This is a genomic window from Kitasatospora sp. NPDC048662, assembly GCF_055587065.1.
The window spans coordinates 57672-115007 of record NZ_JBVJHA010000004.1 but is presented as its reverse complement, the minus strand read 5'-3'; the positions used below and the strand labels follow the sequence as shown (position 1 = coordinate 115007).

Genomic DNA, 57336 nt, shown 5'->3' with positions numbered 1-57336 from the left:
TGTTCAACCTGCTGCCCGCCGCGCCCCTGGACGGAGGACGGATCCTCCAGGCCGCGGTCTGGTGGCGCCGAGGAGACCGCGAACGCGCCGAGCAAGTGGCCGGCCGCGTCGGCCAGGGCGCCGGCCTGCTGCTGTCCGCAGCCGGTTGGCTCGAACTCCTCCACGGCAGCACGGCCGGGATCTGGCTCATGCTCATCGGTCTGTTCATGTGGACCTCCGCCACTGCCGAGGTCCGCCGCGCCGCACTGGTGACGGCGGTGCGAGGAATGCGGATCAAAGAGGTGATGAACTCACCCCTGGTCACCGCTCCCGACTGGCTCACCGCAGAGCGTCTCCTCACCGGTCTCACCGCACGCCCCCACCACCCGGTGGTCCCCGCGATCGACTTCGAAGGCCGCCCGAGCGGCCTGGTCGACCTGCGCCGGCTCGCGATGATCCCGCCCGCCCGCAGGGCCGAGGTCCATGTACGCGACGTGGCCACGCCACTGGGCCGGTGTCTGGTCGCCGCGCCCGATGACGACCTCGTCGAAGTCCTGGACAACGCGACCGCGCGGCCCCCGATCCTCGTCCTGGACGACGGCCGGCTGGTCGGAATCATCACCCTCGAAGACCTCTCCAGGATCGCCCGGGCGAGAGTTCCGACCACCCCGCGCGACAGCTGAGCCACGAATCGTCCGCCGGCCGGCACCACGAGAACCGCGGTGCTGCTGAACCCCCCGGATCAGGCGCCGGTGTCGATCTCGATCCGCCGGCGCGGCTTCTCGACCTCGCCGATCGGCGCCTTCACGGTCAGCACGCCGTTGTCGTAACTGGCCGCGATCTCCTGCTCCTTGACGCCTTCAGGCAGCCGGATGCTTCGGGTGAAGGAGCCGTAGCGGAACTCGGAACGCTGCTTCTCCTTCTTCTCCTCGCTGCGTTCGGCGCGAACGGTCAGCACCCCGTTCTCGAAGGTGATCTCGACGTCCTTGGCGGGATCGATCCCCGGCAGCTCGGCCCTGACCACATAGGTCCCGTCCTCCTCGGACTCCTCCACCCGGATGACGTGCTCCCCCATCCGCAAGTCCACGGGGAAATCCTCGAACCACTCCGAGAAGGCAGTCGGCCACCAGTGCCCACGCCTGTGAAGCACCTCTCCGGCCATCTCAAACCCTCCTCACTCGCTCGGTCCTCTCCCTCCATGCTGCTGCACCTGCCGGACACACGCGATCGGGGCATCACCGGGCCGCGAAGCCGGGTGCGCGGGCGTCGGTCCTCTCACGCAGGCGGCGACGGCGACGGCATGAAAGCCTGGAAGTCCAGTGGCCCCGGCCCGAGCAGAAGCCGATGGATCGAACGGAGTGCAGGAAGCGACCCGAGATCGTCACCGTCAGCGATCCGGTGTCCCGCCGCACCGCCTGGTCCGGACCCGGCCCCACCGACGTCGCCGGACTCGGCACCGCCTGCACGCCCGACACCGGCCCGCTCGTCCGGGCGAATCCGGCCGACGCCGCCGTCCGGACCGCGCTGCTCACCGGCGCCGACGTCCGGGTCATCGCACAGGAGACGACCATGAGCGACTACGCCGCCGAACACGCACCGTCCCTCCGCCCGCCGGGGCGCGACCTCGAAAGCGCCGCCGAACGCATCGAGCTGCTCGAAGCCCAGGTCCAGGCCCTCGGCCAGGCCGTCCGCGCCCTCATCCAAGGCATGGAGGAGATCCCCGACCACGAGCCCGACCCCGAGCGGCCCGCCCGCGCCGCCCGCCGGGCCCACGAACTCCTGCTCTCCCAACACCTCTAGCCACCGCCAGGGAACCGATCATGAAGCTCGCCTTTCTCGGCCCGCTGTACGCACGCCAGGGCCCCTACGCCTGCGCCTACGTCGACACCTCGCGCGACCTCGACGACCCCGACCGTGCCATCGACCTGCGCCGCCGCCACGTCGAAACCGAACTGGCCGCGCAGGGCGCCGACATGACCACCACCGGCGCCGTGGTCCGCGTGGTCGGCACCGACCGCGAGCTGCCCGGCCCGCACGGCCAGGCCGTCTTCGCCGCCCACGGACGACTCGCCCTCGCCGAGGAGCTGCCCCACCCGCCGCCCCACAGCACCGCCCGCTTCACGATGGTTCCCGACGCGATGCCGCTCGCCATCCAGCACGCCCCCGACATCCCGTACGTGGCCGCGGCGGTGCACCGCGTCGCCCCGTCGGCAGGCGTGCCCTCCGAGGAGGCCGGACTGGAAGTGGACCTGCAGGCCGGCCGCTGGCCCACCGCCCGTGTGGCGCCCGAGAGCCGCACCCGCAGACGGGCTCCGGCCCACGAATGGCGGCAGACCGCCACGGAGGTCGCCCAGCAGCTCACCGAACTCGCCGAACGCACCGGGGCCGAGACCGTCGCCCTGTCCGGCGACCACTGGGCGCGCAACACCTTGGCCCGCGAACTGCCCAAGCGCCTGCGTGAGCGCACCATCGGCATCGACAGCGACGGCTGGGACGCCCAGCCCGAGCGCGCCCTGCTGGAGGACGAACTCGACTACCTCTTCCGCGGCCGCCTGTCCGCCCACGACCAGTCCGGCGTCGACCGGTTCCTGGCCCGCCGTGCCCGCCACAGCGGCGCGGTCGAAGGCCTCGCAGCCACCCTCACCGCCCTGCGCCGCGGCCAGGCCGAAGCCGTCCTGATCAACGACCCGTTCGACCTGGACCGGCCGCTGTGGGTCGGCGTCACCCCCAAACAAGTCGGGCTCAGCCGTGAGGAGTTGGCCGCCCTCGGCATCAGCTCCTGCTGGCAGGAGCCGGCCGATGCCGCGCTGATCCGCGCGATCGTCGGCACCAACGCCGAACTCATCGTCATTCCGCACGACGAGCTGCCCCTCCCGGACGGCCTGGGCGCCCTGCTCCGCTACCCGGACACCGCCGGGTGAACCGGCGCCACAGTCCCACGGGCGCCCGAACCCGAGCCCGGCCTGCCAACGGCCCGCGCCGGGCCCGCAACTGATCCGCGGCCGACCCGGGCTTCGCGCCCCAGGGGAAGGTCGATGGCCCCGGGTGCCCGGGCCGAGGGCGATTCAGCGGTTCTCGCCGTGATCGGCCGGGCGGGGGTCGGGGCGCGGGTCCGCGCCGTCGCCGGTGCGGGCCCACGCGGTCCGGCGGCGGGACTCGTCCTCCTGGGCGAGGCGTCGCAGAACCGCCAGGACCGGTTCGAGGAGCAGGACGACGATCGCGGCGTGCTCGGCGAGCCGGAGGCGGTCCTCGATGTCTTCGAGCCGGTCGAGGTCCAGCCGGGCGGCGGCGGCGGCCAGTTCGGCGTAGGGCACCAGGTCTTCGGTGCTGTACTCCATGCCGAGGCGGCTGAGGTCCATCAGGCTCGCGGCGAGCGCGCGCCGGTGCGGCGACTCCGGGGAGACCTCCCATCCCATCGTGGCCAGCAGCTCCCCGACCCGCAGCGCCTGCTCGTCCACGGCGTCCGCCTCGCCGGCGTCCACGGGGGTGGGCAGCGCGTAGTGGACGACGCCGAGCGTGGCGAGCGGATCGAGCGGCTGGTCGATCGCGGTGAGGACGTCGCGGGTGGCGGCGATGGACAGGCCGCCACGGGAGGTCAGGGCGCGGATCAGACGCAGGCGCTGGACGTGCTCGTCGCCGTACAGGGTCAGCGTGGCGCCGAGGGGCCGGCCGGGCGGCAGCAGCCCTTCCCGCAGGTAGTACTTGATCGTCGCTACCGGTGTCCCGGACAGGCGGCTCAGGTCGGAAATCCTCATACGCTCACTCGCTCGCTCGGTCCTGTGTGTGACCAGTCTCCCAGATCCCCAGGTGGACGGCATTGTTCGATAGTGCAACTATCTTCGTAGAAAGTGAAGGTTTCCAGCAGGCTGCCGACCAGCCGGAACACGAAACCACCGCCCCCTCCGCACCCCAGCACAGCTGCGGGCGCGACACCGCACCTGGAGCACCATGTCTGAGCCGACCCACGCCCGCAGGGCGAGCGCGCGCGAACTGCTGCGCCGCCGGAGCCTGTGGCTGCCCTCGGCCTTGATCCTCGGCCTGCTGTCGTTCGTCCTGTCGCTGCTCTACCTGGGTGCGAACAACGACCCGGTCGGCTCGACGAAGGACCTGCCGATCGCCCTGGTCAACGCCGACCGGGGCGCCCAGGTCGGCGGCAAGCAGATCGACCTGGGCGGGCAGATCACCGCGCAGATCGCCCATGCTCCCGATCTGAAGGGCAAGGTCTCCTGGAAGCAGGTCGACCGCAGCACCGCCGACGACCTCCTGGCCAAGGACAAGGTGTTCGGGGCGCTCGTCATCCCGGACGACTTCTCCGCCTCCGTGGCCGCCCTCGCCGGCCCGCTCCAGCACGACCCCCACCCGCCGACCATGACGGTGCTCACCAACCCCGCAGCCGGAAGCTTCGGCTCCTCCATGGCCGCCGAGATCAACCGCACGGTCGTCCAGAACACCTCCGCCCAGCTGGGCCGGCAGCTCACCCAGCAGCTGACCCAGCAAGCGGCATCCGGCGCAGCCGAACATTCCGCCGCGCCGGGCGCGGCGGCGCAGCTGATGGTCGCCGACCCGGTCAAGGCCGTGGTCGAGGAGGGTCACCCGCTCGGCCACCACAGCGGCCTCGGGCTGAGCGCGTTCTTCTACACGCTCGTCCTGGTCCTCGGCGGCATGCTGGGCGCGAACGTGATCCACTCCCAGCTGGACGCGGCGCTCGGCTGGATCGCCAACGACAAGGGCCCGTTCCGCTCCCTCAAGCCGGCCCGGCACATCAGCCGGGTCCGTCACTTCGTGGTCGGCTCGGTGCTCATGGTCGTCCTGTCGATGCTGACCTCGGCGCTGGCCATGGCGGCGGCCGTGGGCGTCATCGGTATCGACGCCTCCCACCTGCCGATGCTGTGGTTCTTCGGATCGTGCGCCACGGCGGCGATGGGAATCACCGCACTGGCCCTGCTCGCCGCCTTCGGCACGCCGGGCCCGATCGTGTCCATGCTCGTGCTGGTCGGCCTGGCCATCCCGTCCGCCGGCGCCACCATCCCGCTGCAGGCGCTGCCCTCCTTCTACCGGTTCCTGGCCGACTTCGAGCCCTTCCGCCAAGTGGTGGACGGCGTCAGGTCCATCCTCTACTTCGGCGCGCAGGCCGACGCCGGACTCGGCCGCGCCTGGACCATGACCGGCATCGGCTTCGCCCTCTCGCTGGCCCTCGGCCTCGCCGTCACCCGCCTCTACGACCGCAAGGGCCTGCACCGGTCCGCGCCCCCCACCCCGGCACCACAACCCGCCACGATCGGCTGACCTCCCCACGCGCGACCCCGACGCCGGCGCCGCACCCGTCCCGCCTCACGACGGGCTTCGCCCCGGCCGGCCGGGCAGCGGGATCCGGACCTCGTCCAGCTCGCCGCGCCCGTACGAACGGATGCCGCGTCCGAGAGTGAGGCCGCCGAGGCCGGCGTAGGGCATGTCGGTGGTGCGGCGGCCGAGTTCGACACCGTCGCGGTAGACGATCTGCTCGCGGGTGTCCAGGACGAACACGCAGGCCCAGTGGTGCCACTCGGTGTCCGCGGTGCGCTGCGGGACGTTCAGGTCGTCGCCGTAGAAGGCGAAGGTGAAGGTGTCGTCGCCGCGGAAGCCGACGTGCAGGGTGCGCAGCCGGACGCCCTTGGAGGCGCCGTGGCCGATCAGGAAGTCCTGGCGGCCGCCGGTGGCGGTGCGCCGGGCCCAGAACTCCACGGTGAAGTCGCGGTCGGCCAGGTCGAGGGCGCTGCTGGGCAGCTCGGCCACGTCGTCCACGCCGTCGAAGCGCAGCGCCGTCCCGGCCCGCCCGCCCTCGCCGTCGGCGAGCACCAGCGGGCGGCCGGTGAACGGGCAGGTGCCGGGCGCGCTCTCGTGAACGGCGTCCCGGTGGCGCGGGTCGGGGCTGGTCCAGGCCTGGGTGCCCTGGGTGTTGAACAGGCCGTCCCGGCCGCGCTCGACGCTGAAGCCGTCGATCCGGCCGGCGGCGTCGTCGTGCGCGAAGATCTGCCAGCGCTCGCGGCCGTGCACGGCGGTGGGCACCAGCAGGGCGGTGAAGCGGCCGCCGGAGAGGTTGCGGACGAAGGACAGTTCCTGGGTCGGCTCGACGAACGGCCGGCCCTCCATGTCCTGGGTGCCGAGGCTGTCCTTGGCGGAGTCCGGGCGGCCCTTGTGCCGGCTGCGCCGGTAGCGGACCTCCAGCACCGGCTTCAACTCGCCGCCGGCCAGCACGAAACGGTCGCACAGCAGCGTGGCGTCTACCACCGCGAGCTTGGCCTCGCCGTCCTTGGCCAGATAGTCGGCGCGGGCCGGGTCGCCCGAGGAACCGGTGCCGTCGGCGAGCCGGAACACCGCGTCCGGGTGGTCGGCGCGCACCGACTGGCGCAGCACGTATACGTGGGTGCCGTCGGAGACCACGTGGAAGGGGGCGGCGGCGCCGAGCCTCGCGGTGCTCGACAGGAAGCGGTCCAGTTCCTGTTCGTCCAGCCGTTCCGCCGGGTCCGCCTCCACCCGCCCGCCGCGCTTGACGACGGGCATCCGCACCGAGCCCGCCACCGCGTAGCCGACCCGCGCCAGCTCCGTCGGGAAGCGCAGCACCAGCGGCTCCTCCGACCAGTAGGCCGCGTCCGCCTCGCCCTTCGCCTCGTCGTGCCGCGACAGGTCCAGCACGCTGTAGACGATCCGCCGTTGGTCGTCCATCGCGAACGCGACCGTACTGCCCTGGTGGCGGACGGTCGTGGTGTGCACGTAGGCGCGGTCGCTGTAGACCTTGAGCAGATGCTGGTCTTCGGTCACGAAAGGTGCTCCCGGGACGCTGGTTTCGCGGTGGTGGCCTGATGCGCGCCCGAGGTCACAACCGACCCCCCGTGCACACAGTGCAATCAACCTGTCGCAGAGGATCACCACCGTCAAGAGCGCATTCCCCCCGCCGCACGCCGGTCGCCCGCCCCATGGCAACGGCTCGCTGCCGGGACTCGGGCGGGTACGTCATCGGTGCAGCTGTCGCAGCGGCTCCCTTCTCACGACCTGTCGGGTCAGGTCCCGCGACCTTCCGCGCCTCGGGGGGACCTCGGTCCCGGACCGGCTGAGCGCGCAGCTGGAAGGGGCCCCCGACGGGGTGTGGCACGGACGAAACCAGCAGGTGGCGGCCGTTCGTTCGGGGCCTGTCGGTGCAGCTGCCGCTGCGGAACCGGGGCCGTCAGGCCGTCGGGGCTGGGACCGGTGGCGGCACGATCAGGGACCGTCGGTCCCTGGGTCGCTTCGCCTCGCCGGACGAGGATCTCTATCGACGGACGACAACGACAACCCTCACCGCGTCCCGTCCCGTTCTCCCAGCCCATGGCCCAAGGAGTCAGATCATGTCCGCGCCTGACCGTGCAAGACCAGCAGCCGAGCCACCCGCGCAGGGGAACAAGACCTTCGGGCTGCCTGCGGCGACCGCGCTGGTGGTCGGCAGCATCATCGGTACCGGGGTTTTCGCGCTGCCGTCCGCGCTCGCGCCCTACGGGCCGATCGCGCTGGTCGCGTTCGTTCTGGTGACCATCGGCGCGCTGGCGCTGGCAGTGACCTTCGGGCGGCTGTCGGAGCGGGTGCCGGGCAGTGGCGGGCCGTACGTCTACGCCCGGGAGGCGTTCGGCGAGTTCGCCGGCTTCCTCACCGCGTGGTCCTACTGGATCACCGCCTGGGCCGGCAACGCGGCGATCGTGGTCGCCTGGGTCGGCTATGTCGAGGTGTTCGTCAACAAGGGCCACCACACCGGGGCTTCGATCGCGATCGCGCTGATCGGCCTGTGGGTGCCGGCGATCGTCAACCTGACCGGGGTGCGCAACATCGGCGCCTTCCAGGTGGTCACCACGGTCCTGAAGTTCCTGCCGCTGGCATTCATGGCCACGGCCGGCCTGCTCTTCGTCAAGGCGGGCAACTTCGGGGCCTTCAACGCGAGCGGCGGCTCCGCCATGGGCGCCATCTCCGCGGCGGGCGCGATCGCGCTGTTCAGCTACATCGGACTGGAGACCGCCTCGGTGGCGGCCGGCCGGGTGCGCGACCCGCGGCGCAACGTGCCGAGGGCGACCATATACGGCACGCTGGCCTGCGCCGCGATCTACCTGCTCGGCACCCTGGCCGTCTTCGGTACCGTGCCGCACGACCAACTCACCTCCTCCAGCGCTCCGTTCACCGACGCCATGAACGGCATCGCGGGCGGCCACTGGGCCGGTGACCTGGTCGCCGCCGCGGCGATCATCTCCGGGGTCGGCGCGCTCAACGGCTGGACGATGATCTGCGCGGAGATGCCGATGGCGGCGGCCCGCGACGGCCTCTTCCCGTCCGTGTTCGCCAGCACCAAGGGGCGCGGCGAGGTGCCGGCCTTCGGCATCATCTCGGCGACCGTGCTCGCCTCGCTGCTGACCGTGGTCAGCTACACCCGCTTCACCAAGGTGTTCACCGAGATCGTGCTGCTGAGCGTGCTGACCGCGGTGATCCCGTACCTGATCTCGGCGGCCGCGCAGCTCTACTGGCTGGTGCAGCACGGCCGCGAGCAGCTCGACCGGCGGCGACTGGTCAAGGACGTCACCATCACGCTGCTCGCCCTCGCCTTCTCCTACTGGTCGATCCAGGGCAGCGGCTACCAGACCGTCTACTACGGCCTGTTCACCATCCTGCTCGGCATCCCCGCCTACATCTGGGTGGAGCGCCCGCACCTGGGCCACGGCGCCGCCGCCAAGGCCGACCCCACAGCCGTGCCCGGCCCGGCCGCCAAGACCGGCCCTGCCGAGGCGTCGCCGCTGCCGTAGGCGGCCCGCACCGCCCGGCCCGCCCACCCCGCGCTCTGACCGCGCGTCACCCGCACTGACCACCCCGCAGTACTGACAACTCCCTTGAGAGGAGAACCCCTCATGTCCACCTTGCGTGTCGATTCCGAGGCCGGCCGCCTGCACCAGGTGATCCTGCACCGCCCGGGCCTGGAACTGTCCCGGCTCACCCCGCGCAACGTCGACGAGCTGCTCTTCGACGACATCCTGTGGGCCAAGCGCGCCCGCGAGGAGCACGACGCCTTCGCCCAGGTGCTGCGCGACCACGGCGTGCGCGTCCACCACTACGCCCAGCTGCTCGCCGAGACCCTGGAACTGCCGCAGGCCCGGTCCTGGCTGCTCGGTCAGGTCGTCAGCCCCGCCACCGTCGGCCCGGCGCTGGTCGACCCGCTGCTCGAGCTGTGCGCGGACCTGGACGCCGAGACCCTGGCGGAGTACCTGATCGGCGGCGTGCTCAAGGACGACCTGCCGCTGCACAGCCCGCACAGCCTGGTCTGGCACACCGTCGGCGACCAGGACTTCGCCCTGGCGCCGCTGCCCAACCACCTCTTCCCCCGCGACAACTCCTGCTGGATCGGCGCGCGTTACAGCCTCAACCCGATGGCGAAGGCGGCCCGCCGGCGGGAGACCCTGCACACCGCCGCGATCTACCGCTTCCACCCGCTGTTCTCCGAGACCGCCGCGCCGCTGCTCGACGGCACCACCACGCCGAGCGGACTGAACCTGGAGGGCGGCGACGTCCACGTCCTCGCCCCCGGCGTGGTCATGGTCGGGATGGGCGAGCGCACCACCCCGCAGGCCGTCGAGGCCCTCGCCCAGCAGCTCTTCCTGACCAACACCGCGCACCGGCTGATCGCCGTCCGACTGCCCGCCAGCCGGGCGTTCATGCACCTGGACACGGTGATGACGATGATCGACCGGGACACCTTCACCCTGTACCCGGGCCTGGCCGACCAGTTGCGCTCCTGGACCCTCACCCCGGCCCCCGAGCGGCCGGCCGGCTTCGACGTCCGGCCCGACACCGACCTCACCGCCTCGCTCGCCGAGGCCCTCGGCCTGGACAAGGTCCGCTTCCTGTCCGCCGACCTGGACGTCCGGACCGCCGAGCGCGAGCAGTGGGACGACGGCAGCAACTTCCTCGCCCTCGAACCCGGGGTCGTCGTCGGCTACGAACGCAACACCACCACCAACACCTACCTGCGCAAGCAGGGCATCGAGATCGTCACCATCGCCGGTTCGGAGCTCGGCCGCGGCCGTGGCGGCCCGCGCTGCATGAGCTGCCCGATCCAGCGCGACGCCGCCAACTGACCACCGCCAAGAAAGAGTTCACCATGACCATCAGCCTGAACGGCCGCCACTACCTGCGCGAGCTCGACTTCACCGCCGCCGAGATCCACCACCTGCTCGACCTCGCCACCGAACTGAAGGCCGCGAAGCGGGCGGGCACCGAGACGCCGCGGCTGACCGGCCGCCGGATCGCCCTGATCTTCGAGAAGGCCTCCACCCGCACCCGCTGCGCCTTCGAGGTGGCCGCCGCCGACCAGGGCGCCACCACCACCTACCTCGGCCCGGACGGTTCGCACATCGGCCACAAGGAGAGCATCGCCGACACCGCCCGGGTCCTCGGCCGGATGTACGACGGCATCGAGTACCGCGGCTTCGACCAGCAGATCGTCACCGACCTCGCCCAGCACGCCGGCGTACCGGTCTTCAACGGCCTGACCGACCAGTGCCACCCCACCCAGAGCCTGTGCGACGTGTTCACCATGCGCGAGCACAGCGGGAAGCCGGTGGAGGAGATCTCCTTCTGCTACCTCGGTGACGCCCGCAACAACACCGCCAACTCCCTGCTCATGATGGGAAGTCTGCTCGGCATGGACGTGCGCATCGCCGCTCCGCGCGAGCTGTGGCCCGCCCCGGCGCTGGTCGACGAATGCCGGCGGCTCGCCCAGGACAGCGGCGCCCGGATCACCCTCAGCGAGGAGGTCGAGGAGGCCGTGCGCGGAGCGGACTACCTCTACACCGACGTGTGGGTGTCCATGGGCGAGAACCACGCCCAGTGGGCCGAGCGGATCGCCCAGCTGCTGCCGTACCAGGTCAACGCCAAGACGCTGGCGGCGACCGGCAACCCCGACACCGCCTTCCTGCACTGCCTGCCCGCCCTGCACGACCGCCGCACCGACCTCGGCGCCGAACTCGCCGAGGAGCACGGGCTCGACGGCCTCGAAGTCACCGACGAGGTCTTCGAGTCGCCGGCCTCGCTGGTCTTCGACCAGGCCGAGAACCGGATGCACACCATCAAGGCGGTCCTGGTCGCCACCCTGGGGAGGGACTGACCATGCGCATCGTCGCCGCCCTCGGCGGAAACGCCCTGCTCCAGCGGGGTGAACACCCGGACGCCACCGTCCAGCAGCACCACGTCCACGAGGCCGGCCGCTCGCTCGCCGAACTCGCACTGGCCGGCCACGAGGTGGTGATCACCCACGGCAACGGGCCGCAGATAGGCCTGCTCGCCGTGGAGAGCGAGACCGACCCGGCACTGACCGCGCCCTACCCGCTCGACGTGCTCGGCGCGCAGACCCAGGGCATGATCGGCACCCTGCTGGCCCGGGAACTCGCCGGCCGGCTGCCCGATCGGGCGGTCACCGCCCTGGTCACCCACACCGAGGTCGACCCCGGTGACCCCGCCTTCGGTCTGCCGGACAAGTTCATCGGCGGCCAACTGACCGATGAACAGGCCAAGTCGATGGAGCGCGAGCGCGGCTGGAGCTGCGCCCGGGACGGCGAGCGGCTGCGGCGGGTGGTGCCGTCGCCACTGCCCCGGGAGATCGTCGAAGTGCCGGCCATCCGCACGCTGCTGACGACCGGGACGGTGGTGATCGCGGCCGGCGGTGGCGGCATCCCGGTGGTCCGCAACCCCGACACCGGCCTGCTGCGCGGCGTCGAGGCCGTCGTCGACAAGGACCGCACCGCCGCCCTGCTCGCCGAACGGCTGGACGCCGACGCCCTGTTGATCCTCACCGACGTCACCCACGTCTTCAGCGGCTTCGGCACCCTCCGGCCCAGGCCGGTCATCAGCGCCACCCCCGAGCAGCTGCGCCGACTCGACCTGCCGGCCGGGTCGATGCGCCCCAAGGCCGAGGCGGTTGCCGAATTCGTCGAACGCACCGGCGGGTTGGCCGCCATCGGGCCGCTGGACGACGCACTCGGCACGCTCCTCGGCACCACCGGCACCACCTGCCGGACCGACCCGGAAGCCGCGGAGCCGGGACCCAGCGCCCTGCCGACGGCCCCTTCGGCCCACGGCCGTGCCGAAACGCACCCGGCAGTCTGACACCACAAGGAAGCCACGGCCACCACGGCCTCATCACTCCGGTGTCACAAGGCAGGTGACACCCAGCGACCGTGGGAGCACGACCACGCAGCGACGAACCGGGTACGGCGTGAGGGGACGCCCCCCGGTTCGCGCGTTGAACTCCCTCAGGGAGCGCCGGGCGCAGACCCGCCGACGCGAGCTGCTGGACCGGACGTTGACCTGGAACGGGCGACACCTGCCCGCAAGGCCACTGTCACCGTCGCAGTGATCAACGAGTGGCTCCGGACCGCAGGGGCCGAGCGCGGATCACTCGGCGTTCAACAGGCCTGCCAGGGCCGGGTGTACGCGCGCCGGATCGATGGTGGTGATCGAGTACTCGGCCGTTCCTGAAGTCACGAAGGGGTCCTCGGCGGCGATCCGCTCGATCGCCTCGCGGTCGGCCCCGCAGGCGACAATGGCCCCGCCGTCGGCAGCGGGCAGCGTCTGCCCGGAGGCCAGGAACACGCCGGCGGCGTGATACCGCTCCAGAAAGGCGACATGGCCCGCGACAAACGGCCCCGCCTCTTCTTCCGAACCCGTGTACGTCAGACGCAGCAGGTGCAGCATCTCCATCCCGATCTCTCAGCAGGCCAAGCAGACCGGCACAGCATGGCAGAGCTTGATCCACTCCGGAAAGGCACCCTTGGGCTCGTCCCGCAGAGATCAGGTTCAGCCGCGCCGGCGCTCCGTCGGCCACGAGGCGCCGCAGCCTCCCATGGAGACACCGCCCTACCCGCTGCGGCCGCCGAACGCCTGGCAGAGGCACTGCGCAACCGAACCACCGTCGAGGACCCCGAACAGCTCGCGGCCGCCCTGCTGGAAGGCCAAGGCCCCTGCGGCCCCGCGCACTGGACTGCGGCCGTCGTTGGTCCTCGGACCAACAACGGCCACTACTCGTTCCGCAACCCGTCCAACCGCTTCGCCATACCGGGGGACCGCCTTGCCCAGGTGACGGCCGCACTGGCTCCCTGATCCGGACTCTCCTGGGACGAGTACCGTGTTCACCGCCTTGCTATGCGACGGTGATCGAACCGTTCATGCCGCTGCCCGGCGCGCCGTGGAACCGGCAGTGGAAGGCGAAGGTGCCCGCTGACGTCATCGGCGGCGTCGTGTAGGTATCACCGGGCTGCCCCTGGCCGACGATGACCGGCGAGTTCGGCGGTGCGCCCGCCGTGTCCCAGTCGACGCTGTGCTCGAAGCCGTCCTGGTTGACGAACCGAACCTGGTCCCCGACATGGATGGACATGCTGGACGGCACGTACTGGGCGTTCTGCATCACCACCTCGTGGGTCTGCGCTCCGCCGTTGTGGCCGCCGTTGTGGCCGCCGTCCATCGCGCACGGGACGCCCTCGGGCAGGCCGAGCGCGAGCTCCCCGCCTCGGATGATCAGGAGCGAGCCCATCATTCCGGTCATCATGTGCGCCAGCACATGGCAGTGCATGTGCCATTCGCCGATCGACTGGTCCTCTCCGGGGCCGCCGGCACGCATGAAGCTTCCTGTCGCACCGTCGATGGTGAAGGCCATCGAGTTGGCTGCTCCGAACACGCGCGTGTCCTCGAACTGGGAGACGGCGGCCACCTCGGGACTGGACTGGATCGTGCCCGGATCGGCTCCGTCGGGACCGAGAACCGTCCAGCGATGGCCGTGGATGTGGAAGGTGTGGGTGTCGCTGCCCATGCCGACCACGCCAAAGCGCATCCGGGTGTCGCGGCCCGCGATCATCGTCGGCGTGTTGCCGAGGAAGCTGCGGCCGTTGACCGTCATCCCCACGGCACCGTTGAGCGCGTGGAACAGCTGCAAGTACAGCGCCTTGGACGGCGGCTGCTGGTACACCGGAAGACAGATGCCGCTCGCCCTCCTCAGGTCCTCGTCGAGCTCAAGGCTCAGACCCCCGACGCGGGTGACGCGCTCCACCTTCGGCCCGCGGCCGCGGTCCCGCTCGATGTGCTCGGCCTCAGGTGCCGGCTCGTGGCCGTTCCCTTGGCGTCCGGGGGCCGCCGGCGCGCCGAGGCCCGCGAGGTGGTGCGGCAGAACGGGCAGGTCCCCCAGCGGCAGGCAGGAGCTGGCGACCGGACTACCGTTCGGTGACCCTCCCGGCAGCAGGGCGGGATCGGGTGACGTCGGGTCACCGGGGAGCCGGATGTCCACCTCGTGCTGATCGTCCGCGGGGTTGTGAATCACGACGATCCCGATCGCTCCGAGCTCGACGTTCTCCATGTCGCAGATGGAGTGATCGTGGTACAGCCAGACACCGGCCGTCGTAGGCCAGCCGAAGGTCTCCCAGCGGTAGGTGAAGGTACCGCCCGGTGGCACCCGGTCACCCTGCTTCAGGCTTCCCGAGAAGCCCGGAACCCCTGCCCAGGCGCTCGCCTCGGACGGTGGAACCGCCTGGCCCGGGTCCGGCGGTGACAACGGGTACGCGCCGTCCTGGGCCCGCTCGAACGCGAACCCGTGGGTGTGCAGACTGTGCACCCGTTTCTCGATCGGCAGCGGCATCTGCCCCATGGACCGCATGTCCATGTTGCGAAAATGCACGAGCACGGTATCTCCGACTTCACACTCGATGACCGGCCCGGGAATCGTTCCCATCGTCCCGGCATCCGTGGGATCAGGCTCGTTCAGGTCCCACGGATTCACCTTGCGATCGTCCGGGACGGTCCACGCGTCACTACCGTCCGCCTTCGCCGGCGGTTTGTACCTGCGCAGAATGAGGGCGTCCTTGACGTCGCCATTGCTGTCCCGCAGCGGATTGTGCATGGTCCGCGTCGCTGAGACCCCGGTGCCCGGCGACGTGAGCAAGACGGACACCGGAGCCTTCCCGGTGATCGCCTCGAGCGTCTGACCAGTCATCCGGTCCCTGCCGTTCGGCGACGCGTCCCAGGGACGGTTCTCCAGCTGAATCCAGTATTCGAGCGTGGCCACTACCAGTCCTCTTCTCCCCGGCGCCTGTGACGCACGTACCGCCGCGGAAGCGCCGACACCAAATCCGTCGCCAGCGGTACGCATACCAACTCACAATCTAGGAGCCATGCGTCGGGTGCGCGCGGCAGCGAGAGCAGCACACCGGACGGCAGGACAGCGGCCAGGCCCTGCCGCCAGCCGGTCCGGATCGCCTGGGCGACACATGGCTCACGCCACGCACACCGCCCCCGGCACCCGTCCCGAACAAGCCGCGCCCCCGGCGCCGGCTGCTGCTCACCCTGCTGCGGTCGCCGCCCACCTCACCAAAGCGGCCCGCTTCCGACCGGGGCGAAGAGAAGACAGGGTTGGGACACGGCGCTCGTTCTTCCGTTTCTTTCGTCCCACGGCATCCCGTGCAACCCAACTGGCGGGCGTAGCGTACGCGCCCTCCGCCGCACGCGCTCCTCGCGCACGGCGGAGGGTGGGAGGGTCAGGCGCGGTAGACGCGGACGAGCAGCTCCCGGGTGCGGGGCCCGTCGAACTCGGCCAGCCTGATGGTCTGCCACCGACCCAGGTACAGCTCGCCACCGATGATCGGGATGTGCAGCTCCGGATGGGTGGAGACCAGGGCACGGACGTGGGAGTGCCCGTTGTCACGCTCGCCGTGCAGCAGCCGTTCGTTGGGGGTGCGCGTCTTGTCGTGGGCGTAGTAGTGGTGGTCGGAGTGCGGGGCGACGCGCTCCAGGACACCCTTCAGGTCGGCGTCCAGTCCACTCTCGTTCTCGTTGGCGATCAGTCCGCAGGTGGTGTGGCCGCAGTAGATGTGCAGCGTGCCGTCGGTGACACCGGCGCCGGCGACCAGCAGGCGCAGCTCGCCCCGCCCGTCCGTTGCGGCCGCTCGTTCCATCCCGCTCGACCGCGCGCCGCACCGGCCGCACCCTGCACGGCCCCGCCGACGAAGACCAGACCGGGGCCACCCGCACGGAGGCCGCCACCGAGCCCGCCCACGCGGAGAACTCCGAACTCGGCGACCTCACCGGCCGCGCCCAACTCGGTGTCGTCGCGCAGACGGTAGAGGAAGGCCCGGCCGCTCACCGGGGCCAGGTCCGGATCCCGGTCGTCGCCGAGTCCCTCCTCGGCGTCGGGCGGTGCGAGGACGGAAACCTGCCACTGCTCAAGAGTGTCCTCGTCGTCGTACGGGTCCGCCGGATGCGCATGGTGGTACACGACACGCAAGTAGGCAGGATCACCCGGCAGTTCAGCGGCCGACGCGTGATCGGGGTCGTCCGCCAAGGCTGCTGGGGGCGTACGACACTGCGTCGTTCAATCACCATGCGGCATGATCGGTCGTATGGACTCGACGCCTGTCACCCACAGCCGGAACTGCGGCCCCGCAGAGCACTCCGCGGAGCGGGCATGAAGCGCGGTGCCCGCATGCCCACGGTAAGCGTGTGGGTCGTCCGCAAGGGCAGAGCCCCAGTTCGGGCTTCGTTCCGCCCACTGCTCGGGGCGCAACGGCGCCAGGTACCAATGCCCGCGGACACCGAACTGCTGGAGCACTTGAGCGGGTTGGCGGCCGGTCGCACCCGGCGGGCTCCCCATGTCGCCACCGGGCCCCAGGGCCTGCACTTCTGCCGGCCGGAAACACCCGGGGCCGTCCCGGTGACAGGTTCCGTGGCCGGGTATGCCAAGACGTTCCATGATCTCGTACGGCGGGCCAACCGCATGCTCTCCCGCACCGGCACACCGGCCGGCGAACAAGAAGAGGAGACCGCAGCGAAGGCGAGGGCCATGCGCATCGGCAACGACCGCCGAGCTGCGGCCCTGCGGACGCCCGCACAGTCCCCACTGCCGGACTCGTCCAGTGTGCGGGCACTCTCCGGCGGTCTCCCCGGCCAAGGCCGCCGATCTCACGGATAGACCACCGACCAGGCCGACCCCCCGCTACCTCGTCACGGATTGGGTGGCCGACCGGCCTGACCGTATGTCGTCGCGTCAGGAAGCCGTCCGAGGAACACCCGAGAGGACGGAGAGGGCCGGAGCCCGACCGTCCCGGGAGCGGTGCCCTGTTGGGGTGGTGGCACGAGTGAACGCAAGCCCTACCCAAGCGACTTGACGAACGAGCAGGGCTCGCCTACGGGATCCTGATACTGCACCGGCGCCTGGTTCGCGAGTACGAGCACCGCCCGTCCTCCTCCGCCTCCCGACCCGCCCCTCCTCGCCCGGTCTGCCGAAGCACCCGGACCACGCGCGCATCCTCACCGTCCTCAACGAGGCCGCCGCCCCCCCTTCGGGCCCGTGGCGCCTGCGAAGTCCTCGACCACGAACTCCTGGCGAAGACCATCGAAGGCACCCGGGCCAAGCCGAAACGCCTCGTCAAGCTTGACGTCCTCACCGAGATGGGCATCGGCTGCTTCACCACGAAGCAGTAGCCAACCGAACGCCGGCCACCGGAAGTCCCACCCCAAGCTCATCCCGAACCGGACATCAACTCACGAACCGCCCCCTCAGAGGTTGAACGTGGCGGTCACCGGCGAGTGGTCGGAGGGCTTGCCGTGCGGGGCGGCCGGCCGTGCGCCTGTCACACTCGGGAGCTTGCCGTTGCCCGTGGAGACCTTGTCGAACTTCGCGAGCAGCGAGTGGCTGATCAGGATGTGGTCGATGAGTTCCGGCTGACCCTCGAAGATCCGGGAGAAGCCTCCCTGTTCCAGGATGTGCGGGGCGAGGTTCCACAGCCGCTTCGCGTCACCCTGGTCGGGGTGGTCGAAGCCGCTGGTGCCGATCTGCGATCCGGGAGGCCCGTAGAGGATCTGGGTCGTGGCGGCCTCCCAGCCGTCGTTGAAGTCGCCCAGCACGATCACGTCTCGGTTGGTGCCGTCGCCCTGCAGCAGCTGATCGGCGAGGTCCCGCATCGTGACGGCCTCCGCTGCGCGGCGGAAGAGCGCGTACGCGGCGAACCGGGCCCGCAGGCCCTCGTCGTTGGTGCTGTGCTGGTTGCCCGGGAACGTGAGCAGTTTCGACTTCAGGTGACAGACTGCCACGTTCAGGCTCTGCCCCGGCGCCGGTTCGACGCGTACGGCCAGGCCGCCACGGCCCATCTCGCCGATCGTGCTGCCGTCGTCACCGACCTGCACCGCCCCGAGATGTGCCGGGAACGCCACGCGCTGCTGAACGTCCAGAAGCGGCCAGCGACTGAGGACACCGACCCGGATGCCCCGAACGTCGGGGTGGTCCGAGATGGCGGTGTGCCACGTACCCGGGAGCTTGGCCACCAGATCGTCCAGCGCCTCCTGGCTGCCGACCTCCTGCACACCGAGCAGATCCGGCGCGAGATCGCTGATCACCCCCGCGAGTGCATCGACCTTCGCGTCGTACGTTGCCTGATCCTTCGCGGCACATTTATTGGCGTCGGGTGCGGCGCCCGCCGGCAGCGGCCGGCAGAAGTTCTCCAGGTTCCACGTCCCGATGATGCTCACAAGCTGCTCCCGTCGTCGTTGGCCAGGCCGGCATCAGTCTTTGGGTCGCACCCGAACGGGGTCGAGAAGTCAGGCCGGACACGCCCGCACATTCACCCCCTCTCAGGAGTTCTCCGATGGACGGACAAGAAGCGCGCCGGGCACTTCTGCCGATCCGTCGGAACAGAGCGGCGCCAGGCGGCGCGGAGAACTGATCCGGAGGGACGACTCCATGACCCGCTACTGCGTCGATCCCGACCAGCACGACCGCTACCTGGGGCCGGAGTCGTGTCCGCGGCGGCTCAGAGCGATGTGGCCGTCAGCGGCTGGTAGCCGGAGAGCTGTCCGGTGATCCGGGCGGTGTAGACGTGCCCGGCCGGGTTCGCCGGCACCGTGAACGTACCGGCGCGTGCCTCGGCGATCGGGGCGCCGTTGTCGAGCCACTGGTACCGGTGGCAGGCGCCCGCGGTCCAGTTGGTCGGGACGGCGGTGAGGGTCTGCCCGGCACTCGGGGTGCCGCTGACGGTCGCGGTGCCCTGCTGGGTCGGCAGCGGTGTCGCGTTACTCCCGGACGGGTTCGTCAGCGTGACGGTGATCTGCGCGGTGCCGTTCACGGCTCCGGTCGCGTCCGCGTGGACGGTGAGGCCGCCCCCGGTGCAGGTCTCCGCGGCCCGGAGCGCGAACTGGCGCGGCGGGGTGGCCTGGATGATCGGCTGCAGGACCGGCTGGCTGTTCCCGCCCGACAGGACCTATGTCACACATCGTCACATCATGTGCAGTCGAAGCACGTTGGAACCGGAGCGACAGCATCCGGCCAGCCCGTGGGAGGTGGACCTCCTCCCGCCTCGTGGCACCCCGGAGCAGCCCCGAAAGACACAGCCACCTGCGGCGCGGCAACGCCCCACATGGGCCGGAGCCCGGCCGACGTCCCGGAACGGGCCCCGCCCTCCATCACCTGGTCTCCATGGGGATCCGGGTGGAGTCGGATCCGTTGGAGACGGCTTGTGCAGGATGTTCCCGACCTACGGCGGAGGTCGCCCGGGAAGCGGAGTGAGCACGGCCTGTTTTCACAGTCACACACAGCGTGATCCCGTTCTAGACTCCGTGGCCGTTGCCAGCAGCCACCGATCGGAAGGAACCGTCGTGAGTGCTCCCACCGACTCGAACGTGCCGGCCGTCGCCGAGGACGCCTACGTCTTCGGCTATCCCCTGGTCCTGATGGACCTCACCCGGCAGGTCATGACGAACGCCACCACGGCGACCAGCTTCCAGGCGCCGACCAACCAGTTCTGTCTCTCGCCGCTGCCCACGCCCGACAACAAAGCCGTCGTGCGCCCGAACGTGGACACCCTGTATGCCACCGCCTGGCTCGACCTCGGCCCCGAGCCCATGGTGCTGTCCGTGCCGCCGATGACCGACCGCTACTGGCTCATGCAGATCCTCGACAACTGGACCAACACCACGCACGACCCCAGCAGCACCAACACCGCCGCCACGGACGTGCCCCTGGTGTACGTCATCACCGGCCCCGGCTGGACCGGCAGCGTGCCGAACGGGACCACGCAGCTGGCCATGCCCACCGACACCGCCTGGATCGCCGGCCGCATCGAGGTCCACGACGACGCCGACCAGGCCAACGCCCAGGACCTGCAGAATCAGCTCGGCCTCGTCCCGCTCAGCGACTGGAACAGCGGCTCCTACACGCCGCCCGACGGCGTCTTCGACCCCTCCATCGACATGGTCACCGCGACCGACCAGCAGATCGCCGCCCTCCGCGGCCGGGACTTCTTCAACCGCCTGTGCGGCCTGCTCGCCGTCAACCCGACCACCCCCGACGACGCCGCCGCCATGGCCGAGTTCGCCACCGTCGGCATCGTCCCCGGCGGCAACGTCTACGCCCTCTCCGACGCGGACCTGGACGCCGCAGCCGCCGCCGGCCAAGCCCGCATCCAGGGCCACACCGGCCCCGACCCCGTCAACGGCTGGAGGTTCGCCACCACCGACATCGGCGCCTACGGCACCGACTACGACCAGCGCGCCTACATCGCGATGACCGCCCTGGGCGCCAACCTCCCCACCGACGCCGTCTACCCGACCACCGGCGTCAGCGCCGACGACCACGCGGCCCACGCCGCCTTCACCGTCACCTTCCCCGCCGGCCAGACCCCGCCCGCCGACGCGTTCTGGTCGCTGACCGCCTACGACGCCGACGGGTTCCTCATCGACAACCCCGCCGGCATCTACTCGATCGGCCACCACACCACCCCCGTCACGGACCCGGACACCGGCGACACCGTCCTGCTCGTCCAGGCCCAGGACCCGGGCGCCCCGCTCAACCGGACCAACTGGCTGCCCCTCGCCGCCGACGGCGCCTTCACCCTCACCCTGCGCCTGTACGCCCCCGCCGACGCCGCGCTCGACGGCACCTGGCAGCCCCCGGCCCTGCTGCCCGCCGACTGATCCCCGACGCCCACCGACCGGAGGGGCGAGAGCAGATGGACCCGATCGATCAGCAGACCCTGTACGGACGCGCGTTCCAGGCCGTGATCTGGGGCATGCCCGCCGTCAACTACCGCCTCATGTACGACGCCGGCGTCGCCGCCGGCATGAGCGGCGAGAACCAGATCGTCTGGTGGCCGGGCCGCATGACCTGGCAGAACCAGAGCCTCACCCCCAACCCCGACGTCGTCTACGTCATGGCGTTCTTCACCACCGCCGACGGCCCCGTCGTGCTGGAGGTCCCGCCCGCCGACACCGGCACCATCAACGGCAGCGTCATGAACTACTGGCAGGCCGCGATCGAGGACGTCGGCCCCGCCGGCCTCGACGCCGGCGGCAGCGCCAAGTACCTGATCCTGCCGACGACCGCGGCGTCACCTACACCTTCGGCTTCTTCTCCACCCGCCACCTCGGCACCGGCCAGTCCTACCTGATGGCCATCGACGACGCCGACGGCAACCCCTTCGACGGGCAAGGCAGCTATCGCCTCACCGTCACCGCCGACGTCCCGGTCAGCCAGTACTGGTCGGTGACCGTCTACGACCGCGGCACCCACACCTTCATCCAGGGCTCCGACCGACTCAGCCGCTCCTCCCTGGACCCCGACCTCACCGTCAACCCGGACGGCACCGTCGACCTCTACTTCGGCCCCCAGGCACCCGCCGGACACGAGACCAACTGGATCCCCACTCACTCCACCGACTTCGAAGTCATGCTCCGCCTCTACGGCCCGACCTCCGCCTTCTCCGACAAGACCTGGACCCTGCCCGACATCCAGCTCCTGCCCTGAGGCTCCCGTCCGTCCCCGGCCGTCCCGACCGGGCCGGCCGGGGTGCCGATTCACCGCTGCCGTCCGTGGGAGCGGCGTCCCTCCGTCTCCCGGTGATCCTGTTCGCACCGCCGCGCCCGGCACGCGGTACCGTCCGACCTCGACAAGGTCGACGCGCTGCAACGGCGGGTCACTTCCCGCACTGTCGCCGCCTGTCGGGTCGATCGTCGTTGGACACTTCGGTGATCCAGCGACAAAAGGACAACGGGTGAGCAGGGCAGGCCGCGCCGGACGCTGGCGGCCACGGTGGAGTGGATGCCGGCGCACCTGCCGATCACGACCGCAGTCCGCCTTCCCTTTGCCACTTCCCAAGGGAGAACCGCAGGTCAGAATGGGTCTTCCTCTGCCGGTGGTCGCTCGGTGGTCGCCGAAGCTGCACAGAATGGGAGGCAAGACCGACGCGCCCGACCCTTTCGAGGCGATCACCACGCGCAGCACACCCGTTCCCGAGCGGGGCCGTGTCCATCGGCGCTGCGGCCCCCACCCCGCTGCCCATCACCGCCATCGAGCGCCTGGACGAGCGGAACCAGGGGCGGGAATCGGAGCGCGACAGAAATCCGTGGAACGGGCACGTGCGAGCGGCCCCGAACCAGTTGCTCCGATTGGCACAGCGCTCGCCAGGCGGCTGAAAGGATTCGCCCCACGGAAATCCGGTCCATTCTTCCCCTGTCGCGGTTTCGCCTCTCACACGATTGAGGGATTGAGGCCAGTAAAGTCCTCTTGCCCGTCCCCGCCGAATAAAATGCCAGAGAATCAAGGGGATTTCCGCGGGTTCCTTGCACACGGCTCAAGCTCACGCGAGCCTCGCTGAGCACCGGTTTCGGTGCGACTCACTCGGTGGCCCTGCCGCGCCGCTGCGCCTCTCCGAGAGGGCCACCCCTGGCTGCTGCGGCCCGGCAAGGGCATGCGGTGCAACGTGTCGTCCGACCGATCGTCGAAGGGAGGTGAAGCATGATCAAACAGCTCTGGGGGCCGGTGTTCGACCTGGTGGGCGACGGCGGCTTCAACGCCGCCACGTTCAGTTGGTTCACTCTCAAGGTCGGCAACCTCATCGAGATGGGCCTGGTTGTGCTGATCTTCGTTGCCGGCATGTTCATCAAGCTGCCCGGCGGCAAAACGGAGCCGCCGGAGGACGCGCGATGACCGGCCGGACCGTCATCTCCCGAGATGCAGCCGCCGGGAATGCCCGGTGAGCGGCGGCGGTGCCGCCCCGGGCGGCCGGGGACCGGACCCGACCACGAACACCACGGGTGCCGAAGGGTTCTCGTGGAAGCGTCCAAGCCCGTGGCTGCGGGCCTACCTGGTACGGAACCTCCCGCTGCGCAAGTTGCTGCCCGACCGGGAGCCGGCATTCGTTTCCTCGGTGCTCTACACCATGGGGGTGTTGACGCTCGCGGCACTCATCATCACGGTCGTCAGCGGCGTGATCATCGCACTGGGTGGGGTGTCGTTCTGGCACACAAACACCTTCGGCGCTTTTATGAACAGCATTCATTTCTGGGGCGTGCAGGCCATGTTCTTGTTCATGGCCGTCCACTTCATGACGAGCTTCTTCACCATGGGCTGGCGCGGCGGGCGCGGTTGGACGTGGATCACCGGTGTCCTCGCCTTCATTGTGAGCATCCTGACTGCTTTCACCGGCTTCTTGATGATGACGAACTGGGACAGCCAGTGGATCGGCCAGCAGGCCAAGGACGCGTTCAACGCACTCGGCATCGGTTCGATCTGGAACGTGATGAACGCAGGTCAGCAGTTCACCATGCACATGGTCGTCACCGTCGCCGTGCTGCTGTTCATCGTCCTGGTGCACATCGGCCTGATCCGACGCAGGGGCGTCGCGCCGCCACCTGGGGCGGAAGCACTGGAGGTGCCCGACGAGCCGGCCCGAACCGCGGTCCGGGGCTGAGGAGGCAAGGATGGCAGCACCCGCGCAGGAGCCGGGCACCACTCGCACCAAGCACCACGCGCTCGCCACCTGGCAAGGCCCCGAACGCCGCTTCGATCTCATCGCCGAGGGCACTGTCGCGGTGGTCGTCGTCGCCCTGCTGTGCGTACTTGCCGCAAGCCTGTGGGGTTCCCCGAACGGTGGTCTGACCTATCCCAATGGCCCGACCTCCCCACCCGGGCAGGCGTTCAGCGCCAAGTACTGGGACACCAACGACCCCTCCGACCTGACTCAGACGGCGGTGCAGGAGCTGCTCGGTGGGAGCAAGACGGCCGGGTACGGCCCGCCGTTCAACACCACCTCCGGGGCATCACAGGAGATCGCCGGGATCCGCCCGGCGGAGATCGCGAAATCGGTCTTCGGCCTGACCCTGCCGATCAACACCGCCGACGACTTCGTCCTGGCCCCGGTCTCCCGGCTCGCCGCGCCCTTCGACCCCGCCGTCGCGGCGGCCGTCAGTCAGTACAAGGCCGCCGGCGGCGACCTCTCACCGGGCGCAGCGGCGACCCGGATCGCATCGCCTCAGCAGACGATCTGGCTCAACAATTACGCCAAGGCGCTGGCCGACCCGAGCGCGACGTTCACCCCCACCTCCGCCACGGTGGGCCCGGGCGACTACGGACCTGTCCCGGTGATCATCCAGGCGGAACAGCTGATCGCTCAGAACGGCAGCCTCGACGGCTATTTCCAGAGCAGTGATCAGCAGCTGAGCACCAACACCACGAAAGCGGCCATGTTCTTCGGTGACGGCAACCTCTGGGCCGACATCGCGACGGCGCAGGGCGTCGCGGGTGACCAGTGGGGCGTCATGAACGAACTGTGGAACTACCCCGGGCAGGTCTGGCTCTGGCTGTATGCCGGCATGTACCAGATTCCTGCGCTCAACCCTTCCGGAAACGCCAATCTCGACCTCGATGTCGGGCTGCTCATGATCTTGCTCGGCTTCCTGCTGCCGACGTTCGCGCCATGGATTCCGGGCATCAATCGCATTCCACGCTGGATCCCCCTCTACAAGATCATCTACCGGGACTACTACCGCAGCACCGGCGGTGGCCATCCACCCGCCGAGACGTCCGACGAGCCAGGTCCCGCCCCGTCGAGCCCCACGACATGACTGAGCCCGGATGGAGCCCCTGAACGACAATGCCACCAGCCCTCGCCGGAGCCGGGCGCCGGCTCGACGCCGGCGGGGGCTAGCCGGAGCCGGGCGACGGCTCGACGCCGGCCCGGGGCGAGTCTGGCGCACGTCCGACGCCTGTTGGCGTTCCGATGGTGCCGCTGATGAAGTGCAGCAGAGCCGTCTCCGCGGGGTCGGTGGCCGGACCGCGAAATCGCCGGACGGAGCGCGCGGCGCACCAGATTGACGGCGGGCGCGGCGGTCGTCCTGGATCCGCATCCGAGCGCCGTGGGCCGCTGGCAGGTGACCCGGGCCGGCGCCGTGAACTCCTGGCGGCCCGCCGCGAGCAGCCCGACGGAGCGAACTCCCAGTCGTCGCGGCGGCCTGACCAAACCGGCGAATCCACCCGGTCAGGCCGCGTCCTTGCCTGCGGCTGAACGATCACCTCACGGGGATCGGAGGGACATCCGGATCTACTCCGCTATTTCCCGGGCCCTGCACGCGGTAGCGGCCACCGCCGATCGGCGGCGAATGACCGGCCCGAGTCCTGCGGGCCACATGGTCTCGTCCGACCCGATCACAGCGGGGAGCACGGCATAATGCGTGAAACGCGTGCCCGAGTCCGCCTGCCAATCACCCAGATTGGCATCACTCAGGTTCGCGCTGGTCAGCCTTCGGTTGACCTCCGTGACGGCGCGCACCTCCAGCGCGGACACCCGGGCGGCATCGAGCAGGCCCTGTCATCGTTCGGCGGCGTCAGCGGACGAAGATCCGGTGCGGGGTGTTCGTGGTGGTGGGCTGGTCGCGGTCCACGCGGACGCCCGAATAGGTCTTTGCCCCGTTGCGTACGCCGAAGCTGGCGGCCACGGCCAACAAGCCGGTCACGCCTGCCAAGCCGGCACCGGCGCCGCTGCCGCCGATGAGGCAAGCGATGACAACAAGGCCGATCCCCGCCACGAGCAGGAGCCAGCCGAGCGTGCTGCGGGTCCGCTGCTTCTGCGCGGCGGTCGGCTCGGATTCCAGCACGACCCTGATGGGAACGCGGCAGTCTCCGCACACTACGTCGAGAACCACGGACCCCGTTTCCGGGCGTCGGCTCGCGCCGAGCGGGAACAGGTGCCACTGCGACCGATAGGTCGTGCTGCGCAGCCCCTCGGTGCGGGTCATGCTCGTTCGGTGGCCCAGGCGAAACTGTGAGATCTCAGTAGGTACGCTCATGGGTCTCGCTCCGTTCTCCCCGTGCACGGTCCCCCACAAGTCCGCGCGAGTCGCGATGCTAACAGGCGCGCATGTACACGCAGAGGCCACCGGGCAACGCCCAGGCGGCGAGCTCAGCCGCCGGCTGGCGGACCAGCGGATATAGCACTTCGGCTGGTGATCCGGCGCCACACCGGGTCGACATGCTGGACGCGCTCGGGATGCTGTGGTCGATGCCGGACGCGCGGTTCGAGGCCGGCCTGGACTGGGCGCGGGTCTGGGCAAAGGGGCCCGGCAGGAGCCTGGCGGCCGTTGCGCAGCAGCCGGTCGCCCGACCCCTGGCGGCACACCCGGCTGCTCCACGCCGAGAAGTACCCCAACCCTTGACGCCCTCCAGGAGCCGGAACGCTGCGGTGGCTGCTGGCAGGGATCAACAAGGTTGAGGGGTGACACGGGAGCGGTTCACGCTCCTGCCGGGATGGCCGCCAGGGTCGCCCTCGCGACGTCCCGGGCCGACGCCTCGCAGTCGGGGTAGGTGTCGCGCTTCAGGTACACCCGGATCACCAGGTTGCCTGCGCGTACGTTGAGCTGGCATTTGGGGCCGGTGGTGGTGGCGTCGAGCCAGTCGGCCTGGTCGCCGAAGCCCAGGCCGGTCTCGGGCCGGTTGCCCGTCCCGCCGAAGTCCTGTTCGGCAGCCCGGGTGCCGTTCTGGGCGCGGGTCGAACGGTACATCTCCCAGGAGACGATGCCGCTCTCGTCCGGGACCGGATCGCCCTGGGTGAGGGGGGCCACGGGGAACCAGTGACACTCGGTCTTGGCGTGGTTCCCGATGTTCGTGTCCGATCCCTTGTCCGCCTGCAGCTGATCCTTCATCGGAATAACGGGCGCCATCTGCGCGCAGGTCGGCATCGTGTAGTAGGCGTCGGGCGGTTCGCTGCCGCTGCCTTTCTGGCTGGGCATCAGGTAGCCGCCGATGCCGAGTCCGGCCGCGAGCAGCCCGCCCACGACCCACCACCTGATATGGCGTGGGGCGCGGGGACGGGGCGGTGGGACGGGGAGGTCGGGCACAGTGCGCAGCGCGGTCGGCGGGGCGGCCGCGGTGGGCGGCGCCGGGTACTCGGCCCCGCCGCTCAGCAGATGCTCGGCGCGGGCCCGCTGCGCCGCCACCATGAGCTGCACGGCGGGTGGCCACGGCTCGGTCGATGGGAGCACCGGCCCGAGCAGGGCCAGTAGTTCGGCCGGCATGGGGCGGTCGGCCGGCTGCTTGGCCAGGCAGCGCGCGACGATCCCGTGCAGGGCCGGCGGCAGGGCGGTCAGGTCGGGTTCGGCGTGCACGACGTTGTAGAGCGTCTGCAGGACGGACGGGCCGGCGAACGGGCTGCGGCCGGTCGCCGCCAGCACCAGCACCGAGCCGAGCGAGAAGACGTCGCTTGCCGCGGTCAGCTCCCGGCCGTCCGCCTGCTCCGGCGACATGAACTGCGGAGAACCGATCACCCAGCCGGTGCCGGTGAGCTCGGTGGTCTCCCGCCCCTCCGCCGCGCGCGCGATGCCGAAGTCGATGACCCGGGCCCCGTCCTCGGCGAGCAGCACGTTTTCGGGCTTGAGGTCGCGGTGGACCAGGCCGGCCCGGTGGATCTCCGTCAGGGCCGTTGTCAGGCCGACCGCCAGCCGGTGCAGTGCCGGTCCCGGCAGTGCGCCGGCCTTCCCGACGGCTGCGGCGAGCGACGGGCCGGCCACGAACACGGAGGCCAGCCAGGGCTGTTCGGCGTCCGGGTCGGCGTCCAGCACCGCCGCCGTGTACGCCCCGGAGACCCGGCGGGATGCGGCCACCTCGCGCCGGAAGCGGGCCCGGAAGTCGGGCTCGGCCGCGTGCCGGGCGTGCACCAGCTTCACCGCTGCCGGGCGCCCGTCCGGTGTGACGCCGAGCAGCACCCGGCCCATGCCGCCCCGGCCCAGTTCGGCGAGCAGCACGTACGGTCCGGCCTGCCGGGGCAGTTGGTTCTCTCCGCTCACAGGGCCGCCACCGCCGCCAGGCCCTGGCGGGCCATGTCCTTGGCGAGGTTCTGGCAGACCGCCCCCGTCGGGTAGTGGACGCCCTTGACCATGATGAACATCTCCAGGTTGACGTCCCGAACGTACAGCTCGCAGTTGGCGTCATCGGGGGTGGCATACCACATGCCCTCCTCGCCGACACCGAGGTTCGGGTCGCGCGGGGTCTTGGCGCCGAGGTACATGCCCTCGTAATGCTGCTTCGCGAGTTGGGCACCGGTGAGGCCCCCCGGTCGGGAGAGGAAGAGGTCCCAGTAGACCTCGACCTCGTCGCCCGCGCGGCTGTTCCAGACGCAGGAGTTCGCCGGATGCTGCTGCCCGTCCGGGCCGGGCTCCTGGCCCACGCCGTCACTGTTGCCGCTGGGCATGCCGAAGTCGGCCGGAGCCTTGATGCTGCGGTCGGCCTGCGCGCAGGTGGGGACGGTCTTGGTGTACTTGTCGGCGACCTCGGCGAGCGGGGTGCTGCCGGGTGTCGGCACGGGGTCGGGGGCCACCGCCTGGTACACCTTTTCCGGGTCGGCTGTCAGCACCAGGGCCGCCACTGCGGCGAGCACCACGCAGGACGCGATGACGGGGACGAGCCAGCGGGGGCGGCGGCGCGGGGCGGGGGGCGGCGCGACGGGGGCGGTCATGGTGGGGGCGGTGGCCACAGAGGCGGTCACCGCCGGAGCAGGGGCGGTCATGGTGGGGGCGGTGGCCACGGAGGCGGTCACCGCCGGAGCAGGGGTGACCGGGGGCGCGGCCTGAGCGAGCCGGGCCGCGCTGCTTCTCTTCTCTTCGATCTGCGCGTACACGCTCGCCGGCCACGGGCGTCCGGTCGGGGCCAGCGGGCCGACCAGCTCCAGGAGCTGGCTGGACGTCGGCCGATCGGCCGGCTCGTTCGCCAGGCACGGGTCGACGATCCGGCGCAGCCCGGCCGGTACCGCGGCGAGGTCGGGCACGCCGTGCGCGACGGCGTGCATCACGGCGAGCGGCGAGTCACCGGCGTACGGGCTACGGCCGGTGGCGGCTGTGACGAGTGTGACGCCGAGCGAGAAGACGTCGCTCGGCGGCCCCGGCTGCTCACCGCGCACCTGCTCGGGCGACATGAACGCGGGCGAGCCGATCACCGCTCCCGTGCGGGTGAGCACCGTCTGGTGGTCGGCGGCGCGAGCGATCCCGAAATCCACCACCCGGACGCCGTCGGCCGTCAGCAGGACGTTCGACGGCTTGAGATCCCGGTGCACGAGCCCGACCCGGTGCACCTCCCCCAGCGCCTGCGCGAGCCCGGCAGCGAGCAGGCGCACCGTCTGCTCGGGCAGCGCCCCGCCCGCCTCCAGCGCCTCGGCGAGGGTCGGCCCGGCGAGGAAGAGCGAGGCGAGCCAGGGGGTGGGCGCATCGGGGTCGGCGGCGATGACGGGTGCGGCGTACGCCCCGGAGACCCGGCGGGATGCGTCCACCTCCCGCCGGAAGCGAGAGCGGAACCCGGGGTCCTCCGCGAGGTCGGCGTGCACCCGCTTGATGGCGACGAGCCGCCCGTCCGGCGCCACCCCGAGCAGTACCTGCCCCATGCCGCCCTGTCCGAGCACCCCGGCCGTGCGGAACGGTCCGATGTGCGTCGGGTCGTGAGATGCCAGTGATTGCACGCCAGGTCCCCCTTGCCGTGAGTCTAATGCCTTGCCGGTTGGCCGCCTGCTCGATGGGTCCCGAGCAGGCGGCCAACTCCTTTCACGCAAGGCAAAGTTGATCCCAATCGATTGCTCGCGCGGCTCGCGCGACCTGACGGAGGCCCAGGTGCTACCTCGGCCAGAGATGTCCAACTCCGTCCACATGCGTCCACCGGCGGCCATAACAGCTGGTCCCAAAATGGCCCCAAGGCCCAGCAACGACCCCGGACACACCGAGCAACAGCACTCCAACCACCACCTGCAGCATCCCGCTGACGCCACCCGAGACAACGGCCTACGGGGTCGCCTGCTGCGGGGCATCCCGGATGCGGATCAGAACTGCCTACCCACTGGCTACGTGCCGTGATCCCCCTGGCGGCGTGTCGGCAGGGCGTCCCACCCCGCACGCCCTGCCGACACGCCGAACAGGCCAGCGAACCTTGGTGCCAGAGAACACCGAGTGCAAGGAGAGGTTCGTGGGACAGCGTCCCCAGCGAGGCAGGGTGTACCGGCGGTGCGGCTGCTCGGACAGCAACGGCAAACAACTGGGGTCGTGGTGTCCGCAGTTGGCCGCGGACGTGAAGCACGGGAAGTGGACATACTGCGTCGACCTCGCCCCCGACGAGGGACAGCGCCGCACCCGCCGACGGGGCGGGTTCGCCACCCGGGCCGAGGCCGCACGGGAGATGGCCGCAGTGCTGGACGGCGAGCTGCGCGGAGTCTACGAGAACCGCCGCACCACGGTCGCGAGCTTCCTGCGGGAGTGGCTGGTCCTGCAGAAAGTGCGGCTGGCGCCGAAAACGTACGCCTGCTTTGACCCGCCGCTTCGTGGGGGCACATCAGGGATCCGTCGGGGGCGGCCGCGACCTGAGGTGGAGTTCTACGGGCGGGAAGATGGGACTCGGGCCCCTCCCGCTCTGCGGTCGGCCAGGTCTCTCTTTTGGATCACCGGGCGGCGGGAGCCACCGCCTTCGTGGCCCGGCTCCCCGACGGCCGACCGCCACTCCGGTCTTCCCGGACCCGGGTGGCCCGCTGCCCTGGGGATGGAACAGCAACCACAACCAGTGCTGCTGGCGGACGATCGGGCCGGACCCCGAGAAGTGGCCGGTGACGGTGTTCTTCGAGAATCGGCTCGATCATTTCGACGGCGGTATTCTCGTCCTCTTCTGTCTTCGTCGTACCGCGGTCGGTGGTCGCTCTCGGCGTCAGCGCCGGGAGCATGGGCTGTGGGGTCGGTGAAGGTGGGCATCGTTGCGGGCAGGGGTGGGCTTCGCAGCCCGCCGTCCGGGCACCGCGAGTCAGATACCGCCCTTGCGCCACGGGCCTTCCTCCCACTGGCCATCACCAGGATCCTGGAGACGCACGCGGTACCGCTGGTCCGCGCCGACCATCTGGGTATAGGTGGGACCCGACATGACGGTATCGGCGTTGTAGGAGGCGCCCTTGAAGATCTGGATCCCGAACCCCCAGCCGTTGGCCGGGTCGGCCTGCGCCCACACCGCGTGGCACGCCTTGGAATAGCGCAGCCATGCGCGGACGCGCGGCTCGGAGCCCCTGGGGATTTCGCTGCCGGGAATCGTCCTCGCGTCCGCCGCACACCCCGTCGACTTCGGGTTCTTGCCGTCGCAGGCGTTGCCGTGACACGTCACCGCGGCCTGTGCCGGGGCGGGCGCCAGGAGGGTCGGTGCCACCAGCACGGCGGCAGCGAAGACCAGGGCTGAGGTACAGGCACGAAGCAGGCGCACGGACGCTCCTTCCGACAAGGTTCCGGCGGAACCGCTCACTCCCATGTAGGTACAGGCAGTCGACTGATCCGCAAACAGAGGAACCTGGGATTCACTGGAACGGGGACACCAGGCCCGCAGGCTGGCACCCGCACCGAACGGCAGCGCCAACTCTGCCGCCGCACAGCCGGACGCAGCCGCTACAAGTGCCGTTCGGCCGCCAGTTCGGAGTACAGGCCGGCGAGGCGCAGCGGGACTTTCAGCGGTCGGCAGTCGGCTGCCGTTCAGGACGGCGTCCACCGTGTAGCTGGCCAGCGCGAGGTGCGCGGCAAGGTCGCCCAGGCCGCAGCCCACGTCCAGGGCGCGCCCGCCACCGTCGGGGGCGGGCGCGTGCTCGGCGAGCGCGCTCTGCTCCTGCGGGCGCAACGCACTGAAGACGATGCCGTCGGTGTAGCGCCGGTCCGAGTGGGCGGCGGTGAGCTGCGGGGTGGTCATGGATCTCCGTGGAAAGTCGGGGGCCGGGAACGGGCGGCGGTGCGGCTGCTACGCCGCGGGGGTGGTGCTGTCGGGGCGGGAGGTGGTGACGGCGGTGGTGGTGCGCTGTGCGGTGAGCAGGACGGCCGCGAGGGTGCCAGCCTCGGTGATCCAGCCGTCGCCACACATCGCCACTGCCTCCGTCAGGGGGATCCAGCGCAGTTCCATGTCGGCCTCGCTCACCTCCCGCTGGTGCTCACCGACGGTCAGGCCCGTGGCGAGGTAGAGGTGTTCGCGGGTCTGCGCCCCGGCCGGCATCCGCCGCGTCGAGTGCCGGCACGCGCACCCCGTCGACCGACTCGGTGTACTCGTACGTCCCCAGGCTGCCGTCCGCACGCCGGACTTCGTCGCGGCGCACCACCAGTCGGCATCCCCTGTACACGACGGTCGACGATTCCGTGGTCCAGCCCTCGATCATGTTCGTCTCCTTCTTCTGGCCGGGTTGTGCCGGCTCGTGTTTGACACCGTGCGCTCACCGGCCGTACGGCTCGTCTCGGACGCCGCGCCTTCTTCCACGGCGGGTCGGCTGCACCGGGGCGGTGTTCTCCTCGTCCGGGCGGGGTCGGGTGCGGTTGTAGGTTCCGTGACTCCGTGAGCACGGATCCCTGCGCATTCGCCGACATCCGGGCACGGTGAGCAGCGGCGGTGTCGACGGATCTTGAGCATTCGGGGTCTTCAGGGTGATCAGGCCGGTGACAGATGGTGAGTTTCGGCGTCCCGCACGCTGACGACGCGGGTGGTCCCAGCGCTGCCATGGGCCCGAGGCGAACGAAGAACCGGGACGTGGCCGTGCACCCGCCAGAGCACGTTCGGGTGTATGTCGACGCGCGGACATTGCGGTCGGCCACAGGGTACGGATGATTGACCAGGTGGCGGTTCAGGTCGACGTCGAGCGTGGCTACGCCACCGGCGCGGCCGAGTTGCCAACCACCGGCCTGTCACCGTCACCGAGCGCCCCGACGGACCCGAGGTGAGCAGGAGGAGCTTGACATGCCCGTAGCCAACGCCGGGGCGGACGTATTGATCGTGGGTGGTGGGCCAGTCGGACTCACCGCCCGGGCGCTTCTGGAGCGCTGGGGTGTGCGGGCACTGCTGGTCGAGAAGCACCGCAAGCTGTCACCGTTTCCCCGGTCCCGGCTGGTCAACGTGCGCTCGATGGAGATCTTTCGCCAGCTCGGGCTTGCCGACAAAATCACGGCCGACGCATTCGCACCGGAATACGGCCGCGTCCGCTTCCGCGACACCCTGCGCGACCGCGACTTCGCCACCGCGGCGATGGTCGGGGTCAACGCGCCGGTTCCGGAGAGCCCCGCAATCGGCGTGGTCACCTCGCAGGATCGGTTGGAACCCACGCTTCTCGCCGCCGCGGACGCGCACATGCGGTTCGGGGTCGAGCTCGTCGACCTGGCCGAGGAAGCCGAGAGCGTCGTGGCCTTGCTCGTCGACCACCAGCGCGGTGAGAAGGTTCGCGTCCGTGCCCGCTATGTCATCGCCGCTGACGGCGCGAGCTCCACGGTCCGGCAACGGCTGGGAATCGACACCACCGGCCCCGGAGCGATCGGGGACTTCACCACCGTGGTGTTCGACGCCGACCTCGGCCGCTGGTGCGCCCGCCAGCCCGCCGGGGTCTACTTCACCGCGCACGGAACGTTCCTCCCGCTCTACCCCGAGGGAGGCTGGGCCTGGTTCGTTCCCACGCCCGAAGACGCGGCTCGGGCCGACTGGCCCGGCCTTGTCTCGCGCGCCCTCGGCGCCGACTCCGACGTACAAGCCGACGTGTTGCGGGTTCAGCACTGGGTGATGAACGGGTTCGTCGCCGAACGCTTCCGCCACGGCCGGATCCTGCTGGCCGGCGATGCCGCGCATGCGGTGCCCATCATCGGCGGTCTGGGCATGAACGCCGGCGTCGCCGATGTACACAACCTGTGCTGGAAACTGGCGGGCGTTCTCCAAGGGTGGGCCGAACCAAGCCTGCTGGAAACCTATGAGACGGAGCGACAGCCCGTCGCCCAGCAGACTCTCCACCAAGCCGTGGCCAACACCCAACTGCTGCTCCAAGTACAGAACCGGCGCCGCGAGCAGCTGCGGACCGGCGAAGCAGCACCGGCACAGGTCGAACTTCCGTGGTCGGAGCAGTACTTCGCCCAGCTCGGTCTCGTGCTCGGCGTCACCTACCACTCTGCCGCCGTCCTCACCGACGACAGCTCCCCACCCGAGCCGTCCGACCAGGGCACGGACTATGTCCCCACCGCAGAGCCGGGCCATCGTGTGCCACACCTCTGGCTCACCCGCGACCGCTCCACCCTCGACACCCTCGGCGAGTGGTTCACCTTGCTCACCCCGGACCCCATTCACTGGGAGCAACAGACCGCCGCGCCATGGCCGCTGCACATCGAGGCCCTTCCCATTGAGCACACCGATCTCTGCGGCCTCCGGCCGCACGGAGCACTACTCGTCCGACCCGACGGCCACATCGGCGCCCGCTGGCGGGACCGCCCACCGAGCGATGCCACCCTCCACCGCGCCCTCACCGCAATCACCCGCTCGACAGCCCCCTGGTAGCCCGGCGCCCGATGACGCGAACCACCGCCGATCTCAGAGGGCGGTATATGTTGCGGGAGATCGTCAACGCCCTGCTCCACCAGTCCCGCACCGGCTGCCAATGGGACTACCTCCCCCACGACCTGCCCTCGACCGGCGCGGTGAAGTACTACTTCTACAAGCGGGGCGACGACGGCATCGACCAGGTCATCCACGACCTCCTGCGCCGACAGGTCCGCGAGCGCAGGGGCCGATCAGCCGACCCGAGCCTGATCGTCCTCGACACCCAGAGCCTGCACGCCGGCGCTGGCGTCCCCGCCGACACCACCGGCCGCGACGCCCGCAAGAAAGTCCCAGGCCGCAAGCGGGGCCAGGCAGTTGACGTGCTCGGCCTGGTGATCGCCGTGGTGGTGCTGGCCACGTCCGCCCACGACAACGCCGTCGGCATCGCCCTGATAGACAAGGTCGCCGCCGACACCGACACGGTGAAGAAGACCCTCGTGGACCAGGGATTCAACCCGCCGTCACCCGCCACGGGCAGACACCCGGCATCGACGTCGAAGTCGTGCCGCCCACCCGGCGGACACCGCGTTCGTCCCCCTGCCCAAGAAAACACGAAGGCCGTCCCCACCATCAGGCGGAGACGGCCTCTGACCTGTGGTTAAGCAAGTCGGGACGACAGGATTTGAACCTGCGCCCCCTTGACCCCCAGCCCGAGACAGTGGCCTGCAGGTTCGCCTGCTGCGGGGCATCCGGGAGCGGATCAGAACCGCCTACCCGCCGACCACTCGCCGTGATCTTCCGAGCGGCGTGCCGTCCTGCGCGTGTCACATCCGAGCAACCGCAGCGTGCTTCACGCCCTGCTGTGCACACTCTCCCGACACGCCGAGCGGGCGGCGAACCTTCGTAGCAGAGAACACCGAGTGCAAGGAGGGGTTCATGGGACAGCGTCCACAGCGAGGCAGGGTGTACCGGCGGTGCGGCTGCTCGGACAGCAACGGTAAGCAACTGGGCCCGTGGTGCCCGCAGCTGGCCGCGAACGTGAAGCACGGGAAATGGACGTACTGTATCGACCTCGCCCCCGACGAAGGGCGGCGCCGCACCCGTCGGCGAGGCGGGTTCGCCACCCGGGCCGAGGCCGCACGGGAGATGGCGGCGGTCCTGGACGGCGAGCTGCGCGGAGTGTACGAGAACCGCCGCACCACGGTCGCGAGCTTCCTGCGGGAGTGGCTGATCCTGCAGAAAGTGCGGCTGCCGCACTGCGCCAGGCCCGCCAGAGCGAACACACCCCGCCGTGCTGACGCGTCCTGCACCGCGTCACCTTCGTCAGCCGCAAACTCCCCGGAGTGATCCCCGCCGACGCACCCCGCTTCGGCCTGGAGAAGGCCGTGCGCGCCGTGGACATCTCCAGCAGCTTCGAACTCGTCCGCCGCCTGGAGCCCTACGTCGACCCGGCCGCCCAGGACACCGGCGAACTCGCCCGCCAAGTCCGCGAAGCCATCACCCTTCACCTGCCCGAACTCACCGACCACACCGACCAGATCACCCGCTTCATGGCCGACTACTACAGCCTCGCACAGCCCCTCCCCGCACTGTCGCCGGCCACCCCGGCCGGCGGCAACCGGAAGGACAGTCAGGCAGGCGGCCCGCCGCACCGCCACCGGGTCTACCCGCGCAGGTGCAGCGTCGGAAGCGACTGCCGCTCCGGCCCGACACCGCGCTGCACCGGCACCGGAACCCGGCAGCCGACCGCGCACCCCACCGTGCCCCGGCCCTGCGCCCCGCCCCGCCCCGCCCCGGAGAATCCGGGCTTGCAGCGGACGTACTCCTCACCCGCGACTTCTTCGAAAGGGTCGCCCTGCCCGGAGCGAATCCCACGCCTCCGGCCTGCCGGGTCACCGGCGGCCCGGCCACCCAGGGTGTCCGGACCTGACTACCTGGCCCGCCAGGCATCACGCGCGGTCTCGACGGCGTCGACGGCGCGCAGCCATCGTCCTTCGATCCCCTCCAGTACGGTCAGCCGGATCCAGGTCCATCGGAACCACCAGGACAGTTGCCGGAACGGGATGAAGGTCAGAGCGTCCCTGATCGCCGTGTCCGCCACCCCGCCGAGTCCTTCCGCTCGCAGCGCCGCGTAGATGCCGGGAGTCAGACGGCCCGAAGTTCGGGCGAGGTCGCCTGCGGCCACGCAAGCCAGCTGCCGAACCTTGAACCGGTCGGCTCCCAGAGCACGCTCGACCCTCGCCGCGACGGCCTCGAAGTCGTCGCTCGCGAAGACCAGCTCGATCACCTCGGTACCGACGTCGGGGTCGCTCCGATCGAGGGCGGCATCGACCGCGGCAAACCTGGGATCGATCCCGCCCGAGGTCGGGTCCGGCATGGCCGGCGTGCCCTTCCTGCTTCGCTCACCAAGCCCTGCCCACTCCTCGCCGGGCGTCTTCGCGGGGTCCGGACCCGCTCCTTCCTGCATGGTGTCGCCTCGGACGGGCCGGTCAGGAGTGGGCGCCCCCACCCGGGTCGCCTTCGGCTTCGGTCGTGAGGGATCCGCCGTTCCGGATCCGGTGCGCCATCAGGCTGCGGAGGGCGCGAAGGTGGGGCGTCTCGCCGGGCAACGCAGAGATCGTTTCCCCGGTGCGGAGGACGACGCCGACCTCGTGGTCGGCCGTGGTGACGTGGTGGATGTCCCGCCATGGGTACGCCGTACCGTCGACGGTCAACGCGGTGGCGCTCAGGGTGAATTGGCCGTAGGTGACCGACTCTCCCCGGTCGAGTCGCTCCTGGGTCCGCGGGACTTCGTAGGCCGCGAGCAGCTCGGCGAAACGGTCCACCTCCCGCTGCCCGAGGAATCCGAGCAGTTTGGTGCCGGCGGGGGAACGCAGCTCCAGGCAGCGGTGGTAGGAGGTTCGTGAACTGCTCCCGTGGCCACTGCTGCTCCTCAGGGCCTGCATGAACTCGAAGGGGACGACGTCCTGCCAGGAATGGGGTTCGCATCCCCGCTCGGAGGCGATGACCATGCCGGACTCGTACCCGTACACGATGGGCGCCCTGGCGGTGTCGCGTCTGTCGCGTCGGACCGTGAGCACCACGACGGCCACCGCCGCGACAAGGAGGACGACTCCCACCAGGCTCGGGGCCGACCCGAAGCCCGTGGCCGCCACCAGGGCGACCCCGAAAACGATGAGCAGGACCGCGCCCATGCACCCGCCGACGAAGACGGCACTGCCCGGCATCTTCTTCCTGGCGACGAACGAACCGAACCCCTCCGCTTCGGCCACGCTCCGTGCCTCCGGCGCATCCTGCTCCGGCTCAGGTGCGTAACCGTCGCGACCAAGCCGAGCGAGGTCCCGTTCACCGTCCACCAGCCCCCACGCCGCCCCCGCGGCCGTCAGCGCGGACAGCACGATGCCGACCCACAGGAGCTTGTAGTCCTGGTCCGCCCTCCCCAGGTCTCCCGGGTGGGCCGGGTCGACCCGCAACGTCACGGGAAGAGACCCCCCGAAGTTGCCGTCGCCGAGGTACTCCCGCCCGTTCACGACGTAGGAGTAGTGGCACTTCTGCCCGTGCTCACCGGAGTCCTCGCACTCCACCGTCAGGGCCTGGACCCGAAGCGTCGCGGTGTCGTCGAGCTCACGGCCGTGGAACCAGACGCTGAGGGTCAGCGCGAAGGCCACCGCCGCGACGCACAGCATCAGGACCCAGACGAAGGCGAGGACGGCGGTCGCCCGCCTCTTCACCTCGTCGGCCGGCACCTCGCATATGCGCCGGGGCCACGCCACGGCCACCGCGACGAGGCCGAGGCCCGTGATCAGCCAACCCGCTTTCCACTGCGGCGAGAACCACGTCCCCGACGCGGTGGTGAGAGCCCCGGCCACCACCACGCACACCGCGGCCACCGCCGCACCGCGCACCGGACCCGGCTCGGCTGACTTCCCCGTACTTCCCTGATCGGCCACAGGATCTCCAAGGTGAGTGCACATCGCCGGGCCTTCGCGGGTGCCGCGAGCCGGGGTACCGATCTCAGGCGTTTCAGCGCGACCAGGCGCAACAGGTCAGATTCCCGGCGGCTCTCGACTTCTCCTCGACCGCTTCGCCGCTCACCCCAATGCCCCTCCGTCGTAAGGCAGTTGTGGCGGCCTGGCGCTCGGACAACAACGCGACTCGCCGTCACGGACACTACTGGAAGCCATGCCAATGGTGGAAGTGGTTCCAATACCAGGCGAGTGTGAAGTCGCCCCCGTGGCAGCGAAAGAGTCCTCCCGTAGGAGCCGTGCACACGGTTCGACCGGGCCCCACAGCCCGAGCAGTCGGCCCCGTCGACGGTCGACCGCGTCTCCACCCGCACCACGGAACCTGCCGGGCCCCGGAGCGTCGGCGCGCTGCCGAGGTCGCCGGTCTTCGGCTGGACCACGGAACGTAGCACACGCACCGTTTCGAAGATCGACACGACCTGCAAGCGATCACCGTCACACTCGATCCAGCCTCTCCCGATCTCCAAACGGCAAGGTCGGACGCCCAGTTGGTGTTCTCACCGCCCACACCATGGCACCGGGGACTACCCGACGGAGCATCTCGGGCGGGTGCGGGCACCCCCGGTACGGCTGGCGTCGTGGGCGGGTGCTTCCCGTCCGGGACGGCCGCCGGGCGCCGCGGTGTCAGCGTGCGAGCGGCTCGCGCGCGATACGTCCGTGCGGGCGGGGCGGGATCGCGTCCTCGATGAGGGTGCCCAGCTCCACGTCCTCGGGCTCGTAGAGCCAGGCGATGAGCCCTCCGAGCGCGAGCGCGAGGAGCCACTGTGCCGCTGTGCGCACCTCGTCCCGCGCTGCCGGTCCAACCGCTGCAAGGTCGCGCTCGATGCTGGAGAGGCTGTACTCGAGTCGTCCGGTCATCAGGGCGTGCGCGGGATGGGAGGGCGTGGTGGCCTCGCACATGAGCACGATCTCCGCGGCGGCCTGCCAGCGGGGGCGGGCCAGGAGCGCCGCGAGTCGGCTACCGGGGTCGGCTTCGTCCGGTGCGGGGGTCGTGAGCTCGGCGATGACCAGGTCGAGGAGGGCGCGCTTGGTCGGGGCGATGTGCACCAGCGCGGCCTTGGTCAGGCCGGCCCCGTCGGCCACGGCCTGCATCGAGGTGCCGTAGTAGCCATGGGCCGCGTAGAGGCGGGCCGCGCTCTCGAACGCCCTGACACGCGGCGCCGGTGCCGGCCGCGTGGCCGCCTCCTCGGTCGGCGGGGCGTCGGGCGGACGCACCGTGGGCGGGGGAGCGGCGGGGATCCCGTGCCTCGTCAAGTCGTCCTGGTAGGCGCCGAGCAGGCCGGGGATGTCGATCCGGCCGGGGAAGTACAAGGAGAGGATCTGCAGGCCGTCCCACGCTGCGCCGAGCCGCTGGGCGGCGAGCTTCACCGATCGTTCGTCGCCGCCGAGGCCGCCGAGCAGTCGGACGCCGAGCCGCTTGCTGATCCGGTGGCGGGTCCGCATGAGCTCGTGGCCCGGGTGCTCGGGGCTGGTCGCCTCGCCGATCAGGGCGGTGAAGAGCGGGATCCACCCGGCCTCGGCCTCGTTGCGCCGGGCCACCTCTGCCACGGAGAGGGGCCATTCCGCGCCGCCCGCGCCGTCCGCGAGCCAGTTCCCGTGCTTGCGGTCGAGCCGGTCGACGAGCGCGGTGAGGATCTCCTGCTTGGAGCCGAAGTGACGCAGCAGTGCCGGGTGGGAGATTCCCGAGGCGGCGGCGATGTCGCGCAGCGAGGTGGCCCGGTAGCCCGCTTGGATGAACAGCTCGTGGGAGGCGTCCAGGATGCGTTCGACGCGCTCGCGCCCGGTCCGGTAGCTGCCCCGCTTCATCGCCATCGCTCCAGTATCGCGCCTGTGTCACCTCTCCAATTAATACCGCCAGCGTGGTAACTTTTCGAGCCGAGGGCGGACCTGTGACCGAAGGAGACCGGTATGACCGGCTTGCGCGAGGATTTCCTCTGGGGAGCTTCCACCTCGCCGCACCAGATCGAGGGCAACAACGTGAACGCGGACTGGTGGGCGACGGAGAACGCCCCCACCTCCCCGTTCCCCGACCGCAGCGGCGACGCGGTCGACAGCTACCACCGCTACGCCGAGGACATGAGGCTGCTGGCGGACGCCGGGCTGAACGCCTACCGCTTCGGCTTCGAGTGGGCACGGATCGAACCGGCGGACGGGCACTTCTCGCGGGCCGAGCGGGACCACTACCGCCGGATGGTCGACACCGCCCACGAGTTGGGCCTGGCACCGGTCGTCACGCTCCAGCACTTCACCCTGCCCCGGTGGTTCGCCGAGTCCGGCGGCTGGCGGCGCCCCGATGCGGCCGACCGGTTCGCCCGCTACATCGAGTTCGTCTCCACCGCGCTGCGGGACGTGGACTGGGTCTGCACGATCAACGAGCCCAACATGCTCGCCGTGTTCGCGAGCGTCCAGGAGGCCTGTCCGAGCGCCATGATGGGCCAGCAGGCCGGCGAGGCCGACACCGGCCAGGCCGGCGGGCAGGCCGCCCCCGAACTGGCGACGGCGCTGGCCGCGGTCCGCCCCGACCAGGCGCTCGGCGACACCCTCGCCAAGGTGCACCGCCGCGCCGTCGAAGTGGTGCGCGCGACGACGAACGCGAAGGCCGGCTGGACGGTCGCGCAGCAGTCGTTCACCCCCACCCCGGGCAACGAGGAGGTCTTCGAGCGCGTCCACCACGACTGGGAGGGCTTCTACCGTCGCCTCCGTCCAGGCGCACGGCGTCGCCACCACCGCGAAGCACTACGTCGCCAACGACTCCGAGACCGACCGCTTCACCGTCGACGTCCACGCCGACGAGCGGACGCTGCGGGAGGTCTACCTGGCACCCTTCGAGCGGATGGTCGACGAGGGAGCCTGGCTGGTGATGTCCGCCTACAACACCGTCAACGGCGTGACGATGTCCGCCAACCCGCTGCTGCGCGACCCGCTGAAGGACGAGTGGGGCTTCGACGGCGTCGTCGTCTCCGACTGGGCGGCGGTGCGCGACACCGAGCCGTCGGCCGCCTCCGGCCAGGACCTCGTCATGCCCGGCCCGGAGGGGCCCTGGGGCGAGGCACTCGTCGAGGCCGTGACGGCCGGACGGGTCCCGCAGAGCGCGATCGACGAGAAGGTCGCCCGGCTGCTGCTGCTCGCCTCACGCGTCGGCGCCCTGGAGAGCGGCCCCGCGGCCACCCCGGTCGAGCCCTGGGACCGCACCGCCATTGCCGACCTGCTGCGCGAGGCCGCCGCCGACGGCATGGTGCTGGCCCGCAACGACGGCACCCTGCCGGTCGAGCCCCGGGACGGACTGACGGTCGGCGTGATCGGGCAGCACGCCCTGCGCGCCCGGGCCCAGGGCGGCGGCTCGGCGACCGTGTTCCCCTACCACGTCGTCACGCCACTCGAAGGCCTGCGAGACGCCTACGGACAGGACGCCGTCACCTACGCACCCGGCCTGCCGCCGGCCGACGAACTGCACGCCTTCACCCGGGGCCCGGTGCCCCGGTGCTGATGCCCTGGCTCGACGAAGTGGCCGCCGTCGTCCTGTCCTGGTTCCCCGGCCAGGAGTTCGGCGCCGCGCTCGCCGACGTCCTCACCGGCGCCCGCGAGCCCGGCGGGCGGCTGCCCACCACCTGGCCCGCCCGCGAGGAGGACGTCCCGGTGTGGACCGTCGAGCCCCGCGAGGGCCGGCTCGCCTACACCGAGGGCCTCCACCTCGGCTACCGCGCCTGGCTCAAGCGCGAGCAGGCCGGTGGCCGCGGACCGGCGCTGCCGTTCGGCTCCGGCCTCGGCTACACCACCTGGCGGATCGACCAGCCCACCGCCAGCACCGCCGGGGACCGCGTCGTCGTGCTGGCGGACGTCACCAACACCGGCGCCCGGCCTGGCAAGCAGGTCCTCCAGGCCTACCTGTCCCGCCCGGAATCGACCGTCGAACGGCCGGTCGCCTGGCTCGCCGGCTTCACCGCCGTCCGCGCCCAGGCCGGCGAGCGCGTGCTCGCCCGCATCGAGATCGCCCCGCGGGCCTTCCAGCACTGGGACACCGACGCCCACGCCTGGACCACCGAACCCGGCACCTTCACCCTGCGCCTGGCCACCTCCGCCACCGACCCCGGCCACGCCCTCACGGTCACCCCTCCCACCGGGGCGTAACCCCGGCCCCCGCTCCCGGCCTCGCGTCTGCGCCCGGGAAGGGGTGCCCGCCGTGGAACCGAGGTCTTCTCCCTCATCGAGACCTTCTGTAACCGCAGGCGGCTGCGCAGCACCCCGAGTGGGGCTACCTCACGCCACTCGAGACCCGCCAGCGGCATCGGGGCGGGTGCCGGGGTTCGGCGACGCGCAGGAGCCGGCCGTCTATGTGCAGGGCGGGGGTGGCGGACAGCACAGCGGTGGACGCGTCCAGGGCGGCGGCGGACAGCCCGGGGTGACGGCCAGGACGGCGCGGTCGAGGAGCTGTTCGACGCGCTGGCCCAGGCGCCGGTTGAAGACTCGCACCACCAGGCGCAGGTCCGGGTTGAGTCGGGCGGGCGCGCGGGCGGCGTGCAAGCTGGCCTGGTTGTCGTCGGAGGTCAGGGCGAGCGCGGCCGCGTGCTCGACGCCGGCCGCGGCCAGGGCCCTCTCGTCGGCCTGGCCCGCTTCGGTGACCTCGGCAGTGCGCTGCGGGTCGGCGGCGAGCGCGGCGATCCGCGGTCCGTGGCAGTGCTGGAGCAAGGGGACGAGTAGGACGACGTGCTGTCCGTAGCGGTCGGCGAGTTCGACCGCCAGGCGGTGGGTGAGCGCGTCGCCGCCGCACACCACCATGTGCCCGCCGGACTGCGACGGCGCGCCGGGGGGTGCGGGGACCGGGCAGCGGGACGGGGCGGTCGCGGTCCGTGGCACCGGGTGGGGTGCTCACCCGTGCAGTCTCCTCACTCGGCCGCCCCAGGTCTCCTCCCGAGCGCGATTCGTTGATGACCCGTCACATTGAGCGGGTGAGCAGAGGGCCGCTCCGTGCCGGCTCGCGCCCGACGAAGCCGGGCCGGACCGCAGGTACCCGCACCCGTGCAGATGACAGCCGAGAGCACGCTCTCCCCCGGGCACCGGTTCCAGCGTGCCGGTGTCCATCCGCACACCTTCCTCGTTCCGATGGGCAGGCGTTGCTGCGCGATCAGCAGATTCTCGGTAGCTGCTCGCCAATGGGCAGGTCCATCACCCGGGTGGCGCCGAACGCGGTTCGAGCGACGACCATGCCGGGGTGGTCGGGGACGCATTCACCGATCACTGCCGCGCCGGCGCCGAGCGGGTGCGCGCGCATCGCGTCGAGCACGGCGTCGGCGGTCCGGCGGGGCACGAAGGCGACCAGCTTGCCTTCGTTGGCGACGTACAGCGGGTCGAGGCCCAGCACCGCACAGGCGTTCGCCACCTGCGGCGGAATCGGCACCGACCGCTCGTTGACCACCACACCGACCCCGGCGGCCAGCGCGATCTCGTTGAGAGCGGCGGCGAGACCGCCGCGGGTGGGATCGCGCAGGACGTGCAGGTCGGGGGTGACGGCGAGCATCGCCTCGACCAGGCCGCCGAGCGAGGCGCAGTCGCTCTCGATCTCGACTCCGAACTCCAGGCCCTCGCGCACGCTCATGATGGCCACGCCGTGCAGGCCGATCTCCCCGCTGACGATCACCACGTCACCGGGAGCGGCCCGCTGCGGCCTGATGTCCACGCCGGCCGGGACCAGCCCGATGCCGGCCGTGTTGAGGTAGATGCCGTCGCCGTGACCGGCCTCGACCACCTTGGTGTCGCCGGTGGCGATCTCCACTCCGGCCGCCCGCGCGGCAGCGCCGACGGCTCGCGCGACCCGGTCGACGGCGGCCATCTCCACTCCCTCTTCAAGGATGAAGCCGCAGGACAGGTAGGCGGGCCGCGCGCCGCTCATCGCGAGGTCGTTGACTGTGCCGTTGACGGCGAGGTCCCCGATGCTGCCGCCGGGGAAGAACAGCGGCCGCACCACGTAAGAGTCGGTGGAGAAGGCGAGCCGCGCGCCGCCGAGTTCCAGTACGGCGGAGTCGCCGAGGCCGGCGAGGGCAGGGCCGCCGAACGCGGGGGCGAACAAGTTGGCCACCAGCTCGGCGGACATCGCCCCGCCGCCGCCGTGCCCCATCACCACCCGGGGGTGGTCGCGCAGTGGCAGCGGGCAGGACCACCCGGAGAAGTCGGGCGCCGAAGGCGGCCCGTCGGGCGCGGTGGTCGGCAGCGCGGTGAGGATCTCGATGTCAGCCAACGAAGCTCGCCTCCTGGGGAGCGGTCGGCGCGCCCAGTCGCCGGTAGAGGTAGTAGGCCGCGCACGCCCCTTCGCTGGACACCATGGTGGCGCCGAGCGGGGTGCGCGGGGTGCAGAGCGTGCCGAAGGCCTCGCACTCGTTCGGCTTGAGTAGCCCTTGCAGCACCTCGCCGGCCCGGCACTGCGCGGGCTCGCAGGTGGTGATCCCGGAGACGTCGAAGCGGTGCTCGGCGTCGTGGTCACGGTAGCGCGGAGAGAGCCGCCAGCCGCTCTGCGGGATCACTCCGATGCCGCGCCAGGCCCGGTCGGTCACCTCGAAGACGTCTTCCAGCATGGCCCGGGCCGCCGGGTTGCCCTCGGGGCGGACGGCCCGCGGGTAGGCGTTGTCGACGGTGTGCTCGCCGCGCTCCAACTGCCGTACGGTGCGCCGGATCCCTTCCAGGATGTCGAGCGGTTCGAAGCCGGTGACCACGATCGGCACCCGGTGGCGCTCGGCCAGCGCCGGGTACTCGTCGATGCCCATCACGCTGCACACGTGCCCGGCGGCCAGGAAGCCCTGCACCCGGCAGTCGGGCGAGGTCATGATGGCCTCGATGGCCGGAGGCACCCGGACGTGCGAGACCAGCATGCTGAAGTTGCGCACGCCCTGCTTCCGGGCCTGGTGGACGGCCATGGCGTTGGGCGGGGCCGTGGTCTCGAAGCCGATGCCGAAGAAGACCACCTCGCGGTCCGGGTTCTCCCGGGCGATCCGCAGCGCGTCGAGCGGCGAGTAGACCACCCGGACGTCGCCGCCCTCGCCGCGGACCCGGAACAGGTCGCGGTCGGTGCCTGGCACCCGCAGCATGTCGCCGAAGGAGCAGAAGATCACCTCGGGCCGGGCTGCGATGGCCAGCGCTCGGTCGATCACCTCGAGCGGGGTGACGCACACCGGGCACCCCGGCCCATGGATCAACTCCACCCCCTCCGGCAGCAGTTGGTCGATACCGTGCCGGATGATGGTGTGCGTCTGCCCGCCGCAGACCTCCATCAGCGCCCACGGCCGGGTGACCGCCGCGCGGATGTCGGCCAGCAGCCCGCCCGCCAACTCCGGGTTCTGGAACTCCTCCAGGTACCTCACTGCCGCTCCTCCGTCGCGCCCGTTCCTGCCGCCGCCTCCCATGGGTCGCCGAACTCCTCCTGCAGCAGGCCGAGTTCCGCGAAGAGGTCGAGGGTCTTCCGGGCCGACTCCTCGTCCAGCCGCTGCAACGCGAAACCGACGTGCACGATGGCGTACTCACCGACCTCGAGGTCGGGCAGGTACTCCAGGCACACGTCCTTGACCACCCCGCCGAAGTCGACGACCGCCATCCGCGTCCCGTCCCTTTCCGAGATCTCCATCACCCTGCCGGGCACCGCCAGGCACATCCCTGCTCTCCTCTCAACCCGCGCCCGGGCCGCCGGCCCGGGCGGCCACCATCAGCTGGCCGAGCGCCAGCCCGCCGTCGTTGGGGGGCACCCGGCGGTGCCGCAGCACGGTGAAGCCGTCCTCCCGCAGCCCGTGCGCGCAGGCCGACGAGAGCAGCGCGTTGGCGAACACGCCACCGGTCAGGGCGACCGTGTCCGTGCCCTGCTCATCGCGGGCGGCCCGGCACTGGGCGCGCACCAGCTCGGCCACCGCGGCGTGGAACCGGGCGGCGACCAGGCCGCCGGACGCCCCTCGGGCGAGGTCTGCGACCACGGCGGCCAGCACCGGCTCGGGCTCGCCGAGCAGCACGCTGCCGTCGCGCCGGAGCCCGAAGGCGTACCCCTCGGCGGGCCCGTGGGCCAGCGCTGCGGCCTCGAGCTCAATGGCCGCCTGCGCCTCGTACTCGGCCAGCTGACAGACACCGGCCAGCGCGGACACCGCGTCGAACAGCCGCCCCATGCTGGAGGTCGGCACGCAGTTCAACGACCGATCCAACTGGGTTTCGAGTACCGCCAGTTCGTCGCGCGGGCAGGCCCGGACCGGCGCCAGGTCGGCCGACCACGGAATGCCCGCCGCCCACAGGTGGGCGAGCGCCATCCGGTACGGCCGGACCACCGCGGCGTCGCCGCCGGGCAGCGGCACGTACGCCAGGTGTCCGAGCCGCCGGAAGCCGTCGTAGTCGGCGAGCAGCACCTCGCCGCCCCAGACGGCGCCGTCGTCGCCGTACCCGGTGCCGTCGAACGCGACCCCGATGACGGGCCGACTGCCGTCCAGCCCGTGTTCGGCCATGACGGAGGCGATGTGCGCGTGGTGGTGCTGTACCGGCTGCACGCGTGCGTCGCCGAAGGACCGCCGGGCGTGCCGGGCCGACCGGTAGTTGGGGTGCCGGTCCACCGCCAACACCTCGGGCTGGACTCCGGTGACGGCCTCCAGGTGCGCCGTCCCGCGGTCGAAGGCTTCCAGTGTGGCGAGGTCGTCCATGTCCCCGATGTGGCCGGACAGCCAGGCGTAGCCGTCGCGCGCCAGCGCGAAGGTGTTCTTGAGGTCCCCTCCGACGGCCAGCACCGGCCGGACCGGCACGGGAAGCGGCAGCGGCAGTGGCACGTGGCCGCGGGAGCGCCGGACCGGCAGCTGCTCCCCGTCGACCACCCGTACCACCGAGTCCTCGCACGGGACGTGGATGGTCCGGTCGTGCGTCAGCCAGCCGTCGACCAGAGGAGCCAGCCGGTCGAAGGCGTCCTGGTCGTCGGTGACGATCGGCTCGCCGGAGAGGTTGGCGCTGGTCATCACGAGCAGCCCCGGCCCGGGCGGCGCGAGCAGCAGGTGATGCAGCGGGGTGTACGGCAGCATCACGCCGAGGTCGGGGCTGCGGGGCGCAATGGCCTCCAGCGCCGCCACCGACCCCGGCGCCGAGACTTTCGGGCCCACGCGGCGGAGCAGCACGATCGGCCGGGCCGCACCGGTGAGCAGCTCCTCCTCCACCGGCCCCACCTGCACCAGCCCGGCGAGCTCGGCGAGGTCCCGGGCCATCAACGCGAACGGCTTGGAACCGCGCCGCTTGCGCCGGCGCAGCCGGGCGACGCTCGGCACGTTCCGTGCGTCGCACGCCAGGTGGTACCCGCCGATGCCTTTGACGGCCAGGATCGCGCCGCCCCGGAGCATCCGGCGGGCCCCGTCGAGGGCGTCCTCGCGGCAAGTCGTCCGGTCACCCGGTACGACGAGGGAGAGTTCGGGCCCGCAGGCGTGGCAGCAGACCGGCTGGGCGTGAAAGCGCCGGTCGGCGGGGTCGGTGTACTCCCGTGCGCAGTCCGGACACATCGGGAAGTCCGCCATGGTGGTGTTGGCGCGGTCGTACGGCAGACCGGTGACGATGGTGTGGCGCGGCCCGCAGTTGGTGCAGCTGATGAACGGGTGCCGGTGGCGGCGGCCGTGGGGGTCGGCCAGTTCGGCGAGGCAGTCCGCACAGGTGGCGGTGTCCGGCGGGACCAGGGAGCGCCGCAGGCCGTCGCCGCAGGACGGGGTGATGGCGAAGCCGGTCGCGCCGGTTGGCGGCAACGGCGCATGTTCGACTGCGTCGACGCGTGCCAGCGGCGGCGCGTCGCCGGCGACGCGCCGGCAGAACGAATCGAGCGCCTCGGTCTGCCCTTCGATCTCGGCGAGCACCCCTTCGCCGGTGTTGGTGACGGTCCCGGCAAGGCCGAGTTCGGCGGCCAGCGCGAAGACGAACGGCCGGAACCCGACGCCTTGGACGACCCCGCGCACAGCCACCCGCCGCCGCTCCAACCCGGCTGCCGACGAAGCTTCCTGACCGACCTTCACAGGTGCTCCGCGGCAGCACCGTCGTGCGAGTGCGCATCCCCGTGGGAGTGCAGGTGCCCGGGCCCGTTCGCCGACGCTCCCGCCATCACCGGCCGGTGCACCTCCGCACCCTCCAGCACGGCGCACGCCCGGTCCAGCAACCCGCCCACGCCCTGCCCGGTCCGGGCCGAGGTGAACACCACCTCCACCCCCGGGTTGACCCGGGCGACGTTGGCCAGGAACGCCGTCTCGTCGAACTCCACCGCCGCAGCGAGGTCGGCTTTCGTCACCAGCACCAGGTTGGCCAGCCCGAACGCGGTGGGGTACTTGAGCGGCTTGTCCTCGCCCTCGGTGACCGAGGCGAGCGCCACCCGCAGCGTTTCGCCGAGGTCGTACGAGGCCGGGCAGACCAGATTGCCGACGTTCTCCACGAACAGCAGCCGGGTGCCGTAGGGCAGCCAGCCGGCCAGCTGCCCGGTGAGCATCTCGGACTCGAGGTGGCACAGCCCTTCGGTGAGCACCTGCTTCACCGGCACGCCCGAACGGGCCAGCCGCAGTGCGTCGTTCTCCGTCGCGAGGTCGGCGGTGAGGGCGGCGACGGCAATCCCGCGGTCCCGGGCCAGGCAGAGTTCGGCCTCGAGCAGCGCGGTCTTCCCGCTGCCGGGGCTGGAGAGCAGGTTCACCGCGACGGTGCCCTGGGCGGCGAGCCGGGCGCGCAGGGCGCGGGCACCGTCGTCGTTCCGGGCCAGGACCGCCTGCCGGAGTTCCACCGTACGACACATGGGAGTTCAGCCTTCCTGTCGGGCTCCGGCGCCCGCCGGGCGCTCGGCCCGTTCAACGCCGATGATCTGCAGCTCGCGGCCGGCCAGCAGTTCGACGCCGGAGCCGTCGCAGTTCGGGCAGCCGAGGTCGGGCGGCATACCGACGGACCATTCGGTTTCGCACCCGAGGCACCTCGCGCGGGCCGGCACCGTCTCGGTCTCCAGGACCGCGCCTTCCAGCAGCGTTCCGGCGCAGGTCAGTTCGAAGCAGAACTCGAGAGCCGAGGGCACCACGCCGGCCAGTTCGCCGACCTGCAGCCGCACCAGGACGACGGCCTCCATCCCGTGCTCGCGCGCCGCGGCGTCCACCTGTTCGACGACTGCCGCCGCGATCGACATCTCGTGCATGGGCCCCGTTCCCGCTGCTGGGAGGCAACAAGGCTTCATTGAAGAGCGCGGCGGCGGCAGCGGCTCGGAGCCGCACCGCCGCCGCGCCGGGGGGCTACGCCGTTCGCAGCAATCCGCGGCTCACATCCGGCTGATCCTCAGGTACCGCTTCACGTCGTCCAGGTTCTGCCAGATCACCGCCGCCACGGCCGTCACGACGGCCGCACAGAGCAGCTTCTTCACCATGCCGTTGTCTCTCTCTCCACTTGCAGGTCCGCCTTCGCGTCCGTCAGCTCCTCCGCGCCGACGATCCGCAGAACCACCCGGACCGCCTCCTCGACGGCGGCGGCAACCGGTGTGCTCAGGCCGATTCCCTCGTCCAGCGACTCCGGCTCGCAGCCCACCACGAGCACCCGCTCGGGCAGAGTGCCTCCGGTACCTGCGGCCAGGGTGCCGAGCAACGCGAGTACGGCGTCGGGTCCCATCCGGTGCCCGTCCAGGACGGGCACCTCGACCGGGCCGGCGTCCGGTTCGATCAGGTGGACAGTGCCCGGCCCGCCGCCTCGCGCGGTGGCGTCGACCAGCACCAGCAGCCGGTAGCCGTCCAGGGCCTGGTATGCGAGGTGGACGCCGCGCACGCCCACGTCGAGCAGTTCGACGTCGTCCGGCAGCGGGTGCTCCCTCAGCCGCCGGACGGTCTCCACCCCGAACCCGTCGTCGCCGAGGAGGATGTTGCCGACCCCGGCGACCAGGACGCGGCCCGTGCTCATGGCTCCTCCAACAGGGCGATCTCGTCGGGCTGGAAGTAGCGGAAGCGGCCCTGGGCCCGCCACAGGTCCGCGCCGGGGTCGTCCTCCACCGTCACGGCGAGGTGGACCGAGCCGTCCACGTCGTGCAGCACGGCCTCGACGAGGGCGGTCCGCCCGTCCAGGAACAGGTCCTGCGCGTCGGTGCGCCGCCGCCCGGGCCTGAGCACGACCCGGCTGCCCGCACCGACCTGCCGGCCGTTGACGACGACCCGGTCGTGTTCCGGGTCGGCCTCGGGGTCGTCGCCCGGATCCCACCACGGCCGGCCGGGCACGTTCCCGGTGATCTCGCGCAGGCCTCGGACGGCGCCGTGCAGGCGTTCCAGCACCTCCGGCGGCATCGAGTCGGCGAGGTCGATCACTGCGCCGGCCCGCTCGTCGGTACCGCGGGCCTCGCGCTTCTCACGGTCGGTCAGGGCGGCGGTCCGCAGTGCGAGAATCTCGTCGATCTCGGTCGCGTCGTAGAGCGCGCCGGGGCTCTCGGGGGCGATGCTCGGGTGGTCCTCCAGGATGATCGGCGAGGAGAGCAGCACCCGGCAGCGCCCGGGCGGCCCGGCGAGGACCGGCCAGGTGTGCTCGTTGCGGCACTGCGCGACCGCCTCCCTGGCCCACTCGGGCGGGTCGGTGACCGACAGGAAGGAGCCCCGATCGAGCCCCAGCAACAGGTGCGCCGAGACGAGCGAGTGCTGCAGCGCCGCCTCCCGCCCGGCTGCCGGCGCCGCCGTCCGGACGGTGGTGTTCTCCACCACGACGGTCAGCCGCTGGGCCGCGTACGGCCCCGGGACCGCGCAGGCCGTCAGCCTCAGCACGCCCTCGACGGACTCCCGTCGCCGGACCAGCCGTCCGATCAGCACGTCTTCCTCATGGAGGATTTCGATGTCCTCGCCGGCCAGGAGGTGGAACGGGTGCACTACCCCCTCGGCCGGCTCCGTGACCGGGAGCAGTAGCTCGATGCGCTCCTCGACGCCTTCGTCCCAGGGCACCATCACCCGGTCGGCGAGCTCCAACTCCTCGACCGGCTCGAACCCGCCGCCGGGCAGGGCGCGTTCGACGGTGCGGCGCTGAGCCCGCAGGAAGCGCAGTTCCACAGCCAGTCGGTCGCCGGGGCGCGGCTCCATCAGGCACTCGGTGCGCTGGTGGGAGTGCTCGCCGCTGTCCTCGCCCCAGCAGGGCGGGACGAGCACGCCGAACTGCCAGCGGAGCCGGTTCTTGGCGGCCGAGGCGCGGTAGGGGTACAGCACGTACCCCTCGAAGAGCACGGCGTCGGCGATCTGCCGGGCCTGCGCGAATCTGCTGTCGAACTCCTCGGTCAAGGCGGTCACCGGGCGGCGTCCTCGAGCTCGGTGGCGGTCAGCAGTTCCCGCACGGTGGCCTCCCAGGAGGGCAGGGCGCGGTGGGAACGGTAGGCGAGCAGCGCGTCCATCACGTCCTCGGGCAGCCGCAGCCAGCCGCAGCCGGGGAAGTGTCGGTCGATCGCCTCCCGCCACACCGCGACGGGCATCCGCACCGAGGCCTCCCGGTCCCACGGGACCGGGGTGACCTGGAACCCGCGGGGCCCGGCGAACGCGGTGCCCGAGAACAGAAGCAGCAGCGGGATCTCCCCGCCGTCCAGCGCCCTGAGGTAGCGGGCGGACGCGACGTCCATGTCGTAGGTGCACGGCACGGGCAGGTCCACCTCGGTCTCGCCGGTGAACCCGGGGACCATCAGCGGCACCTGGGCGAGCTGGACCGGGTTGAGCGTCGTGCCCCAGCGGGAGCGCTCGCCGAACAGGTCGGCGAGCCGCTCGCCCTCCGCCTCGCCGTAGCCGCGGCGGGCGGGTTCGATGCGAAGCTGGCAGCGGAGCGCGAGGGCGTGCACCCGGGCGGCGGCGGGCGCGGTGATCCGCAGCCGGAAGACGAGCGTGGGCCCGGCGGCGTGCGGATCGGTCGTCACGCCGGTACAGGCGAAGCCGAGTTCGGTCATCGGGAGACCTCCGCCGCCAGCGGCCTGGCGCGCTCGTCGAGCCGGGCGAAGAAGGCGTCGAGTTCGGCCCGGGCCTCGGCGCCGCCGTCGAACCCCCGCCAGCAGCGCCGCAGCCGGCCGACCAGTTCGTAGCAGGTGTCGATGGGCACCAGGTGGCACTGGACGCCGTCGTCGGTGTGCCGCAGCAGCAGGGCCTCGACGTCCGGCTCCAGGACGGCGGCGAGCCGGCTGCCGTCGAGGGCGGACTGCCAGGCGGCCTCGTCCGGCTCGCTCTCGGTGGCACCGGCCGGGCCGGGGTAGAACACCACCAGTCGGTTCTGCCTGGCGTTGCGGAAGAGGAAGGCGGTCCCGACGGGGATGCCGAGCGCCGCCCAGGCGTCCTCGCCGATCCGGTGGTCCGGGTCGATCAGGTGGCGGTCGGGGACACTGCGGTAACGGCCGCCGGCCGCGCCCGGCTGCTGGAAGAGCAGCCCGCACGCGGTGCAGACGCAGGTCAGGGCCTGTTCCTCGGTGTCCACCAGGTGCCGGTGGTGCTGCGGAACGCGCTGGCCGCAGAAGGTGCAGCGCTCGGGCTGCGGAGGGGCCGGTTCGCGCAGCCGGCGCAGCAAGGCAGTGCCGAGCCTGTCGAGTCGACGGATGCTCACCGTGCCTCCGCCGGGCTGGGCGGGCGGGCGGAGATCTGCAGCAACTGCGGGGCCTGTTCCAGCTCAAGCGCCGTCACCTCGGGTGCGTGGCAGGCGAGAACGGTCTCGATCTCCTGCTCGGAGCAGCCGCAGCCCCCTCGGGTGCGGCGGAGCCGGGCGGTGCCGGTGGCAGGTTCGTAGCCGGACAGTTCGATCGGCTCGGCGAGGGTGGCGAGCGCCCGGCGGATACGGGCGGTGGCGTCCTCGGGGTGCAGGTCGTGCAGGACGAGCAGTCCGGCCACCACCGGGTCGTCCAGCAGCCGCTCCAGCGCGGGCGGCGGCACCGCCCGGACCAGTCGGGTGAGGCCGTCGCCGTACATCTCCATCAGCTCGCGCACCAAGTGTTCGCCGGTCTCCTGCGCACCGTACGCGGCGAGCCGGTCCAGCGCTTCCTGGACCCGTTGCCCGGTCTGCTCGGCCGTCATGCGAGCCCGCTCAGGCCGGTGGGCACGTGCATCTGCTGCACGGTCTTCCCGCCGCCCACGTACATGTGGACGCCGCAGGGCAGGCAGGGGTCGAAGCTGCGGACGGCCCGCATGATGTCGATGCCCTTGAAGTCATCCGGGGAGTTCTCCTCGAAAATCGGCGTGTTCTGCACCGCGTCCTCGTACGGGCCGGGCGTGCCGTAGCTGTCGCGGACGCTGGCGTTCCACGGTGTCGGTGGGTACGGGTGGTAGTTGGCGATCTTGCCGTCCCGGATCACCATGTGGTGCGAGAGCACACCGCGGACCGCCTCGGTGAAGCCGCAGCCGATCGACTCGTCCGGCACCTCGAAGCGCTCCCAGGTCTGGCTGCGGCCGGCGCGGACCTCCGCCAGCGCCTTCTCGGCGAAGTGCAGGGCCGCGGCGGCAGCGTAGGCCTGGAAGTAGGTGCGGGCGCGGTTGCGCTCGATGGCGTTGCTCCACTGCGGGATCTTCCACTCGAAGGTGGTCTCCGGCTTGGTCATCGAGCGCGGCAGGTTGATCACCACGCTGTGGCCGGTGGCCTTGACGTAGCCGATGTCGACCAGCCCGGACAGCGCGGTGGACCAGAGCCGGGCGATCGGGCCGCCGCCGGTGTCGAGGGCCAGGTGATTCTTGCCGTCGAACCAGCGTGGGGACATCACCCAGCTGTACTTGTCGTCGAAGTTGCGCTTCTGCGGCTGCGGGATGGTGTGCTGGTTCCACGGGTGGCGCGGGTCGACCGGGTTGCCGAGCGGGTCGTGGGTGACGAACAGTTCCTTGCCCTGCCAGTCCTCGTAGTAGGAGCTGCCGAGCAGGATCCGGATGCCGAGGTTGATCTCGGTGAGGTCGTTGGTGACCAGTTTGCCGTCGACCACGATGCCGGGGGTGACGAACATCCGCCGGCCCCAGTCGGTCATGTTGCGGTAGGTGAAGTCGCAGTGGTCCGGGTCGTTGAGGCTGCCCCAGCAGCCGAGCAGGACGCGCCGCCGACCGACCTCCTCGTACCCGGGCAACGCCTGGTAGAAGAAGTCGAAGAGGTCGTCGTGGAGCGGCACGACCTTCTTCATGAACTCGACGTAGCGCATCAGCCGGGTCAGGTAGTCGGTGAACAGCTGGACGGTGGCCACCGTGCCGACTCCGCCCGGATAGAGCGTGGAGGGGTGCACGTGGCGCCCTTCCATCAGGCAGAACATCTCCCGGGTATAGCGGCTGACCTGCAGCGCCTCGCGGTAGAACTCACCCTCGATCGGGTTGAGCGAGCGCATGATGTCGGCGATGGTCTTGTAGCCGTGCTCGCCGGCGTGCGGCGCTTCCGTGCGCTCGGCCAACTCCAGCACGCCGGGGTTGGTCTCGCGAACCATCTTCTCGCAGTAGTCGACCCCGACCAGGTTCTCCTGGAAGATGTTGTGGTCGAACATGTACTCGGCGGCCTCGCCGAGGTTGATGATCCACTCACCGAGGTGCGGGGGCTTCACGCCGTACGCCATGTTCTGGGTGTAGACCGAACAGGTGGCGTGGTTGTCGCCGCAGATGCCGCAGATCCGGCTGGTGATGAAGTGCGCGTCGCGCGGGTCCTTGCCGCGCATGAAGACGCTGTAGCCGCGGAAGACCGATGAGGTGCTGTAGCACTCCGCCACCCGCTTCTGCTTGAAGTCGATCTTCGTGTGGATGCCCAGGCTGCCCACGATCCGGGTGATCGGGTCCCAGGACATCTCCACCAGGCCGCTGCCGTCCCCGGCCGCCTTGGTCATCGGTGCCATCGTGTCTGTCGTGCCCTTCTGAAGGGGTGGGAGGAGCGGCGGGCGGGTCGCCACGCGGGGTGCGCAGCGGCCCGCCGGGTCACCACGGGGCGCGGTAGCCGGTCGTGAGCTTGCGGCCGGTGCGGCGCCACCTGGGTTCCTTGTCGAGGGTCTTGAGGGTGATCGCCCGCAGCCGCCGGATCACCGAGCCGTACGCGGAACTGGCCGCCGTGGAGACGGTCGAGCCGGGAGGCGGGTCCATGAACGGCATGAACTTGTCAGGAAATCCGGGCATCGTGCAGGCGATGCAGATGCCGCCGACGTTCGGGCAGCCGCCGACCCCGTTGATCCAACCGCGCTTGGGGACGTTGCACTTCACGACCGGGCCCCAGCAGCCGAGCCGCACCAGGCATTCCGGCGTGCCGTAGTCGGTGGCGAACTGCCCCTGTTCGTAGTAGCCGCCGCGGTCGCAGCCCTCGTGCACGGTGGCACCGAACAGCCAGGCGGGGCGCAGCTTGTCGTCCAGCGGGATCATCGGCGCCGAGCCGGCCAGCTGGTAGAGCAGGTACGTCAGGGTCTCGGCGAAGTTGTCGGGCTGGATCGGGCAGCCGGGCACGCAGACGATCGGCAGCCCCGCCTTGGACTTCCAGTCCCACCCGAGGTAGTCCGGCACACCCATCGCACCGGTCGGATTGCCCTCCATGGCGTGGATACCGCCGTACGTGGCACAGGTGCCGATCGCGACGACGCCGGTGGCCTTCGGGGCGAGCCGGTCCAGCCACTCACTGGTGGTGATCGGCTGACCGGTCGCCGGGTCGTCGCCGAAGCCGCACCAGTAACCCTCCTCCTTGATCTCCTCGTTGGGGATGGATCCCTCGACCACCAGGACGAACGGGTCGAGTTCGCCTCGGTCCGCCTTGAAGAACCACTCAACGAAGTTGTCGGCGCCCTGCGCCGGTCCGCACTCGAAGTCGATGAGCGGCCAGTGGACGGCGACCTTCGGCAGGCCCGGCAGGGCCCCCGTGACGATCTCCTCGATGCTCGGCTGCATGGCGGCCGTCAGAGAGACCGAGTCGCCGTCGCAGCTGAGCCCCGCGTTGATCCAGAGAATGTGCACCACGTCGGTGTCGGTGGCGCTCGTTGTTGCAGCACCCATGAGGATGCCTCCTCGGAGCCGGGAGAGCCGGACACAATGGCTCAGAACCGTCTTAACAGCGGTTGGCCCGGCACGCCGGTCCACACGGCCGTGCGGGGCATCCGATGGACCGCGGACAGGTCCGCCGTTCGGCTCAACACACCGCCGCTCGGGGGCGAAGAACTGGCGGCGCATCACCGCCAGCTCCTCGGCACGGTACGCGGCCGGCGGCCGACTGCGTTCATCGACCTTCCGGACGGCCTTCTTCGCCACGATCCGGCCCTCTTGCCCCATAGCCGAACCGGGGGTTCCCTTCATGGTGCTCATCGCCGCGTTCGGGGCCACGCTGCTCGTCGCGGTCCTGCTGTCGGGCCTGGCCGCTCGCACCATCCCCTCCACCTCGTCGCTGTTCCTCGCCGCGGGCGCTCTCAGCGGCGGCCTCGAACGCAGCCACTCGCCTGACGACTGACCACAAGGGGGGCGCCGACGATGGGAGAAGTTCCAGGCCCGCCAGTTCTCCGCCTTGATGGCGCCAACCTTCCGACCGCCGACCTCCATCGCGAAGTTGATCTTCCCGAGGACGTTCTGCTGGACGATCTGGCCGGCCTCCTGGCCGTCCGGCCGCTGCACGATCACCCGCGACTTGATGATCTTCGCCGGGCGGGTCAGCAGCAGCACCGGGGTGCCGTGCGCGTCACGGATCTCCAGCTTGTGGGTCAGGTACTGGTCGATGGAGGAGAGCAGCCGGAGCACCTTGCGCAGGCTGCTCTGGCCGACCTGGACCACCGAGCCCAGCGTGGCGCCCTGCTGGTCGAAGACCGCGTACTCCAGG

The 57336-nt window shown here is 71.0% G+C and carries 49 protein-coding genes and 3 pseudogenes (1 of these 52 cut by a window edge); 20 read left to right on the top strand and 32 right to left on the bottom strand.

Translation table 11 applies throughout. The features are described 5' to 3' along the window. A protein-coding gene (locus ACZ6R9_RS13960) for a site-2 protease family protein (protein ID WP_465538333.1) crosses the window boundary here: on the top strand, window positions 1-662 show its 3' portion. It extends 463 nt beyond the left edge of the window; only the last 662 of its 1125 coding nucleotides appear in the window; the start codon falls outside the window, past its left edge; the stop codon is at window positions 660-662. A gap of 59 nt (window positions 663-721) precedes the next feature. Here the strand turns inward: ACZ6R9_RS13960 and ACZ6R9_RS13955 are convergent, their stop codons facing one another. Next, the gene (locus ACZ6R9_RS13955) at window positions 722-1054 is read right to left on the bottom strand and encodes an Hsp20/alpha crystallin family protein (RefSeq protein WP_380478205.1); all 333 of its coding nucleotides are present in this window, start codon (window positions 1052-1054) and stop codon (window positions 722-724) included. 269 nt (window positions 1055-1323) lie between these two features. On the opposite strand from ACZ6R9_RS13955, the gene ACZ6R9_RS13950 reads away from it, so the two are divergent. Both ACZ6R9_RS13950 and ACZ6R9_RS13945 read left to right on the top strand, forming a co-directional pair. Then, entirely contained in the window at window positions 1324-1779 is a 456-nt protein-coding gene (locus tag ACZ6R9_RS13950) for a hypothetical protein (RefSeq protein WP_380478206.1), read from the top strand. A 20-nt stretch (window positions 1780-1799) separates the two neighbouring features. Continuing rightward, window positions 1800-2900: a baeRF2 domain-containing protein gene (locus tag ACZ6R9_RS13945; RefSeq protein ID WP_380478207.1), complete on the top strand. Its 1101-nt coding sequence runs from the start codon at window positions 1800-1802 to the stop codon at window positions 2898-2900. Window positions 2901-3044: 144 nt separating this feature from the next. On the opposite strand, the gene ACZ6R9_RS13940 is transcribed toward ACZ6R9_RS13945, so the two are convergent. Further along, entirely contained in the window at window positions 3045-3734 is a 690-nt protein-coding gene (locus tag ACZ6R9_RS13940; protein WP_465538332.1) for a MerR family transcriptional regulator, read from the bottom strand. Between the two features lie 193 nt (window positions 3735-3927). On the opposite strand from ACZ6R9_RS13940, the gene ACZ6R9_RS13935 reads away from it, so the two are divergent. Further along, window positions 3928-5265 carry a DUF3533 domain-containing protein gene (locus tag ACZ6R9_RS13935; protein WP_465538331.1) on the top strand — a complete coding sequence of 446 codons (1338 nt, stop codon included), beginning with the start codon at window positions 3928-3930 and terminating at the stop codon, window positions 5263-5265. 45 nt (window positions 5266-5310) lie between these two features. Here the strand turns inward: ACZ6R9_RS13935 and ACZ6R9_RS13930 are convergent, their stop codons facing one another. After that, window positions 5311-6777 (bottom strand): LamG domain-containing protein, encoded by a 1467-nt coding sequence (locus ACZ6R9_RS13930; RefSeq protein WP_465538330.1) that lies wholly within the window; start codon window positions 6775-6777, stop codon window positions 5311-5313. Between the two features lie 650 nt (window positions 6778-7427). Here ACZ6R9_RS13930 and ACZ6R9_RS13925 point away from each other — a divergent pair. The 4 genes from ACZ6R9_RS13925 to ACZ6R9_RS13910 all read left to right on the top strand — a co-directional run bounded on the left by ACZ6R9_RS13925 (window position 7428) and on the right by ACZ6R9_RS13910 (window position 12126). Continuing rightward, a complete protein-coding gene (locus ACZ6R9_RS13925) occupies window positions 7428-8774 on the top strand; it encodes an amino acid permease (RefSeq protein WP_380478310.1) in 1347 nt (448 codons plus the stop codon). A gap of 102 nt (window positions 8775-8876) precedes the next feature. Then, entirely contained in the window at window positions 8877-10100 is a 1224-nt protein-coding gene (locus tag ACZ6R9_RS13920; RefSeq protein WP_380478211.1) for an arginine deiminase, read from the top strand. Window positions 10101-10123: 23 nt separating this feature from the next. Beyond that, entirely contained in the window at window positions 10124-11128 is a 1005-nt protein-coding gene (gene argF / locus ACZ6R9_RS13915; RefSeq protein WP_465538329.1) for an ornithine carbamoyltransferase, read from the top strand. Between the two features lie 2 nt (window positions 11129-11130). Continuing rightward, the gene (locus ACZ6R9_RS13910) at window positions 11131-12126 is read left to right on the top strand and encodes a carbamate kinase (protein WP_465538328.1); all 996 of its coding nucleotides are present in this window, start codon (window positions 11131-11133) and stop codon (window positions 12124-12126) included. Between the two features lie 288 nt (window positions 12127-12414). On the opposite strand, the gene ACZ6R9_RS13905 is transcribed toward ACZ6R9_RS13910, so the two are convergent. The 5 genes from ACZ6R9_RS13905 to ACZ6R9_RS13885 form a co-directional block, all read right to left on the bottom strand. Then, window positions 12415-12720: a YciI family protein gene (locus ACZ6R9_RS13905; RefSeq protein ID WP_380478214.1), complete on the bottom strand. Its 306-nt coding sequence runs from the start codon at window positions 12718-12720 to the stop codon at window positions 12415-12417. 439 nt (window positions 12721-13159) lie between these two features. After that, complete coding sequence (locus ACZ6R9_RS13900) at window positions 13160-15070, bottom strand: multicopper oxidase domain-containing protein (RefSeq protein WP_465538327.1); 1911 nt, start codon at window positions 15068-15070, stop codon at window positions 13160-13162. A 469-nt stretch (window positions 15071-15539) separates the two neighbouring features. Next, window positions 15540-15956 carry a secondary thiamine-phosphate synthase enzyme YjbQ gene (locus ACZ6R9_RS13895; RefSeq protein WP_465538326.1) on the bottom strand — a complete coding sequence of 139 codons (417 nt, stop codon included), beginning with the start codon at window positions 15954-15956 and terminating at the stop codon, window positions 15540-15542. 1600 nt (window positions 15957-17556) lie between these two features. Further along, a complete protein-coding gene (locus ACZ6R9_RS13890; RefSeq protein WP_380478217.1) occupies window positions 17557-18525 on the bottom strand; it encodes an endonuclease/exonuclease/phosphatase family protein in 969 nt (322 codons plus the stop codon). 281 nt (window positions 18526-18806) lie between these two features. Continuing rightward, window positions 18807-19118, bottom strand: a complete 312-nt coding sequence (locus ACZ6R9_RS13885) for a hypothetical protein (RefSeq protein WP_465538325.1) — start codon at window positions 19116-19118, stop codon at window positions 18807-18809. Between the two features lie 529 nt (window positions 19119-19647). Here ACZ6R9_RS13885 and ACZ6R9_RS13880 point away from each other — a divergent pair. The 6 genes from ACZ6R9_RS13880 (at window position 19648) to ACZ6R9_RS13855 (ending at window position 24891) form a co-directional block, all read left to right on the top strand. Continuing rightward, a complete protein-coding gene (locus ACZ6R9_RS13880; protein WP_465538324.1) occupies window positions 19648-20964 on the top strand; it encodes a DUF1254 domain-containing protein in 1317 nt (438 codons plus the stop codon). Window positions 20965-20999: 35 nt separating this feature from the next. Beyond that, the gene (locus tag ACZ6R9_RS13875) at window positions 21000-21437 is read left to right on the top strand and encodes a DUF1254 domain-containing protein (RefSeq protein WP_465538323.1); all 438 of its coding nucleotides are present in this window, start codon (window positions 21000-21002) and stop codon (window positions 21435-21437) included. Continuing rightward, a complete protein-coding gene (locus ACZ6R9_RS13870; RefSeq protein ID WP_380478220.1) occupies window positions 21437-21793 on the top strand; it encodes a DUF1214 domain-containing protein in 357 nt (118 codons plus the stop codon). Before ACZ6R9_RS13875 ends, ACZ6R9_RS13870 begins: the two co-directional genes overlap by 1 nt. 990 nt (window positions 21794-22783) lie before the next feature. Further along, window positions 22784-22975 (top strand): hypothetical protein, encoded by a 192-nt coding sequence (locus ACZ6R9_RS13865; protein ID WP_380478221.1) that lies wholly within the window; start codon window positions 22784-22786, stop codon window positions 22973-22975. 46 nt (window positions 22976-23021) lie between these two features. Next, entirely contained in the window at window positions 23022-23738 is a 717-nt protein-coding gene (locus ACZ6R9_RS13860; protein WP_380478222.1) for a cytochrome b N-terminal domain-containing protein, read from the top strand. Between the two features lie 10 nt (window positions 23739-23748). Continuing rightward, window positions 23749-24891, top strand: a complete 1143-nt coding sequence (locus ACZ6R9_RS13855; protein ID WP_465538322.1) for a hypothetical protein — start codon at window positions 23749-23751, stop codon at window positions 24889-24891. A gap of 759 nt (window positions 24892-25650) precedes the next feature. On the opposite strand, the gene ACZ6R9_RS13850 is transcribed toward ACZ6R9_RS13855, so the two are convergent. The 5 genes from ACZ6R9_RS13850 to ACZ6R9_RS13830 form a co-directional block, all read right to left on the bottom strand. Continuing rightward, window positions 25651-26061: a hypothetical protein gene (locus ACZ6R9_RS13850; RefSeq protein WP_465538321.1), complete on the bottom strand. Its 411-nt coding sequence runs from the start codon at window positions 26059-26061 to the stop codon at window positions 25651-25653. 492 nt (window positions 26062-26553) lie between these two features. Next, window positions 26554-28104 (bottom strand): serine/threonine-protein kinase, encoded by a 1551-nt coding sequence (locus ACZ6R9_RS13845; protein WP_465538320.1) that lies wholly within the window; start codon window positions 28102-28104, stop codon window positions 26554-26556. Then, complete coding sequence (locus tag ACZ6R9_RS13840) at window positions 28101-29951, bottom strand: serine/threonine-protein kinase (protein ID WP_465538319.1); 1851 nt, start codon at window positions 29949-29951, stop codon at window positions 28101-28103. The genes ACZ6R9_RS13845 and ACZ6R9_RS13840 overlap by 4 nt, the downstream gene beginning before the upstream one ends. A gap of 1133 nt (window positions 29952-31084) precedes the next feature. After that, window positions 31085-32005 carry a DUF2690 domain-containing protein gene (locus tag ACZ6R9_RS13835; protein ID WP_465538318.1) on the bottom strand — a complete coding sequence of 307 codons (921 nt, stop codon included), beginning with the start codon at window positions 32003-32005 and terminating at the stop codon, window positions 31085-31087. 48 nt (window positions 32006-32053) lie between these two features. Continuing rightward, window positions 32054-32302: an NUDIX hydrolase gene (locus ACZ6R9_RS13830; protein ID WP_465538317.1), complete on the bottom strand. Its 249-nt coding sequence runs from the start codon at window positions 32300-32302 to the stop codon at window positions 32054-32056. A gap of 732 nt (window positions 32303-33034) precedes the next feature. Here ACZ6R9_RS13830 and ACZ6R9_RS13825 point away from each other — a divergent pair. Together ACZ6R9_RS13825 and ACZ6R9_RS13820 are read left to right on the top strand one after the other, a co-directional pair. Continuing rightward, complete coding sequence (locus ACZ6R9_RS13825) at window positions 33035-34606, top strand: FAD-dependent monooxygenase (protein ID WP_465538316.1); 1572 nt, start codon at window positions 33035-33037, stop codon at window positions 34604-34606. An 11-nt stretch (window positions 34607-34617) separates the two neighbouring features. Next, window positions 34618-35250 (top strand): transposase, encoded by a 633-nt coding sequence (locus tag ACZ6R9_RS13820; RefSeq protein ID WP_465538315.1) that lies wholly within the window; start codon window positions 34618-34620, stop codon window positions 35248-35250. A 1268-nt stretch (window positions 35251-36518) separates the two neighbouring features. Here the strand turns inward: ACZ6R9_RS13820 and ACZ6R9_RS13815 are convergent. The 3 genes from ACZ6R9_RS13815 to ACZ6R9_RS13805 form a co-directional block, all read right to left on the bottom strand. Continuing rightward, entirely contained in the window at window positions 36519-37055 is a 537-nt protein-coding gene (locus tag ACZ6R9_RS13815; protein ID WP_465538314.1) for a hypothetical protein, read from the bottom strand. A 22-nt stretch (window positions 37056-37077) separates the two neighbouring features. After that, complete coding sequence (locus tag ACZ6R9_RS13810) at window positions 37078-38538, bottom strand: hypothetical protein (RefSeq protein ID WP_465538313.1); 1461 nt, start codon at window positions 38536-38538, stop codon at window positions 37078-37080. A gap of 699 nt (window positions 38539-39237) precedes the next feature. Then, window positions 39238-40425: a TetR/AcrR family transcriptional regulator gene (locus tag ACZ6R9_RS13805; protein ID WP_465538312.1), complete on the bottom strand. Its 1188-nt coding sequence runs from the start codon at window positions 40423-40425 to the stop codon at window positions 39238-39240. 96 nt (window positions 40426-40521) lie between these two features. On the opposite strand from ACZ6R9_RS13805, the pseudogene ACZ6R9_RS13800 reads away from it, so the two are divergent. From ACZ6R9_RS13800 to ACZ6R9_RS13785, 4 genes and pseudogenes are all read left to right on the top strand, one after another. Continuing rightward, a pseudogene (locus ACZ6R9_RS13800) lies at window positions 40522-40950 on the top strand (family 1 glycosylhydrolase); the annotation flags it as partial. Between the two features lie 382 nt (window positions 40951-41332). Beyond that, window positions 41333-41674: pseudogene (locus ACZ6R9_RS13795) on the top strand (glycoside hydrolase family 3 N-terminal domain-containing protein); the annotation flags it as partial. A gap of 171 nt (window positions 41675-41845) precedes the next feature. Further along, window positions 41846-42100 carry a glycoside hydrolase family 3 C-terminal domain-containing protein gene (locus tag ACZ6R9_RS13790; RefSeq protein WP_465538559.1) on the top strand — a complete coding sequence of 85 codons (255 nt, stop codon included), beginning with the start codon at window positions 41846-41848 and terminating at the stop codon, window positions 42098-42100. Continuing rightward, window positions 42100-42741, top strand: a complete 642-nt coding sequence (locus tag ACZ6R9_RS13785; RefSeq protein WP_465538558.1) for a fibronectin type III-like domain-contianing protein — start codon at window positions 42100-42102, stop codon at window positions 42739-42741. The genes ACZ6R9_RS13790 and ACZ6R9_RS13785 overlap by 1 nt, the downstream gene beginning before the upstream one ends. Window positions 42742-42942: 201 nt before the next feature. On the opposite strand, the gene ACZ6R9_RS13780 is transcribed toward ACZ6R9_RS13785, so the two are convergent. The 16 genes and pseudogenes from ACZ6R9_RS13780 to ACZ6R9_RS13705 all read right to left on the bottom strand — a co-directional run. Beyond that, a complete protein-coding gene (locus ACZ6R9_RS13780) occupies window positions 42943-43467 on the bottom strand; it encodes an NAD-binding protein (RefSeq protein WP_465538311.1) in 525 nt (174 codons plus the stop codon). 268 nt (window positions 43468-43735) lie between these two features. Beyond that, the gene (hypE, locus tag ACZ6R9_RS13775; protein ID WP_465538310.1) at window positions 43736-44845 is read right to left on the bottom strand and encodes a hydrogenase expression/formation protein HypE; all 1110 of its coding nucleotides are present in this window, start codon (window positions 44843-44845) and stop codon (window positions 43736-43738) included. Continuing rightward, the gene (hypD, locus tag ACZ6R9_RS13770; protein ID WP_465538309.1) at window positions 44838-45962 is read right to left on the bottom strand and encodes a hydrogenase formation protein HypD; all 1125 of its coding nucleotides are present in this window, start codon (window positions 45960-45962) and stop codon (window positions 44838-44840) included. The genes hypE and hypD overlap by 8 nt, the downstream gene beginning before the upstream one ends. After that, window positions 45959-46249, bottom strand: coding sequence for a HypC/HybG/HupF family hydrogenase formation chaperone (locus ACZ6R9_RS13765; RefSeq protein WP_189272948.1), 291 nt, complete (start codon window positions 46247-46249; stop codon window positions 45959-45961). Before ACZ6R9_RS13765 ends, hypD begins: the two co-directional genes overlap by 4 nt. A gap of 13 nt (window positions 46250-46262) precedes the next feature. Next, window positions 46263-48557 (bottom strand): carbamoyltransferase HypF, encoded by a 2295-nt coding sequence (gene hypF, locus ACZ6R9_RS13760; protein ID WP_465538308.1) that lies wholly within the window; start codon window positions 48555-48557, stop codon window positions 46263-46265. Between the two features lie 47 nt (window positions 48558-48604). Further along, window positions 48605-49369 (bottom strand): hydrogenase nickel incorporation protein HypB, encoded by a 765-nt coding sequence (gene hypB, locus ACZ6R9_RS13755; protein WP_465538307.1) that lies wholly within the window; start codon window positions 49367-49369, stop codon window positions 48605-48607. Between the two features lie 6 nt (window positions 49370-49375). Continuing rightward, window positions 49376-49756 carry a hydrogenase maturation nickel metallochaperone HypA gene (gene hypA / locus ACZ6R9_RS13750; RefSeq protein ID WP_380478238.1) on the bottom strand — a complete coding sequence of 127 codons (381 nt, stop codon included), beginning with the start codon at window positions 49754-49756 and terminating at the stop codon, window positions 49376-49378. A 120-nt stretch (window positions 49757-49876) separates the two neighbouring features. Next, window positions 49877-49981, bottom strand: coding sequence for a DUF6893 family small protein (locus ACZ6R9_RS13745; protein ID WP_465538306.1), 105 nt, complete (start codon window positions 49979-49981; stop codon window positions 49877-49879). Next, the gene (locus ACZ6R9_RS13740) at window positions 49975-50505 is read right to left on the bottom strand and encodes a hydrogenase maturation protease (RefSeq protein ID WP_465538305.1); all 531 of its coding nucleotides are present in this window, start codon (window positions 50503-50505) and stop codon (window positions 49975-49977) included. The genes ACZ6R9_RS13745 and ACZ6R9_RS13740 overlap by 7 nt, the downstream gene beginning before the upstream one ends. Beyond that, window positions 50502-51863, bottom strand: coding sequence for a hypothetical protein (locus tag ACZ6R9_RS13735; RefSeq protein ID WP_465538304.1), 1362 nt, complete (start codon window positions 51861-51863; stop codon window positions 50502-50504). Before ACZ6R9_RS13735 ends, ACZ6R9_RS13740 begins: the two co-directional genes overlap by 4 nt. Then, entirely contained in the window at window positions 51860-52504 is a 645-nt protein-coding gene (locus tag ACZ6R9_RS13730) for a DUF6084 family protein (RefSeq protein WP_465538303.1), read from the bottom strand. The genes ACZ6R9_RS13735 and ACZ6R9_RS13730 overlap by 4 nt, the downstream gene beginning before the upstream one ends. Further along, on the bottom strand, window positions 52501-53148 hold the full coding sequence (locus ACZ6R9_RS13725) for a DUF5947 family protein (RefSeq protein WP_465538302.1): 648 nt from the start codon (window positions 53146-53148) through the stop codon (window positions 52501-52503). The genes ACZ6R9_RS13730 and ACZ6R9_RS13725 overlap by 4 nt, the downstream gene beginning before the upstream one ends. Continuing rightward, window positions 53145-53612 (bottom strand): thioredoxin, encoded by a 468-nt coding sequence (locus ACZ6R9_RS13720; RefSeq protein ID WP_380478243.1) that lies wholly within the window; start codon window positions 53610-53612, stop codon window positions 53145-53147. The genes ACZ6R9_RS13725 and ACZ6R9_RS13720 overlap by 4 nt, the downstream gene beginning before the upstream one ends. Continuing rightward, on the bottom strand, window positions 53609-55390 hold the full coding sequence (locus ACZ6R9_RS13715) for a nickel-dependent hydrogenase large subunit (RefSeq protein ID WP_465538301.1): 1782 nt from the start codon (window positions 55388-55390) through the stop codon (window positions 53609-53611). Before ACZ6R9_RS13715 ends, ACZ6R9_RS13720 begins: the two co-directional genes overlap by 4 nt. Before the next feature lie 79 nt (window positions 55391-55469). Continuing rightward, window positions 55470-56525 carry an NADH-quinone oxidoreductase subunit B family protein gene (locus ACZ6R9_RS13710; protein ID WP_380478314.1) on the bottom strand — a complete coding sequence of 352 codons (1056 nt, stop codon included), beginning with the start codon at window positions 56523-56525 and terminating at the stop codon, window positions 55470-55472. A gap of 471 nt (window positions 56526-56996) precedes the next feature. Further along, window positions 56997-57332, bottom strand: a pseudogene (locus ACZ6R9_RS13705) (phospholipid scramblase-related protein); the annotation flags it as partial. Window positions 57333-57336: the final 4 nt, after the last annotated feature.

Bases quoted from the DNA above. Each gene is read 5' to 3' on its own strand.
- ACZ6R9_RS13855 (WP_465538322.1), top strand. From the start codon at position 23,749: ATGGCAGCACCCGCGCAGGAGCCGGGCACCACTCGCACCAAGCACCAC.
- ACZ6R9_RS13730 (WP_465538303.1), bottom strand. From the start codon at position 52,504: ATGACCGAACTCGGCTTCGCCTGTACCGGCGTGACGACCGATCCGCAC.
- ACZ6R9_RS13875 (WP_465538323.1), top strand. From the start codon at position 21,000: ATGGACCCGATCGATCAGCAGACCCTGTACGGACGCGCGTTCCAGGCC.
- ACZ6R9_RS13825 (WP_465538316.1), top strand. From the start codon at position 33,035: ATGCCCGTAGCCAACGCCGGGGCGGACGTATTGATCGTGGGTGGTGGG.
- ACZ6R9_RS13815 (WP_465538314.1), bottom strand. From the start codon at position 37,055: ATGCAGGAAGGAGCGGGTCCGGACCCCGCGAAGACGCCCGGCGAGGAG.
- ACZ6R9_RS13820 (WP_465538315.1), top strand. From the start codon at position 34,618: ATGACGCGAACCACCGCCGATCTCAGAGGGCGGTATATGTTGCGGGAG.
- ACZ6R9_RS13895 (WP_465538326.1), bottom strand. From the start codon at position 15,956: ATGGAACGAGCGGCCGCAACGGACGGGCGGGGCGAGCTGCGCCTGCTG.
- ACZ6R9_RS13805 (WP_465538312.1), bottom strand. From the start codon at position 40,425: ATGGCGATGAAGCGGGGCAGCTACCGGACCGGGCGCGAGCGCGTCGAA.
- ACZ6R9_RS13920 (WP_380478211.1), top strand. From the start codon at position 8,877: ATGTCCACCTTGCGTGTCGATTCCGAGGCCGGCCGCCTGCACCAGGTG.
- ACZ6R9_RS13715 (WP_465538301.1), bottom strand. From the start codon at position 55,390: ATGGCACCGATGACCAAGGCGGCCGGGGACGGCAGCGGCCTGGTGGAG.
- hypB (WP_465538307.1), bottom strand. From the start codon at position 49,369: ATGTGTCGTACGGTGGAACTCCGGCAGGCGGTCCTGGCCCGGAACGAC.
- ACZ6R9_RS13740 (WP_465538305.1), bottom strand. From the start codon at position 50,505: ATGAGCACGGGCCGCGTCCTGGTCGCCGGGGTCGGCAACATCCTCCTC.
- ACZ6R9_RS13905 (WP_380478214.1), bottom strand. From the start codon at position 12,720: ATGGAGATGCTGCACCTGCTGCGTCTGACGTACACGGGTTCGGAAGAA.
- ACZ6R9_RS13840 (WP_465538319.1), bottom strand. From the start codon at position 29,951: ATGTGGACGGAGTTGGACATCTCTGGCCGAGGTAGCACCTGGGCCTCC.
- hypA (WP_380478238.1), bottom strand. From the start codon at position 49,756: ATGCACGAGATGTCGATCGCGGCGGCAGTCGTCGAACAGGTGGACGCC.
- ACZ6R9_RS13790 (WP_465538559.1), top strand. From the start codon at position 41,846: ATGGTGCTGGCCCGCAACGACGGCACCCTGCCGGTCGAGCCCCGGGAC.
- ACZ6R9_RS13910 (WP_465538328.1), top strand. From the start codon at position 11,131: ATGCGCATCGTCGCCGCCCTCGGCGGAAACGCCCTGCTCCAGCGGGGT.
- ACZ6R9_RS13870 (WP_380478220.1), top strand. From the start codon at position 21,437: ATGGCCATCGACGACGCCGACGGCAACCCCTTCGACGGGCAAGGCAGC.
- ACZ6R9_RS13835 (WP_465538318.1), bottom strand. From the start codon at position 32,005: ATGACCACCCCGCAGCTCACCGCCGCCCACTCGGACCGGCGCTACACC.
- ACZ6R9_RS13765 (WP_189272948.1), bottom strand. From the start codon at position 46,249: ATGTGCCTGGCGGTGCCCGGCAGGGTGATGGAGATCTCGGAAAGGGAC.
- ACZ6R9_RS13865 (WP_380478221.1), top strand. From the start codon at position 22,784: ATGATCAAACAGCTCTGGGGGCCGGTGTTCGACCTGGTGGGCGACGGC.
- ACZ6R9_RS13850 (WP_465538321.1), bottom strand. From the start codon at position 26,061: ATGACCCGCACCGAGGGGCTGCGCAGCACGACCTATCGGTCGCAGTGG.
- ACZ6R9_RS13720 (WP_380478243.1), bottom strand. From the start codon at position 53,612: ATGACGGCCGAGCAGACCGGGCAACGGGTCCAGGAAGCGCTGGACCGG.
- ACZ6R9_RS13785 (WP_465538558.1), top strand. From the start codon at position 42,100: ATGCCCTGGCTCGACGAAGTGGCCGCCGTCGTCCTGTCCTGGTTCCCC.
- ACZ6R9_RS13745 (WP_465538306.1), bottom strand. From the start codon at position 49,981: ATGGTGAAGAAGCTGCTCTGTGCGGCCGTCGTGACGGCCGTGGCGGCG.
- ACZ6R9_RS13940 (WP_465538332.1), bottom strand. From the start codon at position 3,734: ATGAGGATTTCCGACCTGAGCCGCCTGTCCGGGACACCGGTAGCGACG.
- ACZ6R9_RS13935 (WP_465538331.1), top strand. From the start codon at position 3,928: ATGTCTGAGCCGACCCACGCCCGCAGGGCGAGCGCGCGCGAACTGCTG.
- ACZ6R9_RS13830 (WP_465538317.1), bottom strand. From the start codon at position 32,302: ATGCCGGCCGGGGCGCAGACCCGCGAACACCTCTACCTCGCCACGGGC.
- ACZ6R9_RS13945 (WP_380478207.1), top strand. From the start codon at position 1,800: ATGAAGCTCGCCTTTCTCGGCCCGCTGTACGCACGCCAGGGCCCCTAC.
- argF (WP_465538329.1), top strand. From the start codon at position 10,124: ATGACCATCAGCCTGAACGGCCGCCACTACCTGCGCGAGCTCGACTTC.
- ACZ6R9_RS13955 (WP_380478205.1), bottom strand. From the start codon at position 1,054: ATGGGGGAGCACGTCATCCGGGTGGAGGAGTCCGAGGAGGACGGGACC.
- ACZ6R9_RS13710 (WP_380478314.1), bottom strand. From the start codon at position 56,525: ATGGGTGCTGCAACAACGAGCGCCACCGACACCGACGTGGTGCACATT.
- ACZ6R9_RS13950 (WP_380478206.1), top strand. From the start codon at position 1,324: ATGGATCGAACGGAGTGCAGGAAGCGACCCGAGATCGTCACCGTCAGC.